At 57.1% G+C, this 57671-nt stretch carries 51 protein-coding genes and 2 pseudogenes (1 of these 53 running past the window's edge); 13 read left to right on the top strand and 40 right to left on the bottom strand.

Annotation, left to right across the window (positions count from 1 at the left end):
• From E3W21_RS31865 to E3W21_RS19405, 4 genes and pseudogenes are all read right to left on the bottom strand, one after another.
• Positions 1-53, bottom strand: a pseudogene (locus tag E3W21_RS31865) (HEPN/Toprim-associated domain-containing protein) (its annotated part extends 121 nt beyond the left edge of the window); the annotation flags it as partial.
• Positions 54-74: 21 nt separating this feature from the next.
• Positions 75-1613 (bottom strand): IS3 family transposase, encoded by a 1539-nt coding sequence (locus E3W21_RS19415; RefSeq protein ID WP_134421506.1) that lies wholly within the window; start codon positions 1611-1613, stop codon positions 75-77.
• 834 nt (positions 1614-2447) lie between these two features.
• Entirely contained in the window at positions 2448-2888 is a 441-nt protein-coding gene (locus tag E3W21_RS19410; RefSeq protein ID WP_134421505.1) for a MarR family winged helix-turn-helix transcriptional regulator, read from the bottom strand.
• A gap of 63 nt (positions 2889-2951) precedes the next feature.
• The gene (locus E3W21_RS19405) at positions 2952-3557 is read right to left on the bottom strand and encodes a TetR family transcriptional regulator (RefSeq protein ID WP_134421504.1); all 606 of its coding nucleotides are present in this window, start codon (positions 3555-3557) and stop codon (positions 2952-2954) included.
• Between the two features lie 116 nt (positions 3558-3673).
• Here E3W21_RS19405 and E3W21_RS19400 point away from each other — a divergent pair, with 116 nt between their 5' ends.
• Positions 3674-5935: a CocE/NonD family hydrolase gene (locus tag E3W21_RS19400; protein WP_134421503.1), complete on the top strand. Its 2262-nt coding sequence runs from the start codon at positions 3674-3676 to the stop codon at positions 5933-5935.
• Positions 5936-6010: 75 nt separating this feature from the next.
• Here E3W21_RS19400 and E3W21_RS19395 read toward each other — a convergent pair whose 3' ends face one another.
• A complete protein-coding gene (locus E3W21_RS19395; RefSeq protein WP_134421502.1) occupies positions 6011-6655 on the bottom strand; it encodes a TetR family transcriptional regulator in 645 nt (214 codons plus the stop codon).
• 164 nt (positions 6656-6819) lie between these two features.
• Between E3W21_RS19395 and E3W21_RS19390 the strand changes: the two genes are divergently transcribed.
• Both E3W21_RS19390 and E3W21_RS19385 read left to right on the top strand, forming a co-directional pair.
• Positions 6820-9174 (top strand): CocE/NonD family hydrolase, encoded by a 2355-nt coding sequence (locus E3W21_RS19390; protein ID WP_134421501.1) that lies wholly within the window; start codon positions 6820-6822, stop codon positions 9172-9174.
• A gap of 24 nt (positions 9175-9198) precedes the next feature.
• Positions 9199-9753 (top strand): nuclear transport factor 2 family protein, encoded by a 555-nt coding sequence (locus tag E3W21_RS19385; protein ID WP_134421500.1) that lies wholly within the window; start codon positions 9199-9201, stop codon positions 9751-9753.
• Positions 9754-9811: 58 nt separating this feature from the next.
• Here E3W21_RS19385 and E3W21_RS19380 read toward each other — a convergent pair whose 3' ends face one another.
• The 32 genes and pseudogenes from E3W21_RS19380 to E3W21_RS19230 form a co-directional block, all read right to left on the bottom strand.
• A complete protein-coding gene (locus tag E3W21_RS19380) occupies positions 9812-10786 on the bottom strand; it encodes a LysR family transcriptional regulator (protein WP_134421499.1) in 975 nt (324 codons plus the stop codon).
• A complete protein-coding gene (locus E3W21_RS19375) occupies positions 10779-11759 on the bottom strand; it encodes a LysR family transcriptional regulator (protein ID WP_134421498.1) in 981 nt (326 codons plus the stop codon). Before E3W21_RS19375 ends, E3W21_RS19380 begins: the two co-directional genes overlap by 8 nt.
• A gap of 218 nt (positions 11760-11977) precedes the next feature.
• Complete coding sequence (locus tag E3W21_RS19370) at positions 11978-12721, bottom strand: SDR family NAD(P)-dependent oxidoreductase (protein WP_134421497.1); 744 nt, start codon at positions 12719-12721, stop codon at positions 11978-11980.
• 75 nt (positions 12722-12796) lie between these two features.
• Positions 12797-13672, bottom strand: coding sequence for an SMP-30/gluconolactonase/LRE family protein (locus tag E3W21_RS19365; protein WP_134421496.1), 876 nt, complete (start codon positions 13670-13672; stop codon positions 12797-12799).
• Between the two features lie 75 nt (positions 13673-13747).
• The gene (locus E3W21_RS19360) at positions 13748-14239 is read right to left on the bottom strand and encodes a VOC family protein (RefSeq protein ID WP_017337778.1); all 492 of its coding nucleotides are present in this window, start codon (positions 14237-14239) and stop codon (positions 13748-13750) included.
• Positions 14240-14258: 19 nt separating this feature from the next.
• The gene (locus E3W21_RS19355; protein ID WP_017337777.1) at positions 14259-14615 is read right to left on the bottom strand and encodes a DUF4286 family protein; all 357 of its coding nucleotides are present in this window, start codon (positions 14613-14615) and stop codon (positions 14259-14261) included.
• Positions 14616-14739: 124 nt separating this feature from the next.
• Complete coding sequence (locus E3W21_RS19350; RefSeq protein ID WP_127195497.1) at positions 14740-15264, bottom strand: nuclear transport factor 2 family protein; 525 nt, start codon at positions 15262-15264, stop codon at positions 14740-14742.
• A 45-nt stretch (positions 15265-15309) separates the two neighbouring features.
• Positions 15310-15783 carry a VOC family protein gene (locus tag E3W21_RS19345; protein ID WP_134421495.1) on the bottom strand — a complete coding sequence of 158 codons (474 nt, stop codon included), beginning with the start codon at positions 15781-15783 and terminating at the stop codon, positions 15310-15312.
• A 44-nt stretch (positions 15784-15827) separates the two neighbouring features.
• On the bottom strand, positions 15828-18302 hold the full coding sequence (locus E3W21_RS19340) for an RND family transporter (protein WP_134421494.1): 2475 nt from the start codon (positions 18300-18302) through the stop codon (positions 15828-15830).
• A gap of 50 nt (positions 18303-18352) precedes the next feature.
• Positions 18353-19465, bottom strand: a complete 1113-nt coding sequence (locus E3W21_RS19335; RefSeq protein WP_134421493.1) for a YCF48-related protein — start codon at positions 19463-19465, stop codon at positions 18353-18355.
• A gap of 44 nt (positions 19466-19509) precedes the next feature.
• Positions 19510-20874, bottom strand: a complete 1365-nt coding sequence (locus E3W21_RS19330) for a DUF1329 domain-containing protein (RefSeq protein WP_134421492.1) — start codon at positions 20872-20874, stop codon at positions 19510-19512.
• Positions 20875-20886: 12 nt separating this feature from the next.
• Positions 20887-22530, bottom strand: coding sequence for a DUF1302 domain-containing protein (locus E3W21_RS19325; RefSeq protein WP_017337771.1), 1644 nt, complete (start codon positions 22528-22530; stop codon positions 20887-20889).
• A gap of 669 nt (positions 22531-23199) precedes the next feature.
• A complete protein-coding gene (locus E3W21_RS19320; protein WP_134421491.1) occupies positions 23200-24087 on the bottom strand; it encodes a LysR family transcriptional regulator in 888 nt (295 codons plus the stop codon).
• 16 nt (positions 24088-24103) lie between these two features.
• Complete coding sequence (locus E3W21_RS19315) at positions 24104-24718, bottom strand: glutathione S-transferase family protein (RefSeq protein WP_134421490.1); 615 nt, start codon at positions 24716-24718, stop codon at positions 24104-24106.
• Positions 24719-24759: 41 nt separating this feature from the next.
• Positions 24760-25692 (bottom strand): fumarylacetoacetate hydrolase family protein, encoded by a 933-nt coding sequence (locus E3W21_RS19310; protein WP_256661593.1) that lies wholly within the window; start codon positions 25690-25692, stop codon positions 24760-24762.
• Entirely contained in the window at positions 25689-26714 is a 1026-nt protein-coding gene (locus tag E3W21_RS19305; RefSeq protein WP_256661592.1) for a flavin reductase, read from the bottom strand. Before E3W21_RS19305 ends, E3W21_RS19310 begins: the two co-directional genes overlap by 4 nt.
• Before the next feature lie 19 nt (positions 26715-26733).
• Positions 26734-27753 carry a VOC family protein gene (locus E3W21_RS19300; protein WP_134421489.1) on the bottom strand — a complete coding sequence of 340 codons (1020 nt, stop codon included), beginning with the start codon at positions 27751-27753 and terminating at the stop codon, positions 26734-26736.
• Between the two features lie 21 nt (positions 27754-27774).
• The gene (locus E3W21_RS19295) at positions 27775-28311 is read right to left on the bottom strand and encodes a carboxymuconolactone decarboxylase family protein (RefSeq protein ID WP_134421488.1); all 537 of its coding nucleotides are present in this window, start codon (positions 28309-28311) and stop codon (positions 27775-27777) included.
• Between the two features lie 72 nt (positions 28312-28383).
• The gene (locus E3W21_RS19290) at positions 28384-29904 is read right to left on the bottom strand and encodes a 4-hydroxyphenylacetate 3-hydroxylase family protein (protein ID WP_017337763.1); all 1521 of its coding nucleotides are present in this window, start codon (positions 29902-29904) and stop codon (positions 28384-28386) included.
• 162 nt (positions 29905-30066) lie between these two features.
• Entirely contained in the window at positions 30067-30921 is an 855-nt protein-coding gene (locus E3W21_RS19285; RefSeq protein WP_134421487.1) for a CoA ester lyase, read from the bottom strand.
• The gene (locus tag E3W21_RS19280) at positions 30921-32114 is read right to left on the bottom strand and encodes a CaiB/BaiF CoA-transferase family protein (RefSeq protein WP_134421486.1); all 1194 of its coding nucleotides are present in this window, start codon (positions 32112-32114) and stop codon (positions 30921-30923) included. Before E3W21_RS19280 ends, E3W21_RS19285 begins: the two co-directional genes overlap by 1 nt.
• A 10-nt stretch (positions 32115-32124) precedes the next feature.
• Entirely contained in the window at positions 32125-33285 is a 1161-nt protein-coding gene (locus E3W21_RS19275) for an acyl-CoA dehydrogenase family protein (protein ID WP_134421699.1), read from the bottom strand.
• A gap of 97 nt (positions 33286-33382) precedes the next feature.
• A complete protein-coding gene (locus E3W21_RS19270; RefSeq protein WP_134421485.1) occupies positions 33383-34240 on the bottom strand; it encodes a MaoC family dehydratase N-terminal domain-containing protein in 858 nt (285 codons plus the stop codon).
• Positions 34241-34251: 11 nt separating this feature from the next.
• Positions 34252-36012: a dihydrolipoyl dehydrogenase gene (gene lpdA, locus E3W21_RS19265; RefSeq protein ID WP_134421484.1), complete on the bottom strand. Its 1761-nt coding sequence runs from the start codon at positions 36010-36012 to the stop codon at positions 34252-34254.
• A gap of 10 nt (positions 36013-36022) precedes the next feature.
• Complete coding sequence (locus E3W21_RS19260; protein ID WP_134421483.1) at positions 36023-37309, bottom strand: dihydrolipoyllysine-residue acetyltransferase; 1287 nt, start codon at positions 37307-37309, stop codon at positions 36023-36025.
• 84 nt (positions 37310-37393) lie between these two features.
• Entirely contained in the window at positions 37394-40084 is a 2691-nt protein-coding gene (mdeB, locus tag E3W21_RS19255; protein WP_134421482.1) for an alpha-ketoglutarate dehydrogenase, read from the bottom strand.
• Between the two features lie 90 nt (positions 40085-40174).
• Positions 40175-41044, bottom strand: a complete 870-nt coding sequence (locus tag E3W21_RS32395) for a methyl-accepting chemotaxis protein (protein WP_371927126.1) — start codon at positions 41042-41044, stop codon at positions 40175-40177.
• A pseudogene (locus E3W21_RS32390) lies at positions 41039-41218 on the bottom strand (HAMP domain-containing protein); the annotation flags it as partial. The gene E3W21_RS32395 and the pseudogene E3W21_RS32390, both read right to left, overlap by 6 nt.
• A gap of 1277 nt (positions 41219-42495) precedes the next feature.
• On the bottom strand, positions 42496-43413 hold the full coding sequence (locus E3W21_RS19245; RefSeq protein WP_134421480.1) for an SDR family oxidoreductase: 918 nt from the start codon (positions 43411-43413) through the stop codon (positions 42496-42498).
• 77 nt (positions 43414-43490) lie between these two features.
• Positions 43491-45230, bottom strand: a complete 1740-nt coding sequence (locus E3W21_RS19240; protein WP_134421479.1) for a CocE/NonD family hydrolase — start codon at positions 45228-45230, stop codon at positions 43491-43493.
• A 65-nt stretch (positions 45231-45295) separates the two neighbouring features.
• The gene (locus E3W21_RS19235; RefSeq protein WP_134421478.1) at positions 45296-46765 is read right to left on the bottom strand and encodes a carbohydrate porin; all 1470 of its coding nucleotides are present in this window, start codon (positions 46763-46765) and stop codon (positions 45296-45298) included.
• Between the two features lie 90 nt (positions 46766-46855).
• Positions 46856-48073 carry an MFS transporter gene (locus E3W21_RS19230; protein ID WP_134421477.1) on the bottom strand — a complete coding sequence of 406 codons (1218 nt, stop codon included), beginning with the start codon at positions 48071-48073 and terminating at the stop codon, positions 46856-46858.
• Positions 48074-48220: 147 nt separating this feature from the next.
• On the opposite strand from E3W21_RS19230, the gene E3W21_RS19225 reads away from it, so the two are divergent.
• Entirely contained in the window at positions 48221-48574 is a 354-nt protein-coding gene (locus tag E3W21_RS19225) for a hypothetical protein (RefSeq protein ID WP_134421476.1), read from the top strand.
• On the opposite strand, the gene E3W21_RS31860 is transcribed toward E3W21_RS19225, so the two are convergent.
• A complete protein-coding gene (locus E3W21_RS31860) occupies positions 48539-48727 on the bottom strand; it encodes an AbrB/MazE/SpoVT family DNA-binding domain-containing protein (RefSeq protein ID WP_134421475.1) in 189 nt (62 codons plus the stop codon). The genes E3W21_RS19225 and E3W21_RS31860 overlap by 36 nt on opposite strands.
• Before the next feature lie 183 nt (positions 48728-48910).
• On the bottom strand, positions 48911-49342 hold the full coding sequence (locus E3W21_RS19215; protein ID WP_134421474.1) for a hypothetical protein: 432 nt from the start codon (positions 49340-49342) through the stop codon (positions 48911-48913).
• 379 nt (positions 49343-49721) lie between these two features.
• On the opposite strand from E3W21_RS19215, the gene E3W21_RS19210 reads away from it, so the two are divergent.
• The 9 genes from E3W21_RS19210 to E3W21_RS19170 all read left to right on the top strand — a co-directional run bounded on the left by E3W21_RS19210 (position 49722) and on the right by E3W21_RS19170 (position 57385).
• A complete protein-coding gene (locus E3W21_RS19210) occupies positions 49722-50510 on the top strand; it encodes an alpha/beta fold hydrolase (RefSeq protein WP_166793845.1) in 789 nt (262 codons plus the stop codon).
• 62 nt (positions 50511-50572) lie between these two features.
• Entirely contained in the window at positions 50573-50974 is a 402-nt protein-coding gene (locus E3W21_RS19205) for a PaaI family thioesterase (RefSeq protein WP_134421472.1), read from the top strand.
• Between the two features lie 82 nt (positions 50975-51056).
• Positions 51057-52046, top strand: a complete 990-nt coding sequence (locus E3W21_RS19200) for an acyl-CoA desaturase (protein WP_134421471.1) — start codon at positions 51057-51059, stop codon at positions 52044-52046.
• 16 nt (positions 52047-52062) lie between these two features.
• Positions 52063-52338 (top strand): acyl carrier protein, encoded by a 276-nt coding sequence (locus tag E3W21_RS19195; protein WP_134421470.1) that lies wholly within the window; start codon positions 52063-52065, stop codon positions 52336-52338.
• Positions 52335-53198 carry a cyclopropane-fatty-acyl-phospholipid synthase family protein gene (locus E3W21_RS19190; RefSeq protein WP_134421469.1) on the top strand — a complete coding sequence of 288 codons (864 nt, stop codon included), beginning with the start codon at positions 52335-52337 and terminating at the stop codon, positions 53196-53198. Before E3W21_RS19195 ends, E3W21_RS19190 begins: the two co-directional genes overlap by 4 nt.
• A 25-nt stretch (positions 53199-53223) precedes the next feature.
• Complete coding sequence (locus tag E3W21_RS19185; protein ID WP_134421468.1) at positions 53224-54474, top strand: cytochrome P450; 1251 nt, start codon at positions 53224-53226, stop codon at positions 54472-54474.
• Positions 54475-54494: 20 nt separating this feature from the next.
• Positions 54495-55226 (top strand): thioesterase II family protein, encoded by a 732-nt coding sequence (locus E3W21_RS19180; RefSeq protein WP_134421467.1) that lies wholly within the window; start codon positions 54495-54497, stop codon positions 55224-55226.
• Positions 55208-56905, top strand: coding sequence for a fatty acyl-AMP ligase (locus tag E3W21_RS19175; protein WP_134421466.1), 1698 nt, complete (start codon positions 55208-55210; stop codon positions 56903-56905). The genes E3W21_RS19180 and E3W21_RS19175 overlap by 19 nt, the downstream gene beginning before the upstream one ends.
• Before the next feature lie 36 nt (positions 56906-56941).
• On the top strand, positions 56942-57385 hold the full coding sequence (locus E3W21_RS19170; protein ID WP_134421465.1) for a PaaI family thioesterase: 444 nt from the start codon (positions 56942-56944) through the stop codon (positions 57383-57385).
• Positions 57386-57406: 21 nt separating this feature from the next.
• Here the strand turns inward: E3W21_RS19170 and E3W21_RS31450 are convergent.
• Positions 57407-57671: hypothetical protein (locus E3W21_RS31450; RefSeq protein ID WP_218570171.1), on the bottom strand; the 265-nt coding region annotated here is incomplete at its 5' end.

Raw genomic sequence — 57671 nt, 5'->3', positions numbered from 1 at the left:
GGGTGGAGGAAGTCAATTAATGCGAAAAAATGGCTGCGTTCAGAGTAGGGGATGCGGACAAAAACTTGGACTGGTTATGCCGCTAAGTCCAGGCTTTCACGATACTCAATGGGACTGAGCGCGCCGAGGGAAATCTTTATACGTTTTTCGTTGTACCAGCGAATGTATGAATCCAAGGCCTGAATGAACTGCTCGATGCTCGTTGACTGCCAGTTGCGAGGATAGAACAGTTCCGTTTTCAGTCGGCCGAAGAAACCTTCACAAGCCGCGTTGTCTGGTGAGCAGCCTTTGCGCGACATCGAACGAATCAGCTTCGCATCAGCGATGCGCGATAACCAGCCGGGCCAGCGGTAGTGAGCGCCACGATCGGAGTGAACAACAGGCCGTTTATCGTTACTGGCCACCGTTTCGATAGCTGCATCCAGCATCGTGTTCACAAGCTCGGCGTCGGGACGCGTGCCGATCGACCAACTGATTACCTTCCCATCGAAGCAGTCGATCATGGGGGACAGGTACACCTTGCCTGCCGGGATCTGGAACTCCGAGATGTCGGTCAGCCATTTCTCATTCGGAGCTAGGGCCGTGAAGTCGCGGTTGAGGAGGTTTTCCGGCGCCGGACTGATCTCCCCGAGGTAGGAACCGTATCGACGCCGTTTCGGCTTGGCGACGACTAGGCACTCCTGCTTCATCAAGCGCTGCACCACCTTCTCTGAAAGGCGCACACGCTGCCTGCTCAACGAAGCTCGCATCCGACGGTAGCCATAGCAACGATGATTGCGCTCGAATATGTCCGCCATGGCACGACGCACTTCGGTGTACTTTTCCGCGACCTGCATTCGGGCTCGATGATAGAAATAGGAGCTTCGGGCCAAGCCCAACGCGTCAAGCAGCTCTAGCAAGGAGTACCTATGCCTAAGGGCATCAGCCAGCAATGTCTTCTCCCGATTGGTCAGGACTTGCCGGTTGATGCCCGTCTCTTTTTTTATGAGTTCATTCGCCCTCATCAACAGGTCATGTTCAAGCTGCAAACGGCGAACATCGAGCTGGAGAGATTCGAGTTGCCGCTGCAACTCCTCTCGTTCCGGTGACGATGAGGGTTCAAGTCGACACTTCATGGATGGGGATACCTCTGGGCCGAGTAGCTGGTTTTTCCAGTTGTACAAGGTCGGCCTGCACACGCCCAGCTTTTGAGCCAGGGCTTTCGCACTTTCTTTTCGCGTGCACAGCGCGATGACCGCTGCCTGCTTCACCGCTGGCGGCCGGGCTAACCCGTCTGATCGACTGACAACACGCGTATGCAACTCGGGGTGCATTTCGTAAATCCAGGCACGCAAAGAATCCCGCGCGGGGTAGCCCAACGCCTTGATGGTAGCGGCGATGTTGCGACCGTATTCGAGATAGTGCTCGACAGCCTTTTCCCTTTGGGCCGGTGAGTACTTCGACTTCGAGTTCTCGTAGCCACGCGGCAGGTCGAGGCATCGCTCATACTCTGCGTGCCAGCTCTTCAAAGAGTTCTTCGTCGGGTAGCCCAACTGACGAATAGTTGCCCCGGTTCGCTTGCCCAGTTTGATGTAGAGCTTGACCGCTCGGATACGGTCTTCGTATGAATACATGAACTACCTCCAGGTAGTCCAAGATTTCCGCCGCATCCCCCCTGGGTCAAAATCACATCAGTGCCAACAATCGTGTCACCTATCGGAGATAGTTGATCCTCAACGGAGGCTTTCACCGGACCTCTGCCGATCATGATTACAAAGCGTACTGGTTAAGTTAGATGCAATCGATTATCAAAACGAACGTAAACGGGGAGTCCACCAAGCCCACCTCGAACTACGTGTGTAAACCGACTTTTTCACTGTTAACTAATGTGGTTAACAGTGAAAAAAACTAGTTTACAGGGGCGGCACTGCAGGTGGTGCCTTTTCCAGCCGCGGGGGATTTAGTAGAAAGCCCCCCATATCCGTAGCGAGCCGAAAAAAGACGTACGAGTAAGCCCAACTCATGTGGCGTGAATCAGGCAGCCCCACCGATGCGTCAGAAGTCGCTCGATGTCACTCCCCCCGATATCTCCCATAGTTTATTTCAACATTGAAGCCCGGCGGTGAGCTTGCACCCGCGGGTGAGATGCTTTGGTGCAGACACAAGCGAGTGCAGCCTCCTCTCGCAAGCCTACCGTGCTCGCAAAGCGTTCATCACTAGATACGCTGATATGATGCGGTGTCACTTCGGCCGTTTAGGTTTGAGAGGGGCAACCCCATCGATGCCGCGCATGAACAGGCGATCACGATAGAACCCTTGTCCATGCGCGGCTGCTGCCACGGATTGATAGCTTGGAAAAGTGCATCCGTGCCGGCAGTGGCGCGTGGTTCGGGATGTCTGTCGAGCGGTTTTAAGCGTTTGAGCCGCGACGTAGTGCGGCAGCGGATCACGTTGTGTTGGTGATCACGCTACTGGGAAACGTCTGAGAGCATTTTTCCTAATAGACTCTCTAGGCACTTCAGCTCCCCAGTCGTGAGGCAACCCGTGAATTCATTCATGGCGGCGGCCTCCATCGGCGGGAACATCGATCTCAGTGATTCGCCTTTCTCGGTCAGCATCAGACGCACCTGGCGTCGATCCTGACCATCCTGTGTGCGGACGATCAGACCTTTGCGCTCAAGGCGATCGAGCATTCGCGTCATCGAGGCGCTGTGAATGGAAAGGTGTCGACACAACGCGACCGCAGTGTCATCGCCACGACCTACAATCCTCAGCACTTTGAGCTGTGCAGCAGTTATGCCGAGTGGCATCAGATGTCGATCCAGCAGCCGGTCTTTAAGTGCGGCAGTCTGCCCTAGCAATATTCCGAGGTGGACTGTTTTGAAACTGGCGGCTGAAAAATTGGCCATGTGCTCCCTCCTCTTTCAATGCATGGGCAGATCGTTGTGGATTTTCCCGCCGCGCTCAATCAATCAGCTCTCGGGCACCAGAATCTTCTGAATGGCTGGGCCGATGATCCGCACCAGTTCGTCATGTTCTGCAGCCACCATCATCGGCACGCCGATGATGCGTCGGCTGACCACCATGCCGACCAGCAAGGACGCTGCGAGGCCGGATCGCAGTTTGGCTTCAGGTTCCAGATGCTCGTGAGTACCGCCGAGCAATCGCGATTGAATGAAGGCGCGTAACTGATCGCGTGCCTGGTCATTAACAAAGGCGCCGCGAAGCGTGGCCATCAACGGTTCCGATTCTTCCGGGATGCCCTCCCATGCCGTGAGAAAAGCGCGCACTACTCGTTCGCCCAAGTGTTCGTCCGGGCCTTCATAGAGTGCGTCGAAACGCTCCAGCGCAGAGGCCGGGATTGCCATCACCGCCGCGAAGAGCTCGTCCTTGGAGCGGAAAAACTGCATCACTTGCGCCACGTCGACGCCTGCGTCTGCTGCCACCACGCGGATAGTCGTGGCGGCAAAACCGTCACTGGCAAAACGCGCACGTGCCGCTTCTAGCACCAGATGCCGCGTGCTGTTAGGGCCTGGCCGACGCCCACGACGCGGCGCAGAAGTGGTTTCTTTCTTCATAGTCATATCCAAATTATTACGAAACATCGTCCATATCAACGAGTGTTGAATTATTTTCTCGTCCGCCGTACCTTACTGGAATCGATCCCATAATCAAGAACAATAAGGAATCCAGCATGAGTCTGTCTCCTGCACCTGCACTGAGCCCCGTGTTAACAGGTATTTTTGCCGGCCCGATCGCCGGACTCAAATACCAGACCCCCACGCTATCCGGCGTGACCTCCGACAATGGTGAATTCCACTACCGCGCCGGCGAAGCCATCAGCTTCAGGGTCGGCGGTATCGTGTTGGGCGCTATACCGGCCGCGCCGCGCCTGAATCTGGCGCAACTGGCCAATCGTGTCGACGGCAAGATCGACAAGCTGCTCGATCCTTCCGTCACCAACCTCGCTCGTTTCGTGTACACCCTGGATCAACAAGGCAGCATCGAATCGGGCGTAAAAATTGCGCCGGTTGTGCATGAGCTGATTGGCGCCACACCGATCAATTTCAGCCCACCGGTGATGCCGATGGGCCAAGGCGGCGTGGTCGATTTTGCTAACGATCCGACCCTGCTGCAGATTCTCGAAACACTCAACGCCACGCCCGGTGTGTTCACCGACAAAACACCGCGCACACTGTGCGATGCCGCGACCAGCCGTAACGAATTACGCCGCAATATCCGCGGCATCATCAAAATGACCGATGTACGTATTCCGTTGCGCGACGGCTCCTACGTCTGCGCCGACGTCTTCCGTCCTGCCGAGCCGGGCGAATACCCGATCGTCATGAGCAAGGGCTTCTACGGCAAGAGCTTTTATCACGACTGCATTTGCAACGAGGCCGACGTTCTGCGCAAGGAGCAGATGGAGGATCGTTATTTTTCCGGCAATCCGGATGGCGCCCAGTACGAAAATCACGAGACCGTCGACACCTCGGTGTGGGTGCCGGAAGGCTATGTGTGCATCCGCGTCGACGCGCGTGGCGTGTGCAAAAGCCCGGGCCTGCAAGCGCCCTTCAGCGTTCAGGAAGCCGAAGATTATTACGACGCCATCGAATGGGCAGGCACTCAGCCTTGGTCCAATGGCAACGTCGGTTTGTGGGGCATGTCGTACCTGGCGATGGCCCAGCACAGTGTGGCCAGCCTGCAACCTTCGCACCTCAAGGCGATGATCGCGCAAGGCACCGACGCGGATATCTACAACGAAGCCCTGTACGGCGGCGGCATCTTCGGCTCCGGCTTCTGGAACTGGTGGTGGAAGATCTGGTCCGGCAACAACCACTGTGGCGAGCGTCCGGAAACCGACTGGATGGCACGCGTGCTGGCGACTCCGTTCAATGACATCAACGCCTATGGCCCGCGCGGCAGCATCTTCATGCGCCCGGACATGAGCAAAGCCACTGCCCCGGTGTGGATCGTCGGCCCGCAAGTCGGTGCGATCATTCACCAACTCGGAAGCAGCGAAACTTACATCCGTTCCACCGCTGCCAAAGCGCGCAAATTCGATTTCGCCGATGCCTGGTTCCCGGACTCCTACAGCAACAAATCGATCGCCGAACACATGCGCTATTTCGATTACTGGCTCAAGGGCATCGACAACGGCGTGATGGATGAAGCGCCGGTGCGGGTGCAGGTGCGAACAGGCAGCGGAGCTCACTTCGTCCTGCATGAAAACGAGTGGCCGATAGCGCGTACAGAATACCGTCGCTGGTACCTCGATGCTCGCCCTTCAGACTGGCAAAACGACGGTCGTCGTCCCAACGTGCTGCGCATCACCGAGTCGCTGCCCACCGAACAAAGCCGCGCCGAATACGACGCGCACCTTGATCTGGGCACGCCAACTCTCGCGCCGGCGGGCTCCAGTGACGGCACGCCACGTTGGTCGACCGGTATCTCGTTTGTCAGCGAGCCGATGAGCGAAGACATGACCCTCGCCGGCTACATGATGGTCGGGTTGTGGGTGGAATCGACCAGCGAAGATATGGACGTATTTGTCTCGCTGCGGGTTCTTGATGAGCAGGATCGCGAAATCCGTTACGAATCCGTGGTGCTGCCGGTGGATCCGTTGCACATCCATCCGGTCGGGCATGGCTTGTTGAAAGTGTCCCGCCGTGCGCTGGATGCCGAACGCACTACCGAATATTGGCCGGTGCACACCCACCTAGAGAAAGACTGCGCGCCGCTGCAGCGAGGAGACATCGTGCCGGTCGAAATCGGTCTCAACCCGAGCACCGCGAGGATCCGCAAAGGCTGCCGTCTGCTGGTGAATATCCAGCCTTATGCGCCGGCCGGCGTGCCGGTTCGTGCCTATGACAAGAGCTATCACGTCGATGCCGTGAACCGCATTTACACCGGACCGGAGTACCCGAGCTACCTGCAACTGCCGATCGTTCCCTGACCGATCAAGCGTTGTAGCCTTGAACGGAACCATGGTGTTCACCTGACGTAATGAGGTGAACACCATGCCCCCCAATCAGTCAGTGGCGATTGCACACTTTGGCGGTGGCAGCAGCGTGTGCTGAATCGCCGGGGCAACCACCGCCACCAGCGTTTCCCGATCGGTCGCGGCAAGAATCGGCACGCCGATGATTTGTCGTCCGGTCACTATTCCCACCAGCATGGACAACGCCAGACCTGCGCGCAGGCGCGCGTCTTGCCCAAGCGATTCGCCTGCGCCTGCAATCAATCGCGACTCAATGTAGTCGCGCAGTTGATGACGCGCCTGCTCGTTGACCATCGCATTTCTGAGCATCGCCATCAGCGGTTCCGACTCTTCTGGCGCTCCCTCCCACGCTTGGAGGAACGCGCGAACCACGCGCTCCCCAAGATGCTCGTCGGTGCCAGCGAAAACGGCGCCGAGCTTTTCCAGAGCCGATTCCGGAATATTCATCACCGCTGCAAACAGCTCGTCTTTTGAACGGAAAAACTGCATGACCATGGACACGTCAACGCCGGCATCGGCGGCCACGCGGCGCATCGTGGTCGCACCGAAACCGTCGCTGGCAAAACACGCGCGTGCCGCTTCAAGCACCGTTTGGCGGCTGTTGCCCGAGCCAGGACGCCGCCCGGTTTTGATTTCTCGGGCATCCGCTGTGGTGAGTTCTTCTGTGATTTTCATCGCGCCGATATTTCCCTGTGCGTGGTCATTTTTCTTTGTTCAGTGTGTCGAGATACATGCTATACATAAAAACTCAACACGTGTTGAGTTAATTGAAGACCAGAACTACACTCGCGCCGCTGCACTGCGCAAATCCAAGATCTGCACTACAAGAGGACCTCTTCATGAGCGATACCCTGCAGACTTTTACCCACGCCACAGCGTTGTTTGCTGGCGATAGCGGACACGATGCCTGCACGTTGCATACCGGTGTGTTTTCCGGTCCGGTTGCCGGGCTCAGATATCAGACTTCTACCCTTAACGGGATGACGAACGAAAACGGTGAGTTCCACTACCGCAAGGGCGAGCGGGTTGCCTTTCTGGTGGGCAACACACCGATCGGTTCCGCACTCGGCGCACCCCGACTCAATCTGGCAGACATCGTCAGCCGCGTGGACGGCAACATCAACAAGTTGCTCGACGCTGGACTGACAAACATTGCACGCTTCCTCTGCTCGCTCCACCGCGATGGACACCTGGATGGCGGCATCTGCATCGATCCGGCAGCACACAAAATTATCGGCCAGTATCGCCTCAATTTCCGCCACGATATTTCCTTTGCCGGCGTCACGCTGAACCCGGTGCTTGAGTTCGAACAGGATCCTTTGATCGCATCGGTACTCGCCGAGCTTTCGGCCGCCGGCGTCTTTGCTGATCGCACACCGCGCCAGCTCTGCCATGCGGCGACGGCACGCAATGAAGTCCGGCGAAATATTCTCGGTATTCTGCGTTTCAAAGACGTCAGAATCCCCCTGAAAAACGGCCTGCACGTGTACGCGGACGTGTTCCGTCCGGCCAAGCCTGGCCGCTTCCCGGTCATCATGAACTGCGGCCCTTACGGCCGAGCCTTCTACCATCACTCGATTGACGACGACGCCGACTTTGTCGCCCACGAGGACATGGAGGAGCGCTATTTCCACGGCAATCCCGAAGGGCAGGTGTTTGAGAACCACGAAACAGCCAACTCGGTGGATTGGGTGCCGCATGACTATGTGCTGGTGCGTGTGGATGGCCCTGGCTCAGGCAAAAACCCAGGAACACTTGCGCCATTCGGCATGGAAACGGCCGAAGCCTTTCGCGATGCGATTGACTGGGCGGGAGTACAGCCCTGGTCAAACGGTAATGTCGGGCTGTGGGGTATGTCGTACTACGCGATGAGCCAGCACGCAGCGGCAAGCCTTGAGCCGGAGCATCTGAAAGCAATGATCGCCATCGGCACCGATGTTGATCTGTACGACGAGGTCGCCTATACCGGCGGCATCCTCAACGAGGAGTTCTTCAGTCACTGGTACAAGGCCGGCGTGCTGGCCGCGGTGTGTGGCGAGCCCAATGCAGTCGACTTTATCGGCATGCTCAAGGAGGCCACGTTCAAGGACTCGGATACCACCAAGGCGTTCGGTCCACGCTCGACGATTCTGATGAACCCGGACATGAGTAAGGTGAAGGTGCCGCTATGGGCCATCGCCTGCACAACGCACATGGCGCACTTCCATCAGCTCGGCAGCAGCGAGGCCTATCTGGCCACGAACACGGCATCGAAGAAGATCGATTTCTGGGAAGACTGGTTCACCAAAGCCTATTCGCGCACCGCGATCGCCGATCATCGGGCTTTTTTTGACCATTGGTTGAAAGGCATCGACAACGGCATCATGGACACCCCGCCGGTGCGTCTTGAGATTCGAAGTGGCAATGGCGCCTCCTATATTCAGGAAGAACAAGAATGGCCAATAGCAAGAACGAACTATCCGCAATGGTTCTTCGACGCCACGCCATCAGACTGGCAAGGCGACGAGCACCGCGATGACTTTCTGCGTCTGTCGTTGAACCCTCCAGTCGTCAGCGGGCAGGCCGATTACTCCGCGCAAATTCCTTTGGCGCTGCGCACGGGCATCCCGCCGTGCTTTCTTCCCGTCAAACCCCCTTCAGTATTGGAAATATGGAAAACCGGCATTTCGTTCATCAGTGATCCCGTGACGCAAGACATGGTGTTCGCGGGGTATGGCAAAGCGCGGCTGTGGGTCTCCTCCAGCAGCGATGACATGGACATCTTCGTGAGCCTGCGTGTACTCGATGAAAACGGCCTAGAAGTCGACTACGCCGGCCCGACCACAATGGGCATGAACGTGCCCAACTATCCCTTGGCCAAGGGCTGGTTGAAGGCGTCGCATCGAAAAGCGGATGCATCGCGTACCACCGAGTACACGGTCAAGCACACGCATCTCAAAGCCGACCATGCACTGCTCGAAAACGATGAAGTGGTGATGGTTGAAATCGAGATCATTCCCAACACAGCGTTGATCCGCAAGGGTTACCGCCTGCGCGTGGACATACAGCCTTTCGACGGCGTCGATCATGGCCCCCGGCACGGATATGACAGTGCCTGCCACGACGGCGCGCGCAACACGGTCTACACCGGGCCGGATCGCCAGGGTTTTATTCAGCTTCCGATTGTTCCAGCGAAAGCACCGTTGCACCTCTAACAACGATGAGTACAGGAGATAGCTATGACGCTTGAAGAACTTGCCGCGCGCACCGAAATTCACGATGTCCTGCTGCGCTATTGCCGTGGCCTCGACCGGATTGACATGTCACTGGTGCGTGGCGCTTTCCATAAAGACGCCTACATCCACTTTCCCGAAAGCCTTCATGTCGGCGGCGCCGAGGGATTCTTTCAGTTCCTGACTGACGAAATGCCACGGTTCAACCGTACTCAGCATTTCCTCGGAAATAGCCTGGTCGAATTCGACGGCCCCGAGATTGCGTTCGTTGAAACCTACCTACAGGCTGACCACGCCGCTTCAGAGCGTCATCACTGGAACGGCGATACGGTTAAATTATGGGCGCGCTATTTTGATCGATTTGAACGTCGTGACGGTGTTTGGCTGATTGCCGAGCGGCGTCTTATGGTCGACTTGATGTACCGCTATCCCAAGGGAAACTGGTTCGACGATCATCCAGACGCTTCCGGCAGTCCGCGTGACGGCACCGATCGGGTATTGCGCAAGGTGGCCGGTTATTCGGGCACCCCGATCGGGCAAAAATCACTCAAAGACGCTTGATCGACGAACACCAGAGGGGCAATGCCCCTCTGCACCCTCCCCCGTAAAACCGCCGCGATTATTGCAACCTGCGAACGGCCGGCTTGTTGCCAAACCGGAAACGGCTGAGCAACTTAATGTGCTCCTGGGTCACATGTTGGATTGCACTGATCGCCGCCATCATCAGCGCTGAAGGCGTTGGCCGCGCCGGTTGCACCAACAGCAGCTCCAGCGTCAGGCCGGCACCGGCAAAAGGGTTGATCCTGAAGTCCCGCTCTGCGGGTTCAACACTGAAATCGTGGACGAATAGCAGACCGGGAAGAATTGCCATCCACTCGCTCTGCCTGATCAGGTCGAGCGTGGCCAGCACCGCATCGAGCTGGTAACAGGGGCCCGGCCCCGAAAGAGCTTCCAGTTGTGATCCGATCCACTGCGCATACTCGCGACTGTCAGGGGCCAACAGCTTGAACCCCGTCAGCTCGTCGAGCTCAATCAGTTCGCCATGCTCGAAGCCACTGTCATGGGTAATTGACGAAACCAGAAACGCAGGCGTGGCGGCAAATACTGTCGTGGACAGATCCGCCGGTGGCTGCGAAATCGATGGAATGATCGCAAAGTCGAGTTCGCCAGCCCGCACCATGTCGATCAGCATGTTGCTGGGGGCATCGATCACCGCGATTGACGCGTTAGGGTTCTGCGACATCAGGCGCAAATAGGCCGGCGCGAGCTGATAAGTCGCCAGTGTCGGCGTTACCCCGAAACGAACTTCGCCGGCCAGGCCCTGCTCGAAGGTGTCCAGCGCCTGCAGTGCCCTGGAATTGGCTGCCACCACCTCCAGGCAATGCTGGTAAAACGAGGTGCCTGCTGCGGTAGGTTCTACGCCTTTCTGTCGGTCAAACAGCTGCACGCCAAGCATTTCTTCGATCTGTTTGATGTGCTGGGAAATGCCCGACTGAGTGGCGAACTCACGTGCCGCCGCCGCCGTGAACGATCGAGTCTCGTACACCGCCACGAACATTTGCATCTCCCGCAGACCGGGTAGCGAGTCATTCATGGCGCGATACCTCATTTAAGTCTGCGTTTGACGATTGCTCGCCATGGGCGATACGGATCGGTATCGCGTTGATGTCTTCGGTGGCCTTCTTCAAAACCCCGATGAAGTTCTGGGCAATCGTCGACAAGGGTTTTCGCGCCGGCTCCACCAACAACATTTCGTCCCAGAGAATTGGATCGGCCAGCGGGTTAAGCGTGAAGCGTTTGCGCCGCAGATCGTCAGCGATAAACAGGCCGGAAATAATCGCCGCCCAGTGGCTGGAGCGCACCAGATCCATGGCGCCCAGCATGGACTCGAACCAGTTGAGGCGCTGCACGACTTGCACCCTGTGATCGATCAGATACTGCTCCAGCAGCGGTCGTCGCCCGATTGGCAGCACCAAGTGCAAATCCTTGATGTCGCTTAGGCGCACCGGTTCGCAGTGCGGTAAACCTGAATCAGGTGAGGACACCAGAAACGCCGGTGTTCTCGTGAACAACGATGTACTCAGCCCGACCGCCCCGCCACCGCCGTCGTAAGACATGCGTTGGGTGATGGCGAAATCCAGCATGCCACGGCGTACTGCGGTCGCAATCACGCTGCCTGCGCCTTCGGTAAGGTGCACGGAAACGTTGGGGTAAGCGGCTTCAAAAGCCAGCAGTGCGCGGCTGAATACCGAACGCGTCATGGTCGGAATCATGCCTATGCGCAGCGAACCGTCCGACGGCTCTGCGCGATGACCGACCGCGTTGCAGGCGCTTTCGTGCTGACGCAGCAACTGCACACATTGTTGGTAATAAGCATGCCCGGCGGGCGTGGGAATAATCGTGCGATCGCGGGCGAACAGGCGCACGCCCAATTGATTTTCCAACTGCCGAACGTGCGCAGACACGCCTGACTGTCCCAGCCCTTCGCGACTGGCAGCGACAGTGAAGGAGCCTTCCTCGTACACGGCAACAAACATGCGGATGTGCAGCAACTTGGGGAGCATCATGCGCGAAATCGTCTCTTATTATTGCTTGCTGAACACCGTCAGCAATTTATAGGTGGCTCGTACTCTATCCATATCGGGAATAGCTTGCCAGCCCTGATCCAACCTCGATTAACGGGCGCAAAATCACCGGTTGTGGACAGGCGAAAGAAGGGATTAACGAGGGTGACGACGGCAAGACTGCGCTTGCCGATCGCCCTTCAACCGGAGGATGACGCGGCTCAGCAGGTTTTCATCATGCCGCCATCGACAGCCAGCACCTGTCCCGTCACGAACTGTGCGTCCTCGCTGGTCAGAAACAGAATGGGCCCGACAATATCGTTGGGCGCCGCCATTCTCTTGAAGGCCTGTAAATTGACAATGCTATCGCGTACGACGTCGGGTATATGGCTGGTGCCCGGTGTCGCGGTCAGTGCGGGCGCGAGCGTATTGACGGTAATGAAGTCCTTGCCCAGATCATTCGCCAGTCCTCGGGTGAAGCCAATGATGCCCATCTTGCTTGCCATGTAATGGCTGACGCCAACGGCGTTGGTGACGATCGATGTCGAAGACACGTTGACGATGCGCCCCCAGCCATTAGTGCGCATCATCGGTACGAAGACTTTTGCGCTGAAAAACATACTGTCCAGATTGATTTCAAAGGTGCGTCGCCAGGTTTTGAAGTCCAGCGCATCGAAGTGCACATTGGGATAGATCCCGGCGTTGTTGACCAGAATGTCGCAGCGACCGTAGTGGTTTTTGACGACCTCGCCCGCAGCGATCCAGTCGGTTTCCTGGCTGACATCACAATGAATGGCAATGGCTTGGCCGCCCGCCTCCTCAATCAGCTCGCAGGTTTGCGAAAGATCGGCGATGTCCAGCAGGGCCAGAGCGGCGCCTCGTTGTGCCAGTTGAATCGCCAGTTCCTGGCCAATGCCCTTGGCGGCGCCCGAAACAACGGCAACGCGATTTTTATGGGTTTGCACGGCGTCTACCCCAAAGGTTGAAGGTTGTCGTTGCCCCGCCGCGCGACACTGTCGATTAGCGCGGCAAGGTCAGGGTTAGCCACCAAAACGCGGCTCTGGCAGCCCTTGCACACCCAAGCCACGCACGGCGAACAGACTCCCACGCATGACGTTGTCACCCGGATAGCGTGGCAACGGTGGTTTGGCCATCGAAGTGACAAATAACGTGTCCATCTCAGGCCCGCCGAAGTTGACGCTGGTGACCTTCTTCACCGGCATTTCGATAACCCGATCGAGGCTGCCGTCCGGCGCAAAGCGGCACAGCTTGCCGGCGTAGACCTGAGCATTCCAGAGGTAGCCTTCGGCATCGACCGTGGAGCCGTCGGTGGTTGTCGTCTCGGTAAAACCTGCTTTGGTGAAGGTGCGACGATTGGCGATGCCGCCGGTTTCGAGGTCGTAGTCATACGCCCAGATTTCACCGGAAAAAGTATCGGAGAAATAGAACGTCGAACCGTCGGGGCTCCAGCACGGCCCGTTGGAAATCGCAAAACCTGAGTCGAGCGTATGCACCGACAGATCCGAGTCGATGCGAAACAGCGCGCCATCAGCGAAGCCCTCGCGGGTGTCCATGCTGCCGACGATGAAACGCCCACGGGCGTCGACCTTGCCGTCATTCAAGCGGTTATGCGGCTTGTCAGCCTCGGGATTGACGATCAGCTCGGTCTCGCCCGTGTCGAAGTCGAGGAAGTGAAACCCCGAACCCAGCGCCACAATGGCACCGCCATTACGACGCAGCGCCATCGAACCGATGGTGTCGGGCATTTCCCACGTACGCACCTCGCGCCCGTCAGCGGTGCAGCGATAAACGCGACCGCCGACGACGTCGATCCAGTACAGGCGCTGCTCCTGCACATCCCATACAGGGCCCTCACCGATGGTGGTCTTTACGTCCACCAGAACATCGATCTGCATGTTATCTCCTGGATTTTCCTGAACTGGTATGAGGCGATCCGACCCAAGCTGAACCGCGATATTGAACGGAGTTGCTTAGGCTTTTGGCGGTTCGGCAATGGTGATAAACACGCCGTAAGGGTCTTTGAAGCTGAACCAGGTCATGGTCAGGTTTTGCCCAGGCTTGCGGATGATGATGTCTTTGGGCTCGCAAACCACTTCGACACCTTCGTACGCGCTGATCTTTTCAAAGGCTTCGCGAGTGTTTTCAACCAGCAGTGCAAGACGGGTAATCCCGACCTGATTCATCAAGTCATACGGGCCATCGCCGATGATCGTTGCCGGTTTGGTGTACTCGATCAGGTTGATTTCGGTGGCGTGCTTGGCATCGGCACCTGCGGTAAGGATGTGATGGGCGTAAATGCTGATCTCATCTTCGGCGAAACCCAGCAGCGGGCCATCCGCTTCATCGGTTCTGGTTTCAAAGGTCGAAACAAAACCCAGTACATCGCGGTAGAACTTGAGGGCCTGATCAACGTCCGGGACGGTGATGCAAACGTGAAGCAGTTTTTTTACCAGTGCGTTCATGACTTTTTCCGCCCTTTAATTAGCCGTTCCAGGTGTTAGTGAGGTCGTAACGCGTTGCCCATTGGACGTCATACACCTTGTCGCCCCAGGTCTTTGTCTTGTCTTCACCGGCTTCAATGCGCGACGGGCTCTTCATCCAGTCTTCGAATTTTTCCTGGCTGTCGAATTCATAAATCGTCAGGTACGTCGGGCACGGCTGGGTGGTTACGCCGACGTGATAGGTCTCCTCGGCCAGTTTGAAGCGGCTGACTTTTCTCACGCAGTCGCCCTGCATCAACATCGGTACATGCACGTCGTCGTACCAAACATTGAACTTGTCTTCGTCTTCCGCTGAGCAATTGATGCCCACTGTCCAGATAACGCTCTGGTCATTCATGGTTAAGTTTCCAATATAAAAAGTTGCTCTTCGCCAGAGCCCCACAGTGGAATTTCGGGCAATAGAATCCCCAGACCACTTCCGCCAAACAATCGGAAGTGGATCCGTCGTTGCTATTAACTGATTACTTTTTTGCGATGGCTTCGAAGAACCGGACCTTGCCTTCTTCGCGATGACTGCGCAGCGTGTGAGTGGTCATCACTGGATGCTGTTCATACGCGGGTTCAGGCACATTCGGATTGCCTGTCCAGGAAATCAGTCGGCACACGCGATTGCTGATGCGCCAGCCCTTATCGGTGCGCACCAGAATATCGTCGTACCAGCCACGGCCAACCCAGTCAGGGCCACCCACTGCCGAATCACGGGACAGCAGCCAGTCGCCGTAGGTCAGCGCGTAGGCCGTATCGCCCTCCACGTGTACGCAGGAACCGGTCATGGTGTGCATGTGATTGGTCAGTGTTTCGTGGAAGTCCTTGAAGGCGAACTTCAGCGCACCGATCGACTTCCAGACCGCGCCGGCCGGCCCGAAATCAGCGTGGGCATCCTCGGTAAACACCTCGTCCAGCAAGTCCCAGGCGTGAGCGTCCAACGCGACGCCATACAGGTTGATGACATCAATAATTTCGGACTTGTCTTGTGTGACACTCATTTAAATTCTCCGATTTTTCCGAGTAATAAATTCTACAAACACGGGTTACTTGCAGTACTCAATCACTTCCAGAACGTTGTCGAACGGGTCTTTAAACGTCAGGATCTTGAATTTGCCGCCGGTTGGCGCGATCACCACTTGTGGCTCGCACAGGAAAACGATGTCGCCGCGCGCCTTGAGCTTCTCATGAATGGCATCGGTGTCGTCTACACCAAACGCCATACGGTTAATGCCAGCGTGGTTCAGCGGCGCGGAAGCGTTTTTGTTGACCACGGTTTTTGGCTCGACGAACTCGATCAGGTCGATAACGGTGGCGTTGTCCTTGTCTTTGCCGACGAGGTGGTCGGCATGGATTTCAATGATCTGGTTCGGGAAACCAAGGATTTCACCGGGCGCCCTTTCGTGGCGCAATTTGCCGATGGACTCAAGGCCGAGCACGCCACAGTAGAACTCAAGTGCAGCATCGATATCAGCGACGGTGATGCACACGTGAAACAGGCGATTGATATAGCGATCCATGGTGTTTCCTTATTTTAGGTGGTGTGAAAAATCAGGTTGATGGGTTACGGCAGGCATCTTTCGAATACCGGCTTCTCGGGTTTGGTGGCGGATAAGGGTGCAGAGACCGCTGGCGGCGGTGCTTGTTCGGTGACCTCGACGACGGCTCCGACGCGTGCGCCAGGCAGCAGAAACCGCGCCAGTGCCGGGATCAGTACCAAGGCGCCGAGCATGTTCCACAAGAACATGAACGCCAGCAGCAGACCCATGTCGGCCTGGAACTTGATGCTGGAGAAATGCCAGGTCGCGACCGCCGCCGCCAGCGTGATACCGGTCAGCAACACCACGCGGCCGGTGAACTGCAGCGCCGTGGCATAGGCTTGTTTCAACGTGGCACCGGCACGCATTTGCGCAAGCGTTACGCTCAATACGTACAGCGCGTAATCCACGCCGATGCCGACGCCAAGGGCGATCACCGGCAAGGTCGCCACCTTGACGCCCATGCCCAGCGCGACCATCAAGGCTTCGGCCAGAATCGAGGTGAGCATCAGCGGCAGCATCGCCACCAGCACCGCTCGCCATGAGCGGAACGTCACAAAGCACAGCAGCGCCACGGCCCCGTAAACCATGAACAACATCTGGTACCAGGCCTTGTGAACCACGATGTTGGTGGTCGCGTCGATCCCGGCGGAACCGGCCGCCAAGAAGAAGGTGGCGTCCTTGTCATTGTTTTTGGCGGCAAAACGCTGGACCAGATCGACCACTTGCTGCAAGGTCTCGGCGCGGTGATCACGCAGGTAGGCGTACACCGTCAACAGGTTGCATTCTTCGTTGTACAGTTCACGTGGCGCCCGGGCGGTGATGGTGTTGAGCATGCTTTGATTGCTCGACAGGTCGTACCACAGCGGACTGCCCTCGTTCATGCCGACCATCAGGCGCCGTTGCAGCCGCGCAATCGACTGCGTGGATTCGACGCCGGGCAGATCCATCAACGCCCATTCCAATTGGTCGACCCGACGCAATACGTCGTACTGGCTGCAGTTGCCTTCGGATGTCTTGACCATGATCGCAAAGAGATCATTGCTCGCGCCGTAGTTGGTGGTCAGGTAGCTGACGTCGCGGTTGTAGCGCGAATCGGCTTGCAGCTCCGGAGCACCGGGGTCGAGATCGCCGACCTTCAGCTGCGTGCCGACGGCAATGCCAACCACCGCCAGCACTACCGCCGTAACGATTGCCGCCGTGGCACGACGGCCTTCGGTGAAACGCACCAGCCAGATAAAGAACGCACTGCTCTCCCCGGCGGCGGTTGCCGATTCCCGGCGCACGGCGCGCTCGGCGGCTTTACGGCTGACACCGACGTAGCTCAACAACACCGGCAGCAGGATCAGATTGGAAATCACCAGCACCAGCACGCCGAGGCTGGCGGCGATGGCCAGTTCGCGGATCACCGGAATGTCGATCATCAGCAGCACCGCGAAGCCGACGGCGTCCGCCAACAGTGCAGTCAGGCCCGCGAGGAACAGGCGGCGAAAGGTGAAACGTGCCGCGACGTAACGGTGTGTGCCCCGACCGATGTCCTGCAGGATGCCGTTCATTTTCTGCGCGCCATGGCTGATACCGATGGCAAAGATCAGAAATGGCACCAGCATCGAATACGGGTTCAGCGAGTAACCCAGCAGCGGCAGCAGGCCCAGTTGCCAGAGCACGCCGGTCACCGAGGTGATCACCACCAGCGCGGTGCTGATCACGTCACGGTTGTACAGAAAAACCATTGCCGCACAGATGATCAGTGCGATGAAGAAGAAGCCGATCACCTCCTGCATGCCATCCATGAGGTCGCCGGACAGCTTGGCAAACCCGGTGATGTGAATGGCCACCTCGTCACTGCTGTACTTGGCGCGCAACTGCTCAAGCTGCTTGGACAGCGCCGCGTAGTCCAGCGGTTTGCCGGCCGCGTCATGTTCCAGCAGCGGCACCTGAATCACCGTCGAGCCGCCGTTGACCGCGACCAATTGGCCGATTTCGCCCGAGCGCTGCACGTTCATGCGCAACTCTTCGATTTTGGCTGGCGAGCCGTCGTAGTGCGCAGGGATCACCTGCCCACCGTCCAGTCCGTCTTCGGTCACCGCTGTCCAGCGCACGTTCGGCGTCCACAGCGATTTCATGAAAGCACGATCCACGCCCTGCAGGGTGAACACGTCATCGTTGATCTGACGCAGCGTTTCCAGATAGCGCGCGTTGTAAATGTCGCCCTTGCGTGCCTCCACCGCAATGCGCACCGAGTTACCCAGGCCCGTCAGCTCTTTTTTGTGTTCCAGATAATTGGTGATGTACGGGTGGCCGGTCGGAATGGTCTTTTCGAAGCTGGCATTGAGCTTCAGGCTCAGCGCGCTGAAGCCCAGCAGGACGGTGACCAGCACGCACAAACACAGCACCAGGATGCGGTGGTTGAACACGGCGCGTTCGAGCACATTGCCCGAGCGCGGATCAAAGTCTTCGAGCCGGCAAGCGCCGGTCTCAGCAGGTTTCACTGTGGTCATGTCATTGGACTCTTATAAGGCGCGTCGAGTGAGCGTTCAGGCGGATGTCGTCAACCAAGCCGGGAGACTCCACCCATGCTGGTGGCCACCAACCCTCCGTCTGCAGCTTCGACCAGCGAGGTCAGCGGCACGCGTCGCGGCAGTTGCTGTTCGGCGAAATGGACACCACCGTCGCGACTGGCAAGCACTCGCCCACCCTGCGCCAACAGCATCACCCGACCATCGCGCAGCTCAACGCTTGAAAGAATCGTCAACGGCGCCGCCAGTTCGATGGCTTTCACGGTTGGACTGCCCGAGTCGATGCGACACGCAGCGCCCAACAGCCCGGCAAAGATAAAACTTCCACCGCGCGTGGCTGTTGCGGTGAACAGAGTGCGTTCGGAAGGTGCCGCCAAGGCCGTGAAGCTAGCGCCATCGTCGTCGCTGCGCATCAGCACGCCCTGCTCGCCCGCCACCACCCAGGTCTTGGCATGGTGGGCAACCGCATACAGATGCATGCTCATGGGATTGACCAGACGCTCGCGGCAAGGCGTCCAGGTTTTACCGCCGTCATCGGTGCTGGCGGCGAGGCCGAAGGCGCCCACCACCATCCCGTGCAATGCGTCGGCAAAACAGATCGACAGCAGCGGTTTGTCTGCACCGTCATCCACCAGACGCTGAGCCTGCTGGACGCGGTGTTCGCGATCGGCATCGGTATCGGGCAACGCCTGCGCCTGAACGAGACTGGCCTGTGCCAAGGCGATTCCATCGGTCTGAATGGACCAATTCTCACCACCGTCAGAGGTATGCAACACAACGCCACTGTGGCCAGCGATCCAGCCCTGACGGGCGTCGACAAAACTCGCTGATGTCAGCGTCACACTGACCGGTACGCGGGCCTGGCGCCAATGCCGGCCGCCGTCGTCGGACAGCACGACCATGCCGCGTTCGCCCAACGCCACCAAACGCTCACCGGCCACCACCACGCGGGTCAGCACAGCCTGTGCTGCCCGTGGGGTCATGGTCGCCGGTTGGCCGAGCAGCCCTGGCATGGCTGCCGAAGCGAACGCTACCGTGGTAGAGGCCAGAGTCGGGGCCAACAACACTTGCAAACCCAGGCCCAACCCCACCAGCAACAGCCCGCGACGGGATACGTCGACGCCTTCATTGTTATTGTTATTCATACCGGTCATCTCATCAGGTTCATCGTTCAAGCCAAATACAGTCTTTAGCGCACGCCCTCTCCAGACAGGGACTCAGGCGTGAAGATGCGGTCTGGCAACGTGGCCTTCAGGTCGACTTGTTTGTCACGCGGGAAATAGGCCGAGGCGAAGTAGCCGCCGCCGATCAGGTCGTACGACATATAGCCTGCGACGATGGTGCCGGGACCTGCCGGGAACACGGTTGGCAAGTTGTACGTCACTTTCCACAGTTGCCCCTGGGCGTCCCAACGTTCGCCGGCGACAGCGATCCAGGTGTCTTCATCCAGATACACGCGCAGACGCGGAATCACGTGGCGCTGACCGGCCTTGAGCGTGCCCTCCACCACCCACACCCGATGCTGCTCGAAGCGCACGAAGTCCGGGTTGACGGTCTTTTCAGACATGAGCTTTTCCAGCGACGGCGCCTGGTGATAGCTGTTGGTGTTGTACGGCACGTACATTTCTTTCTTGCCGACCAGCTTCCAGTCGTAACGTCCGATGGACGAGGAATACACCTCGACTTCGTCGAAATTGAGGATGCCGCCCGCCACCGGGCTCGGTACATCGCAGCAGGTCAGCGGCAGACGACGGACGCGACGCTGGCCGGTCAGGTAGACCCAGGTTTTAGACTCGATGTCGTTGATGTTGACGCGTTGCAGCAGGATCTCGCCGGCACGGATCGGCGGGCCGGACGTGTCGACGCGACGCACGACAATGTTGGAGCCGGCGGCCTGCCATTTCTCCAGGTTGCTGTTCTGGTCGTAGTAAGGGAACGAGCTCTTGGCGACGTTCTGCGAGACCGGAATCACTTTGCCTTCTGGCGTTACGCGAGCCAGGCTAGGCGTGGTCTGGTAGCTGGGGGTTGTCCAGCGCAGCAGGTGGTTCCAGATCGCCTCTTCCCCGTTTTTCGGAATCGGGAACGGGATGCCGCCGTAGGTGCCTTTCGGGAATGGACCGAGTTCGCCAGATGGATCCATTGTCGCTCGGGTGGCGTTGGCGAAGGTATTGTCATACACCCACTGTGGCGCCGCGGCGGTGCGTCGGGTCGGGAACACCTGAACGTTGAAGCTCGGAAATTTCTTCAACAAACCCAAGGTGCCTTCGGTCAACTTGTCTTTGTACTGATCGGCATTCTGCGCAGTGATAGTCAGCAGAGGCTTATCCTTGAACAGATCCGGAATCGCCGCTGAGTTGTACGAGTTGTCGACCGGATACCCCCCCTCCCAAGGCGGAATCGTCCCGTCCTTGTTGCCGGCACGCTCGGCGCCCAGAGGCGTCAGCGTGGTCTTCAGCTTGGCGGCTTCGTCTGCCGAAACAGCGGCCTGGACAACCGGTGCCGTCAGTACGGCGCACGTCAGAGCCAGCAAGGTCATGCGATTGAACATGGTCATTATTGTTTTCCCTTAGAAGGTGCGACGCAGCGAGACTGAGACGAAATCACGATCTTTCAAGGTCTGAGCGAAGGTGTACGTCCCGTTGACGCTCGGGTCACTCGACGCATACGTGGCGGTGTTTGCTCCGCCGTAGTAATGGGTGTACGCCATCGTGAAATCCCACACGGTCAGATAGTTACCGGCGAGCGTGAAGGTCATGTCGCCGCCATCGTCTGGCCCCATGATCGCCACCGGGGATTTACCATTGTTGTAGCCAACGGTGAAGGAAGGCGTGAGGTCGAGGCCGTCCATGACGTTGCGCTGCGGTATCGCGTACAAGGCCCGCACCGCAGCAGCGCGTCGATCCAGATCCGGATCCATGGCCGAGCAATTACTGGTGCAACTGGTCAGCTGGTTGTAGGCCACTTCCATGCTGAATGAAGGTTCGTCGGACATGAAGTTGCGCGGCATAGTCCAGATCATCGACACGTTGGCATGCGCCGAATTACCGATGGCATAAAACGCGTGGTTGTTGTTGTCCGCCTCTTGGGCTCCAACCTCCACCGGCAGGCTGGTCAACGGCGTGTCGCGACGTACGGAGATCTCTCCGGCGTAGTTGATCGTATCCACTGTCGTGGTGGCACTGATACCGAACGCCTTGATGTCCTCGGGGTACACCCATTGGTATGTTCCGAACCCGGCACCTGTGACAGGGGTGCGTCCTGCGTGTGAATAAAGCACAGGCGTTTTGGCGTGGTAGCGGATCGCGTAGGCACCCAGTTCCCAGTCGCCCAATTGCGTGCGCAGTCCAAGACCGAACTGGCCGCTATCTTTAGCCTTGATGTCAGCACCGCGCGACAAACCGATTCCCGGTAAGCCTGGTGCAAAGCGAATTCGTTCGCCGCCATCGGCGATGAAGTCGTTGACCGAGAAGTAGCTACCTGCGGCCGGCAAGCGAGTAGCTTCCCAGTCGTATTGGTAGTAACCCATCAGGGTCAGCGCTGGGGAAAACTGGATCTGCCCGGAAAACTGGCCCACCGGCCTGATGATTTCTTTGGTGGTCGATCCAGGTACCGAGGAAGCCTTGACCGCGTCCACCGGAGACTGGGTGCCGGCAATGGCATTGGCGCCGAAGAACAGACTCTCGCCCCACAGCACGGTGTGTTGGCCCAAACGGCCACTGACTCGCGCGTCGCCGACGTCAGCACCACCAAAAACGAAGGCATCGAGAATCTCGGCCTGACGACCATGAAGGTCGCGGGTGTCGTGGGTGAAGTGGTCACTCGGCACCGACAACGAGTTGTTGGTCGCTGGTGAGTTGTTATCGTTTTTCTGGTTATAGACGTCGTCGTACCAAGCCGCGCCGCTGATGCGCAGGCCGTAATCGTCGTGAATAACCAGATCCATCTCGGACAGCACATCGAGACGGTTGGAAATCAGCCGGCCTTTCTTGAAGTTACGGTCGCCATCGTCAGCGTTGAGCGCCGCCGGTCCCTTGCCGCCACCCGGCGTGGCAGGAACGTTTTGGGTCAGCGTGTCATCCTGATCCTTGAGACGCATACCGGCAGAGTATTTGAACGTGTTGTCCCAGCGCAGTTTGATGTCAGGGTTACCCACATCAATCGGTGCGGCCAGCGTCGAGCCTGCCGCCATCAGGCTGGTGGCAACCAGCATGGAGCGAAGACTCTGGCGATACAAAACGTCGTGCGGCACTGCAAATCTTATTTTTATTATTTGCATTTTTGCTACCTAGAGGGATTGTGTGACGCATGAACTCCGGTTGCGATCTGCCCGATTACATGAACGTTGGCCAGTCACAGCGACCCACAAGAAAAACCTCCCATGAAGTTGTGGTACCGGTTGAATTCATGCACGGACGAATCATGTGCAGGCAACACAGAGTCTTGGTTTGAGATGGTTTTATTGTCCTCAACCCTGACTGTGTATCTGTGTTGGCCCGAGTATATGCAGGCCCTTTTCGGCCTGAACAATGATAAAACCTGCTACACCGCAGCCAGAAAACTGATGGTGCAATGAAGGCGCGAATTCTTTGGGGGAAGGCGCAAAGAGACACAGCTCCGAGCGCTAAATAGGCGTGCAGACAAGGGGAAAATGCACAGGAAATCTGATCGGATTTGGCAGGATTTGGCAGGACTCGCAAGAACCGCAGGACTGGCAGAGATGGCAGGTTGGCGCAGAAATTGTAGCGAGGGGATTTATCACCGATGGGCTGCGAAGCAGACCCAAACCCTGCCAATGCGATATCTCTGAAAAACTGCGGTGGCTGATTCAAGGCTACTGTGCAGCCCGCCGGGGATAAATCCCCTCACCACAGAGTTCGCTTCAGGAGTTGTCGCTGGTTAAATGCAGTGCCATTTTGTCGAACAGCAGCTTCACTCGCGTCAGCTCCAGTCGCGCCGTCGGCACCATAATTTTCACCCAGCGCTCCACCAGCGGGAATTGCTCCAGCACTGGCACCAATTCCCCCGCTGTCAGAGCATCGGCAACGATCGGCAAGGCCAGTTGCACAATCCCTTGGCCATCGCGGGCGGCGGCGCACAAATAGCCTTCATCGTTGGTGATAAGCACCGGACGCACGTCCACTTCTATCCGGCCTTCGGGCGAGTTGAACGCCCAGATTGACCCGGCAAGGGAAAACGACAGACAGGGATGATCGACCAGGTCGCGAGGATGCAACAGCGCTTCACATCGCGCGAGATACGCCGGCGCCGCACACATCACCCGAGGAAAGGGGCGGATGACCTGCTCGACCACATCCGAGTAGGCCATCTGATCCATGCCGACCGAGATATCGAAGCCCTCCTCCGCCGGATTACCGCCCCGATCAGACGCAACAATCTCCAGTTGCACCATCGGATGTTCAGCACGGTAACGGGTAAACAGATCGCCGAGGCCCTGGCGGATCAGCACCGCCGGAGCTTTGATTCTGATCGGGCCTTCGATGGCGCCGGGGCTCAAGATCGCGCCACTGGCCATGTCGCTGTATGAGCGCAACAGTTGCCGGGCATGAGTCAGGTAGCTTTGTCCGGTGTCAGTCAGAGTCAAACGGCGGGTTGAGCGGTCGAAAAAAGTGGTTTTGAAATCCCATTCGAGCTCGTCAACCCGCTTCATGATGACCGAGGGTGAGGTGTACAAAGTGCGCGCAGCGGCTGAGAAGTTACCGGTGTCGGCGGTGACGACGAAAGCCTTCAGCTTCAACAGCATGTCCATGGTGGAGCGCTCAATATCAAGTAATGAGTTCGGACTCGATCGCGCGACGGATTTCAACGTTCGCCCACAGACGATCGTGGTGCGCCTGACAACTTTGCCCCAACTTTCCGATGCCGTTGACCACGCACCAATGCTCCAGATAGAAGAGCGCGAAATCGGCGATGGTCATTTTTTCGAAGAGCCAGTCTTTGCCGTTGATCTGTCGTTCTGCCCGGTCGAGCCCGGCCTGGAATATCTTCAGACCCTGCGCTTTCACCGCCGCATGATCTGCTTCACTCGGCGCAAACTTCTCTGGCCGGCGAGCGCGAGTGTAGCCTTGCATGTGCACGGTAGATACCAAATATTCCGTCATTTCCAGCACACGAATCTCGCCTTCGATGTCCGTCGGGATCAGCTCTCGCTCAGAGTTCGTCCGGGCGAGATAGAGCGCGATTACCGGGAATTCGGTGAGCAGCGAACCATCGTCGCGAATCAGCGCGGGGACTTTGCCCTTGGGATTGATCTGCGTATACGCCGCAAATTCTGGCGTGCCTGCGCGCGCTGCTTTCTCGATTTCGAACGGCTTGCCGATTTCAGCAAGCAAGGCATGGATGCCGATCTGGCAGGCTCCGGGCAAAAAAAACAGCTTCATAACATGTTCCTTATTGTGAGGTCGGCGTGGCAACGCGGTGACTAGACGATGAACGTTTCGAGGACGCCGATACCGTCGACGCCCGCCTCCACCCGGTCACCCGGTTTGAGGTACCACTCACGCGGATCGGGCTTGTGGTGCAAAGCCACGCCTTCTGGCGTACCGGTGCTGATCAAATCGCCGGGCACCAGACCGAAACGTGACCAGAACGCGACCATTTCGGCGAAACCGAAAATCAGATCACGGCAGTCGGAGTGCTGGCGTAATTCACCATTGACCCTCAGCCACAGCACCAGGGCTTTGGGATCCGGTACTGCGTCGGCGGTCAGAATGTAGGGGCCGATCGGACCAAACCCCGGAAAGTTCTTGCCGAGCATGATCATGCCGTTCTGCATCTCGCGCAGTTGCCATTCCCGTGCCGACAGGTCATTGAAAATGGTGTAGCCGAAAATCGCGCTGGCAGGATCAACGTCGCGGCGTGCATCGATTGCCTTGCCGATGACCAGCGCGATCTCGACTTCGTAGTCGAAATCGAGCACATCGTCGGGTCGCTTCACCTGACGTTTATGCGGCACCAGCGTGCGCCCGAGTTTGATGAAACCGGTCGGGAAATCGCTGTGCAGTTTGCTGGCATTGTCGACATTGCCCTTCATCGATTCCGCCTTGTGCCGGCCAAAATTACGCCCGGCGCAGAAGATCGATTTTTCCGGCACTGGCGTAAGCCACTCAACGGTATTAGGGTCATCCAGCCACAGCGGATCCTGACGATCCGCCGCCCACCGGAGCAACTCGCGGGTGGCGTCCATCGCTGCTGCGCCGCCCTCGATCAGGGCCATCACCGATGCAGGTGTGGTTGGGCCGCCTCGCACCGCCGCCGCTTTGGCGACATCTACAAGAAATTCACGCCCCGACGCGGCAACGACGATGCCGAGGCGTTCAGCCCCTGCGGCTGATTGATAGCGTGCGATCTTCATGCGTCGAGCCTGGCCAGAAGATGCTTGAGTAACTGCACTTCACTCGGGTCGAGCTTGCCCTGCACATCGGCCTCGCTCGACTTGCGGATGGCGATCAGTTCCAGAACCGCGTGACGTCCATCGGCAGTCAACCTGACGGCAACACGGCCGTCACTGGCGTCCACCTCCTCCAACAGGCCTCGCGTGATGAGCTGTTGCACGATCGCAGCGGAAATGCCCTGACCGCGCACCTTCTCGCTGCGTGCAACGATTTCCGGCATGCACAAGCCGTCTTCACGACCGATGATGCTCAGCACCGCATATTCCTCGGCCTTCCACTGCCGCGATTCGAGCTTTTCAATCACGCTTTGGCGCGTGCGCAAGTAAGCATTGGAAACCTGATACAGCAGATCATCAGACGACAGGTTGCTGAACTCTTCTGCCGATTCAACGGCGGCGACGGCTTGCTTTGCTAGCAACATGCCGTAGCGGCCGCCATGGAACACCAGTGGCTTGCGCGCGGAGTGGCCGAAATCGACAATCTCGCCGACAAAAATGACGTGATCACCGCCCTCGTACTGATAAGCGAGTTTGCAAGTGAAGCGCGCCATGCAGTCGGGCAGCAACGGCACGCCGTCCGGACCACGATCCAGCGTGAGTCCTTCGAAACGGTCAATGCCTTTGCTCGCAAAGCGCGACGACAACGATTCCTGATCAGCGGAGAGAATATGCACGGCGAAATGCCCGTTGTTGCGGAAGGCATCCATATTCAACGATGTGCGCGCCAGGCTCCAAAGCACCATCGGCGGATCCAGCGACACCGAAGAAAAACTGTTCGCGGTCAAACCAATGTCAACGCCGTCAGGCCCGGCCGTGGTGACAATCGTCACCCCCGTAGCAAAGGAGCCAAAAGCATCACGCAGCGCACGGCTGTCGAAGCTCGGCCCGGCTTTGGAAGGATCTGTTTGAGTTGCTGTCTGTGTCGTCATGGTGAATGCCTCCAGTCTTCTTATTATCGAAACCGCCATGCTGCGACGGGCCACCGAAGTGGCCCCGGCTTCGCTATTTGGCAGCTCTGACGCGGGCCTTGTCCGCCAGATAAGTTTCCAGGGTGACCAACGGACCACGTTCGTGATCGAGCTGTTTGGTCGCAATGCCGCTGAACGCGGTGGTCTCGTTGAACCAGCACTCCTGCGGCGGCATGCCCCAACGCAGCGCCAGGCCGGGCTTGCGCACGTCCCACGCAACGGGCTCGACCTCGATATCGATCAGCAGATAGTGATCACAGAACAACTCGACCCGATGGCCATCGGGATCGCGCAAGTACACGAACAACACGCCGGCCGGGCCGTGTCGACCGGGGCCACGCTCCACGACATCGCCCATGCCCAGATTGCCGGCGATATCGCAGGCGCGCAGGATGCTGTGGGAGTCAGAAACGGTGTAAGCAAAGTGGTGCAGACGCGGCCCCGGGTTTTCCAGAAACACGATGTCTTGGGTGCCGGGCTTGCGGAACATGAAAGTAGCAATCAACTTCTCGTCCAGCGCCATGTATTCGGAGATGCGGAAACCCATTTCTGCGTAGAAATCGGTCTGCTCCTGCACGTTCGGCACTTGAATCTGGTAGTGGTCGAACCGCATCGCCGCACCACCCTTAAAGTCCTGAAATTGCGTGTACACGCGCGGCGTCGTGGTCATCGTGGCGCAAAGCTGCACCGGGGTGCCGGCCGGGTCATTGACCAGCAGCGTGCGGCCCTGATGCGGCACTTCGATCCAGCGTGCCGGCAGGCCTTTGGACTTATAGAAATGCGCGGCCTTGTCCAGCTCTTCTTCGGTGTACACCCGAAAACCGATGGCTTCAGCAGAGTGCTCGCCGTCGTGGCGCTTGATCACCAGACTGTGGTGGCAAACCTCTTCCAGGCCGCGGAAATACAGGGTGTCGGCATCGCGTTCGGTCAGCACCAGGCCAATGACCTGTTCGTAAAAATCGCGACTGGCTTCCAGGTCACGCGAAGTAATGACGGCGTGACTTGAGCGGGTGATATTGAACGGCGGGTAATAGACCGGTGTTGGCAATGGCATGTTAATTCTCCTGATGTCTTTTCAGAGCCGAGTGAAATCGGCCTCGTTGCTCAACTCGAGGGGGCCAGTCAACCGACCGGTCATGTTGTACCAACCAATATTGAACAGCAGCGCCACGCTCTGCTTTTGCCCGAGGCCGTGGTAAACGTCTTCCCAGACCTTGTCGCTGACCTGCGCAGGCGCGCGGGTTGCGTCCCGGGCCAGGCGCAGCACGGCCTTCTCCAGATCGGAGAACAGCGCGCTCTTTTCGAAGTCCCACAGCGCTTGCATCTGTTCCTTTAGCACGCCTTCCTTGAGGGCTCGATTCCAATGCGGATCGTGTTCGTAATGGGTGCCCATGGTCTGGCACGCCATGACGATGGCCATCTCTCGCAATTTCGGATCAATGCCACAGCCGTTGCGCACCGCGTCGGCCATGGGAATGAAAACCTCGAGAATCTCCGGGCAAGTCGCCAGAGTGCGAAAGATCTGCGCATTCGGTGCATGGCCACGCTTGGCGCGCAGCAGCGCGAAGGCTTCAGGTTCGTCATCGGGGTTGGGCAGTTGGATACGAGGCATACAAACTCCGCACATTTTTATTTTGGTGGCTTTCCGCAGCATCGTTATTGCTGGGGCTACGGCAGGCTTCGCTTATTGGCCGTTGATGCGCTGATCCCATTCGCTATTGCGATCAAGGAACGCCCACACACGGTCTTGCGCCTCGCGCGCACCGGGATAGCGTTCGCCACGCATTTGCGCGTTGCGCCATGGATCGCCCGAAAAAAACTTTTCGTACAGATTCTGGCGTCCGGCGAACGATGAGCAGGACGCGTCCCAGGCCAGCCGCAATAGCTGCATTTTGCGTTCGGCGGGGATATCGGCCCCGGCGCAATAACGTTCGATGGCCGGGCCGTTTTCGCTGTAGAGATCCTCGACCGTTGGCGCGACCACCACGTTGCCAGCACCCAACAATTGCAGGATTTCCAGCGCTCGCGCATGCATCGCCGGGTATTGCGCGCGCACCACATTCAGCGGTTGTTCGTACGGCACAACGGTGCCACCGGGGCCTGGCACGCAGTCGATTTCAGCGACACGAATCATCGCGCGCAGGGTTTCGACGTAAGCGACCAGTTCCGACAGTTGCACCATGACGTTGGGGAAACGGCTGTGGTTCACTTCGGTCAGGTTGTAGGCGATGCCCAGCAGGAACTCCATCTTCGCCAGTGAGCGCGTGGCGGACTGGTGCGAACCGTGCGGGCCGGAAGGCGACTTCATCGCCGATTCAACCGCTTTGATGCTGCGATACATGAACACCCGCTCCCACGGGATAAACGCTTCTTCGAACCACAGCACGGCGTCCATTTCGTCCATGCGTCCGGTCAACGGATCGTTGGCGAACCGGCCCTTCGCAGGCAGCGAAGGACGGCAAATCATCTTCATCCCGGGGGTGTCAATCGGTGCTGCGAAACCCACCGCGTAGGCTTCGGCATCCGCCACCAGCGGGAATTTTGCCGCCGCCGGCATGATCAATACTTCGTTGGCCAACGGGCCGAGGGTGGCCACCGAACGGGCGCCGGACACGTAGATGCCGGCATCGGATTCGCGCACCACACGCATGACCATGTCACCCGGCTGCTCGAACATTTGCAGGCGCTTGTCGATGTCCGGCGATACCAGCGAGTGCGTCAGCGCGAGATCGTTTTCGCGGATGAACTCATGGTATTTGAGAATGTTCTGACCGAATTGCTCACCGCCGGCAGCGAACAGTTCGTGCGCCGAGGCATGCGCGCTGACCATGACGTTAAGGAAGTCCGGTGTGCGGCCCATCATGCCGCCGACCGCGTCCATCCAGGTCTTCATCATTTCCCGGCGCAGACGCAGATCGTCAGCCGAACGCGGCAGCATGAACGAGCGACCAACACGCGCACCTGAGGTCGGTGATTCGAAGGTCATCTTGTCCTGCAAGGCTGGATCGCACTGGATGTCATACAGATCAGCGATGGATTGAATCGCGCCACGGAAACGGCGATCCACCGTCACGTCCTTGATGCGCTCGCCATCAATCCACACGGAGCGACCGTCTTGCAGCGAGGCGATGTAATCGGCCCCGTTGCGTACTCCGTTGCGGGCTCCACTCATGGCCATCGGTTTTTTGTTTGCGTTATTTTCCATGGGTCATGCTCCTGCATTTGAAACGTTTGGCCTGCGGCGGGACTACCCGGCGCAAGGCGAGTTCGGCTGCGGTTGCCACACCTCGATGGTATTGAGATGGGCCGCTTTTAAGAATTTGTGAATGGGCCGAAGAGTTGTTCCGAAATAGAAAAGAACGACGCTTCAGGTAGCGAGGCCAAACTCCGCCGCCAAGGCAAGAATGTTCCGCGCCCGCGCCATCACCGGGGCATCGATCATCCGGCCATTGAGCACCACCACCCCGCCGCCGGCCGCGTCACCCAGCTGGCAAACGGCTTGCGCCCATTCGATGTCCTGCGCCGAGGGCGTGAAGGCCACCGCGGCTTCGGTGACCTGGCTGGGATGAATCAACAACTGGCCACTGAACCCGTGTCGCCGCGCACGCGCGGCGTAGCGGGCCAAGCCTGATTGATCACCGATGGCAGTGAACACGCCATCGACCGGCGCCGGCAATCGCGCCCGTTTACTCGCAAGCACGAGCATTGCGCGCCAAGGCAGAAACACCAGTTCTTCAGGGTCTGATTCGTCGGGAATCAGATCGAGTTCGACGGCCAGATCCAGCTTGCCGAACATTAACCGCGCGCAACCCGGTGCGCCGGCGATATGGGCCAAGGCGTCAATGCCTTGCACGGTCTCGATGATGCACAACTGCGGTTTGCCGGTGACATGATGGGCATGCTGCACCTGCGCCGCGTTGTCGGCTTTTGGCAGAATCACCGCAGCGATGCCGGTGTGACGACAGGCGGCCAGATCATGCTCATGCCACAGCGTGTCGGCGGCATTGATGCGCACCGTCACGCGCTCATCGGGATGCTCATCCAGCCAGGCCAGCAAGGCCAAGCGCGCCGCCGGTTTGTCGACCGGTGCCACCGCATCTTCAAGATCGACCACGACGATGTCGGTGCCGCTGGCTAGCGCTTTACCAATGCGTTCCGGACGGTTTGCGGGCACGAATAGAAAGGTGCGTGCCCGCGCCAGATTCAATTGTCGATTCGCCATCACACCACCTTCCTGTCGCGCAGTTCATCGGCACGGTCGGCGTAACCTAGTTCACGAAGAATCGCCGCGGTATGTTCCCCGAGTGCCGGCACCGGGCCCATGCGCGCGGGATGCTCACCGCCCATGCCAGGTGGTTGCAGTGCAGGTATCGGGCCTGCGGGCGTGTTCACGGTCGTCCAGCGCTGACGCGCGGCGAGTTGCGGATGGTTCCAGATGTCGTTCATGGTGCTGACGTTGGCATTGGCGATGTCAGCGGCATCGAGGCGAGCCATCACATCATCAGCGCTGAGACTGGCAAAGTTGTGCTCGATCAATTTGCTCAAGACTTCGCGGTTGGCAGTGCGCAGCGCATTGCTGGCAAACCGCGCATCCGTGGCGAGTGCTGCGTCACCCAACAACTTTTCGCAGAACACCGCCCATTCGCGTTCGTTCTGCAGGCCGAGCATGACGGTACGGCCATCGCCGGCGCGGAACGGCCCGTAAGGGTAAATCGTCGCGTGCGAAGCACCCGTACGGCGCGGTGGCTCCTGCCCTTCGTAGGCGTAGTACATCGGGAAGCCCATCCACTCGACCATCGCATCAATCATTGCGATCTCGATGCGCCGGCCACGGCCGGTTTTGCCGCGCTCGATCAGCGCCGCAAGGATATTGGTGTAGGCGTACATGCCCGCCGCAATGTCGGCGATGGAAATGCCGGCCTTGACCTGTTCTTCCGGTGTGCCGGTGATCGACAGGAAGCCGGCCTCGCTCTGAATCAGCAAGTCGTAAGCCTTTTTCTCGGTGTACGGGCCGCCCTCACCGTATCCCGAAATGTCACAGACGATCAGCTTCGGGTTTTTCGCAGACAGTGCTTCGTACGAAAGCCCCAATCGGGCAGCCGCGCCCGGCGCAAGATTTTGCACCAGCACATCGGCTTCGGCCAGAAGTTTCATCAGAATCTCCTGTGCCTCGGGTTGTTTCAGGTCGAGCGCAAGGCTCTCTTTCGAGCGATTGACCCAGACAAAATGCGAGGCCAGACCATCGACACGCGCGTCATAGGCACGGGCAAAATCGCCGCTGCCCGGACGCTCGACCTTGATCACCCGTGCGCCCTGATCAGCCAGATGACGCGTGGCCAAAGGTGCTGCGATGGCGTGCTCGAGCGAGACCACCGTGATCCCTTCTAGCGCAAGTACCGGTTGGGTAGATGCCATAACGGAGTCCTCAGAAAGAACGCGGCAGCCCGAGCAAGTGCTCGGCGACGTAGGAATAGATCAGGTTGGTCGAGATCGGCGCGACTTGGTACAACCGGGTCTCGCGGAATTTGCGCTCAATGTCGTATTCATTGGCGAAGCCGAAACCGCCGTGGGTTTGCAGACACACGTTGGCGGCTTCCCACGAGGCCTTGGCGGCGAGGTACTTGGCCATGTTGGCCTGGGCGCCACAGAGTTGGTGCGCGTCGAATAGCTGGCAGGCCTTGAAACGCATCAGGTTGGCGGCCTCGATTTCGATGAAAGAGTCGGCAATCGGGAATTGCACGCCCTGGTTCTGCCCGATGGGACGGTCGAACACCACGCGTTCGTTGGCGTATTTGACGGCGCGCTCCATGAACCAGTAACCGTCACCAATGCATTCGGCAGCGATCAACGTACGCTCGGCGTTAAGCCCATCGAGGATATATTTGAAGCCCTTGCCCTCCTCGCCAATCAGGTTTTCCTCAGGGATCTCCAGGCTGTCGAAGAACAGCTCGTTGGTCTCGTGATTGACCATGTTGGGGATTGGCTGCACGGTCAGGCCCTTGCCGATGGCGTCTTTGAGGTCGACGATGAAAATCGACATGCCTTCAGACTTGCGCTTCACCTCGGTCAGCGGCGTGGTGCGTGCAAGCAGGATCATCAGGTCGGAGTGCTGCACCCGCGAAATCCAGACTTTTTGGCCGTTGACCACGTAGCGGCCGTCTTTCTTCACGGCGTTGGTTTTGATCTTGGTGGTGTCTGTGCCCGTGGTTGGCTCGGTGACCGCCATCGACTGGATGCGCAACTCGCCGGCGGCAATCTTTGGCAGGTATTTTTCTTTCTGTGCGGTGCTGCCGTTACGCAGCAGCGTGCTCATGTTGTACATCTGGCCATGGACTGCGCCGGAGTTGCCGCCGGAACGGTTGATCTCTTCCATGATCACCGACGCCTCGGTCAGCCCCAGACCCGACCCGCCGTATTCTTCCGGGATCATCGCCGAGAGCCAGCCCGCGCTGATCAGTGCATCGACAAAGGCCTCAGGGTAGGCCCGCTGCTCGTCGATCTTGCGGTGGTATTCGTCTGGAAACTCACTGCACAAGGCACGGACGGCGTCGCGGATTTCCTGGTGTTCATCGGGGGCGTAGAGCATGGTCATGTCGGTTTCCTGTCTTGTTTGTAGTGATCGCGGCGCAGCAGTGCCCTTGGCGCTTCTGCACAGCGGCACCTTTTTTGAAAACGCTTGGGTGTCAGTCGAACATGACTTCAGCTTTCATCGTCGAGCGCCTGTTGCAGTCGGTCCAAAGATCGGCGCTGCCCGGGCCGGTGAGCTGTCCGCACACCGCAAAGTCCGCCGTGTCGAACAGCGGGCCGATCGCGCGGAAAGCGAAGCGTCGTATGCGCTTGTTCGGGCGCGCCGCGCGAAAGGCTTCGAGCAGCAATGTCGCGGCCAGCGGGCCCTGCACGACGAGGCCCGGATAGCCCTCTTCCCCGGTGGCGTAGGGCTTGTCGTAGTGAATGCGATGGCCGTTGAACGTCAGTGCCGAATAACGGAACAGCAACACCGGGTCGGGATGAATCAGTCGGCGGAATTCGCCTCGGCGCTCCGTCGCTTCGCCGGCAAGGGGCGCTCCTGCAGGCGCTGGTTGGCGGTAGACAATGTCCTGTTCCTCCACTACGCACACACCACGCTCACCGGAAATCTTGTGTTCGACGGTGACAAACAGCAACTCGCCATTGCGCCCGGATTTGCGTTCGCAGCGCAGGATGCGCGAAACCCTGGTGACGGCTTCCCCGACGCGCAGCGGCTGCTCGAAGTTCAAGCGTCCGCCTGCCCACATACGGTTGGGCTGGTTCACTGGCGGCAGGAATCCACCGCGTTGCGGATGGCCGTCGACGCCGATTTCGCTGTGTCGGGCATTTGGCGAGAAGTACACCCAGTGCCACAAGGGCGGCAATTCACAGCCTTCCTGCAGGGTGTCGGAATCGAGGTCGAGCGTCGCTGCCAGCGCTTGCGCAGTGCGTTGATCGATACGATCGCTACGCAGTTCCTCGCGGCCCACCCAATCGCTCAAGTCCGCGAGAGTCGCCTCATTACAGGCATTCATGGTCATCTCCTTCACGCCTCTTTACGCCGTGCCGCCGGCAAGTCGGTGCAGCTGCCGTGGGCAACTTCTGCCGCCATCCCCACGGTTTCACCCAATGTCGGATGCGGGTGGATGGTTTTGCCGATGTCCTCGGCGTTGGCGCCCATTTCGATAGCGAGGCACACCTCGCTGATCAGATCACCCGCACCGGTACCGACGATGCCGCCGCCGACCACGCGATGGGTGTGTGCGTCGAACAGCAGCTTGGTGAAGCCTTCATCGCGACCATTGGCAATGGCACGGCCAGATGCCGCCCATGGGAAAAGCGCCGTCTCGACCTTGATGCCTTGGTCTTTGGCTTCTTGCTGGGTCAGGCCGGCCCAAGCCACTTCGGGATTGGTGTAGGCCACGCCGGGAATCTGCAACGCATCAAAGCGGCTGCGGGCCAGTTCGGCATTGTTCAAGGCTCCGCCTGCCGCGACTTCAGCGGCGACATGGCCCTCGTGAACGGCTTTGTGGGCCAGCATCGGTTGGCCGACGATGTCGCCAATCGCGAAGATATGCGGCACGTTGGTGCGCAGTTGCTTATCGACGGGGATGAAACCGCGCTCATTGATATTGACGCCGGCCTTGTCGGCATCGAGCTGGTTGCCATTGGGTTTGCGTCCGACCGCGACCAACACCAGGTCGTAGCACTGCGGTTCTGCGGGTGCTTTTTCACCCTCGAAGGTCACCCAGATACCCTGCTCGCTCGCCTCGGCTTTCACCGTGCGAGTGTTCAACATCAGGTGATCGAAACGGTGGCTGTTGTGCTTTTCCCAGACTTTGACCAGATCGCGATCCGGGCCTTGCATCAAACCGTCCAGCATCTCGACCACATCGATACGTGCGCCCAGGGCCGAATAAACCGTGGCCATTTCCAGGCCGATAATCCCACCGCCGACCACCAGCATGCGTTTCGGCACAGACCTGAGTTCCAGCGCACCGGTTGAGTCAACGATGCGCGGATCCTGCGGCATAAACGGCAACTTGACGGCCTGACTGCCGGCAGCAATCACGCATTGTTTGAAGCGAATTACCTGTTTCTCGCCCGTCTGCTCCTGGCCGGAGCCGGAACACAGAGCGACCTCGATACGCTGCGGATCGAGGAATCGGCCAACGCCGCGCACAACCTCAACACTGCGCCCCTTGGCCATGCCGGCGAGCCCGCCCGTGAGCTTGTTGACCACCAATTCTTTGTGCGCGTGCAACTTGTTGATATCGATCTTTTGGGCACCGAAGTCGATGCCCATTGACGCCAAATGCGGGACTTCCTCCATGACCGAAGCGATATGCAGCAGCGCTTTGGAAGGGATGCAACCGACGTTCAGGCACACACCTCCCAATGTGGCGTAGCGCTCGACAATGATGGTTTTCCGGCCCAGATCGGCCGAGCGGAATGCGGCGGAGTAACCGCCGGGGCCGCCGCCGAGCACCAGCACGTCGCACTGCAGCTCTGTGCCGCTGGCGGTTGCGGCCGCTGCCGTTGTTGGCGTTGGCTGAATCGCCGACCCATTCGATTCCAGCGTTAACAACACCGTGCCTTCGCCGACCTTCTCGCCAACCTTGACTCTAATCTCCTTGACCACACCGGCGGCAGAAGACGGTACATCCATGGTCGCCTTGTCGGACTCCAGCGTGCAGAGCGGGTCATCGACGGCCACCACATCGCCAATCTTGACCAGTATTTCAATCACCGGCATGGCGGCGGCATCGCCGATGCCGGGCATCTTCACTTCAATCACCTTACTCATTGGCATTCCCTCACAGCGTAATTCGACGGAAATCTGCCAACAGCGCCGCCAGATGCTGAAGGAACCGTGCAGCCGCCGCGCCATCGACGACGCGGTGATCCCATGACAACGCCATGGGCAAAATCAGCCGCGGCGCGAAGGCGTTGCCATCCCACACCGGTCTGATTTGCGCGCGGGTGACGCCGAGGATTGCCACTTCCGGCGCATTGATAATCGGCGTAAAACCGGTGCCGCCAATGCCGCCCAGGCTGGAAACGGTGAAGGTTCCGCCGCTCATGTCTGCGGGCCCCAACTTGCCGTCCCGAGCTTTTCTCGCCAGTTCGGCGCATTCCGTGGCGATTTGGCCGATGCCCTTTTTGTCAGCATCGCGAATGACCGGCACCACCAGACCGTTCGGCGTGTCAGCGGCGAAACCGATGTGGAAGTACTGCTTGAGAATCAGGATCGGCTCGCCGTCTTCGTTGCCCAACGAACTGTTGAACGACGGGAACGCTTTCAAGGTGGAGACCGCGGCCTTGATCAAAAACGCGAGCATGGTGTATTTGATCGCGTCCTTGCCGCCTTCCAGATTGAGCTGCACGCGAAATGCTTCCAGCTCGGTAATATCGACTTCTTCGTTGTTGGTGACGTGGGGGATCATCACCCAGTTGCGCGCGAGATTTGCGCCGGAGATCTTTTTGATACGCGACATCGCGACCTTCTCGACCGTGCCGAATTTGGCAAAGTCGATGTCCGGCCACGGCAGCAGATTGAGCCCACCGGATTGATCGGCACGCGGCGCGGAACTGTCCAGACGCAGCAGAGCGTCTTTGACGAAATGTTCGATATCGTCACGAAGCAGTCGCCCGCCCTTGCCGGTGGCAATCGCGCGGTTGACATCCACGCCCAGTTTGCGCGCATAGCTGCGTACCGAAGGGCTGGCGTGGGGTTTCGGCCCGGAAATACTCACCACTGGCGCAGGCGCTTTGGCGACGGCTGGCTGCGGAGGAACGTAGGCGATGGGTTCGGCCACGACCGGGCTGATGACGGGCGCTTGCGCAACAGGCGCTTCGTCAATCGCCATCTGCAACGTAAGGATCGAACTGCCTTTGGAAACGCGATCGCCTTCCTTGATCGTCACCGCCACAACGGTGCCGGCGCCTGGGCTCGGCACGTCCATTGAGGCCTTGTCCGATTCCAGCGTCAGCAGTGGGTCATCGAACGCTACTTTATCGCCCGGTTTGACCAATACCTCGATCACCGGCAGGTCTTTGAAGTCCCCGATGTCAGGGACATGAATTTCTCTGATTTCACTCATGACGTACCGTCGCCCAGAATTGATCCGTTGCGCGCTCACGCAACGGAGGGAGCGCTCATCGAGCGCGTGCGAAGAGAAAACCGCTTAGCGTGTCCACGGCGCCGGGCTATCACCTTTCAGGCCATAGCGTTCAACAGCCTCGGCCAGCACCTGACGCGGCAAGCTGCCGTCACGGACCAGACCGTCCAGTGCAGCCAGTACCACTTGATGGCGATCGACTTCGAAGAAGCTGCGCAACGCGGCCCGGGTATCGCTGCGACCAAAGCCGTCAGTGCCCAGGGCAATGAAACGTGCATCGACGTAACTGGCGATCAGTTGCGGCCAGGCGCGGACATAGTCGGTGGCGGCAATCACCGGCGCGTTGCCGATCAGGGAGGCACACAGATGGCTGACTTGCTCAGGTTCAGTCGGATTCAGACGATTACGTCGCTCCACTTCCCGCGCTTCTCGTGCCAGTTCGCTGAAACTGGTGACGCTGAAGACCTCGCTCGACACCTGCCAGTCAGCTGCCAACAGTTCAGATGCCGCGATGACTTCGCGCAGAATCGTGCCGGAACCCAGCAGCCGCACGGTTCCACGCGACGCAGGTGCATGTGTCACGGCGTAGCGATACATGCCGCGAATGATTTGGTCTTCCACACCGGAGGGCAAAGAAGGCTGGGCGTAGTTCTCGTTCATCACGGTGATGTAATAGAACTCATCTACATCGCGTTCCATCATCTGGCGCATGCCATGGTCGACAATCACCGCAAGCTCACCCGCAAACGCCGGGTCGTAGGCGCGGCAGTTGGGAACGGTGGCGGCCACCACATGGCTGCTACCGTCCTGGTGTTGCAGCCCTTCCCCGCCCAACGTCGTGCGCCCGGCGGTGGCACCGAGCAAAAAGCCACGAGCGCGTTGGTCGGCCGCGGCCCAAATCAGATCGCCGACACGCTGGAAACCGAACATTGAGTAGTAGATGTAGAACGGCAGCATTGGTTTGCCGTGCGCGCTGTAAGAGGTTGCGGCAGCGACCCACGAAGACAATGCACCGGCTTCTGTGATGCCTTCTTCCAACAGCTGACCGTCACGGGCTTCACGGTAATAGAGCATCGAACCGGCATCTTCTGGTTCGTACAGTTGGCCGAGCGGTGAGTAGATCCCGATCTGACGGAACAGGTTGGCCATGCCAAACGTCCGTGCTTCATCGGCAACAATTGGCACGACGCGTGGCCCCAGTTCTTTGTCTTTGAGCAACCCACCAAGCATGCGCACCACGGCCATGGTGGTGGACATTTCCTTGCCGTCAGCTTCAAAAGCAAAACGTGCGTAGTCCGCCAATGCCGGGATGGCGACGTGCTCGCGGCCCTTCTGCCGCGCCGGCATGTAGCCGCCTAGCGAAGTTCGGCGCTCACGCAGATAACGCATTTCCTGGCTGTCTTCGGCCGGGCGATAGAAACGCAGCTGCGCGACGTCATCGTCCGAAAGTGGCAACGCGAAACGGTCACGGAACGCCTTCAGCGCATCGATATCGAGCTTCTTGGCCTGGTGCGAGGTCATCCGCGATTCGCCGGCGCCGCCCATGCCGTAACCTTTTTTGGTTTTGGCAAGGATCACGGTTGGCCGGCCTTTGTGCGCTTTGGCTGCGGCGAACGCTGCATGCAACTTTCGGAAATCGTGACCGCCACGCTTCAACGCATCGATTTCGGCATCGGACATGTGCGAGACCAATTCTTTGATCTCTGGATCCTGCTGGAAAAAATGCAGGAGGTTATAGGCGCCATCCTTGGAACCCAGCGTCTGGTACTGACCGTCGACGGTTTGAGCAAAGCGTTGCAGCAAGGCGTTGTTGGTGTCCCGCGAAAACAACGGATCCCAGTCCGAGCCCCAAATGACTTTGACCACATTCCAGCCGGCGCCGGTGAACAACGCTTCGAGCTCTTGAATGACTTGACCGTTACCACGCACCGGCCCGTCCAGACGCTGCAAGTTGCAGTTGACGATAAAGGTTAGGTTGTCGAGTTTTTCCCGCGCCGCGAGCGTGAGCCCGGCGATCGATTCGGGTTCGTCCATTTCACCGTCACCAAACACGCCCCAGACATGGCGGTCGGCGGTTTCGGCCAGGTTGCGGTGTTCGAGGTAGCGCATATAGCGCGCTTGATAAACCGCACTGATCGGACCGATACCCATCGAGCCGGTCGGGAACTGCCAGAAGTCCGGCATCAACCAAGGGTGTGGGTAGGAACTCAAGCCGTTGCCGCCGACTTCCTGGCGATAGTTGGCCAGTTGTTCCTCGGATAGCCTGCCCTCCAGGAACGCCCGTGCGTAGACACCCGGCGCCGAGTGCGGCTGATAAAACACCAGATCGCCGCCGTGACTTTCGTCGCGGGCACGGAAGAAATGGTTGAAACCGACCTCGAAGATTTCTGCGGCAGACGCATAACTTGCGATATGCCCACCCAGATCCCCGTAAGCCTGATTGGCGCGCACCACCATGGCCAATGCATTCCAGCGAATGATCGACGTGATCCGTTCCTCGACAGCAAGGTCCCCTGGGTAGGGACCCTGCCGTTCAATCGGAATTGTGTTCCGATACGCCGAGTACGGGTGCACATGCGAGGTGATGCCAAGTGCTCTTGCGTGTTGCTCTAACTGTTTGAGCAGAAACTGGCCGCGCTCGGAGCCGCCATCGCGCACGACGGCTTCCAGCGACTCAAGCCATTCCTGCGTTTCATCCCGGTCGCTATCCAGTGAAGCCAACGACCCAGGGATCGAATTTTCATTTAGCGAACTCATATCTGCCTCCACTCTTGTTGTTGTTTGCTTAGAGATGAACCGACAGAACGTGCCGCCGTACTCAGCCTCATGACTGCAAATGAACCTGTTTCAACACACCGTGCGAAAACCACCAACGGCTGCGTTGAGCGCGCCGCCCACCTGTTCCAGGCCGCGCACCGAGGCGTCGAGCAAGCCGCTGGCAGCGGTGCTTTGCTCAGACACCGCACGTACCCGTTGCATGCTTTCGCCAACCTGCTCAGCCACGGCGCTCTGCTGTTCGGCCGCCGCCGCGATCTGCTGACTCATTTGTTCGACGGTCGACACCGCCGCCGCAATTTCCTGCAGCGCTTGTGACGCTTGTGCGGCGAGTACCACGCTTTCGCCGGTCAGCACTTGACTGCCCTGCAACCGGCTGGCAGCGTGTTCAGCGACGATTCGCAACTGTTGAATGATTGCGGCGATGTCGTCAGTGGAGGTTTGCGTGCGCCGGGCCAGGTTACGTACCTCGTCGGCGACCACGGCAAAACCTCGACCGTTTTCGCCGGCCCGTGCCGCTTCAATCGCCGCATTCAGGGCGAGCAGATTGGTCTGCCCGGCCAGGGCACTGATCACGTCGAGTACCTTGCCGATCGCTGCGCTCTCGTTGAGCAACGAACCCATGGCGTCGGAACAGCCGCTCATTTCTTCGGCCAGGTGAACGATCTTGCTGCTCGCCTGATGCACCAGTGCTTCGCCTTTGCGCGCCTGATCATTGGCCTGTTCGACGGCGTGGCGGGTCTGACTGGCATTGCGCGCAACGTCCTGGGCCGTTGCGGCCATCTGTTGCATCGCGGTGGCCGCCAGCTCGGTTTCTTCACGCTGCGAGTCGACGCCTTGACGCGTACGTTCGGTGACCTGCAACAGACTGTCGGCAGCGTGGTTCAACTGTCCGACGCCTTGGCCAATCCGGCCAATCAGCCCACGTAAACTTTCCAGCATGACGCCGACGCTGCCGAGCAACTGGCCCAGCTCATCGCGGCGTCCTGCGGCATCGATCTGCGCGCTGAGATCGCCCGACGCTACGCGGCGAGTCAGCTCAACCGCTTGACGCAACGGTTGCAGGATCAAGTGACGAATCAACACACTCGCGCCTATGCCAAGGGCGAGCGCCATCAGCACCATCCCCGCCAACAACCGCGATACCCGCTGACCCATTGCCTGCGAGGCTTGAACCTGTGTGGCGCGAACTTCGCTAAGCAATTGACTGACTTTGTCAGCGGCGCCGTTCATTGCCGCCTGGCTGTCGCTGGTTTGCTCGCGGCTGGCGGCGTAACCATTGAACGCGGCGCGGTATTCATCCAGCGCTGTACGGGCCTGGGTCAGCGATTCGCGCTCGGCGCCTTCGAGGCGCAGTTCGAGGTTTTCCATGTAAGAGCGCAGTTCAATGACCCGCGCTTCCCAGGCGTTGCGCTCTTCGGTGCTGCCTTGCAGGGTGAAATAGAGTTCGCTGTCACGCAGGTTCGCCAGTTTGTCGCGCAGCGTGGAGGCTTGTTCCAGTTGCAGCATGCGTACCGCGTCCGCCGGCTGGGTCCGCGAAGCCAGCAAGTTGACCGCGTCGAGTTGATCGAGCATTACCACGGTGAAACGTTCGCCCACCACTTGCGCCAGTTGCTGCATGCGCAGGCGAGCCTCGCGGGCATCGCGCTGGGCCTGGGCATACCGTTCGAACTGGGCGAGATAATAGTGGGTGGCTTCTTTGGAGGCGCCCTGCCCGCTGTCCATTTTCGATTTTTCCAGCAACGCCACCAACTCGGCGGTAATCCCGGAGACCTTGTTGGCCTCGTCCTCGGCCAGGTTCAGGCCGAACGCCTTGACCGCGACCTGCGCTTGCAGAATCAACGACTCAACGGCGGCGACGTCGTTCATCTTCCTGGCGCGGGTTTCGAGTACGTTGAAGGCGTAAAACGCAGTCGCGGCTACGGCTAATGTCGACAACAACACCAAGCCAAAACCCAGCCACAGTTTGCTGCCAACCGACAGGTTGCCGAGTGCGCGGCCCATCACTGGAACGCACCTTGGCATGCTGGCGAGGCAAATCTGAACCCGAACGGAAACGGCAGAAAACACCAAGGCAAACTGAGCATATGAGGGCTTCTTGTTGTTGTTTTTTTGGATTCAGAGGCGCTGCATTTCGTACGTTCAGAGCCTATCGCGTAGGCATGTGGCTCGGCCAATGGCCAATAAAGATGGGAGTCAGTTGAAACGCTAATAGCCTTGGATTTACGCGGGAGCCGCCGCATTGCACGAGCGGCTCATGGACGACATTTCACAGAGTTCCTGTAGGAGCTGCGGCACGCTGCGATCTTTTGATCTGTGTTTTTAAGATCAGAATCAAAAGATCGCAGCGTGCCGCGGCTCCTACAATGTATCGCGGGTTGGCAGGGAGCGCCTTAATCAGAAAGGGTTTTCTTGGCTTCCTTGAAGTGCGCATATTCCCTGCGGACAAACGTTTCGAACGTCGTCGGCGCGCGGCCCAACAGTAAGGACAGCACATTGGAGTTACCGACGAAGTGGTGGTTGCTGTAATGCCTGGAGATCGCAAGGTTCATCCGCAACATATGCTGAAGCGCCTCGGGCTGCAGATTGCCGAAACGTTCGCGGACAAACACCTCGACATCGAAGCGCTCGACCTTGATCTCGCGCCCCACCACTTGCGAAGCAACCGCGCCGATCTCGTGCGCAGTGAACCGTCCGGGGCCGACCAGCTCGTAGGTGGCCCCGCCGTGACGTTCGCGGTCAGACAACACCAACGCAACCACGTCGGTAAAGTCCTCCAGATCGACCATCGACTGGCGTCTGTCCAGCGACCACGCCAAGCGGAACACGCCTTCCTCGAACACCGCTTTCAATCGTGTTGGCAGCATATAATTGGCGGGTTGCAAAATGGTGTATTCGAGTCCTGAGGACAGCAGGTGTTCTTCAATGTCGCGCTTGATTTCATGCTGGATCAAGTCGCTGGCGATGGCGTGCAGCACAGAACTGAACACGAAATGCTCGACGCCCTCTGCTCTGGCGGCGTCAATCATGGCGAAGCCTATCGCGCGTTCGTCGTGATGCAGCGTCGGGCCGATGTGGTACACACTTTTGACGCCCTTCATGGCTTGGGCAATAAACGCCGGATCGGCGAGATCGCCTACCCGCATTTGGTGTACGCCGAGCTTGTGCAGTTGCTCGGCGGAGGATTCGGTTCTGACGCAAGCCCGTATTTGATAGCCGGACGCGAGCAGTTTGGGCACCAGCCGTTTGCCCTGGTTACCGTTAGCCGAGGTGATAAGGATCAATGGATTTTTCTCCTGAAAGGAATCCATGGCGCGATCGATACAGGCTTTTCAACGCCACAGGTGAGGTACGCCCTGCCCTTTGAAGAGCACGGCGCACACCAGGATCAGCTGAGTTTGACGGGGAGTTGCAGGTAGGAGGCGTGTTCACCGCCGGTGTGGATCACGTGTTCGCCGCTGTTTGCGCCGGTGTATTCGGCGATGCCGGGCATCATCGTTCCCATCAAGTTGCGCGAGCTGATGACGAAACGCAGCTGTTCGCCGGGGTAGAACTTGATGCCGAGCGGCAGCAGGTCGATCTCGACATCGACGATCTCGCCCGGAGCGAGTTTTTCCACGCGATCAAAGCTGTGGGCCGGCACGTCCACGCTTGAGAGCGCTTTGTCCAGATGCCGCGCCGAGACACGCAAGCGGCCGTCCGAGCCTTTGTAGCGAAGAATGGTCGCGCCGTGATCGGTGAGATCGTGAATCATCGCGCTGTGATTAGGCGTGGTGAACTGCTGCAGCGGTGTGCCATAGGCATCGAGTTTCTGCACCAGCACAAACAAATCCATGTCATGGGCGCCTTTGGCTTCTACCCAAAGGTGCGCTTTGGGGTAGCCGACCAGCTCGGTGACCTGATCGAAACGGGTGATAAACGAGACCGCATTCGGGTTGTTGGCAACACCATAGGACACCGCGACATCGGCCGCTGGTGCTTCGCAGGTCAGCGTGCGCGAGCGACCGTCAAGGTAGAACCTGGTCGATACCGCGCCTTGTGGCGGAAACTCTTCAGCCGCGACGTTAACCTGGTCGCCGCCTTCGAAGTCGTGCACGGCGTAACGCACGCGTGGGGTGGACTCCCAGTCGTTAGCCTGGCCTTTGAGGAAGCGGTCAAAGAAGCGCCGCAAGTCTTCGACGTTCGCTTCGTCGTAGTAATCCGGCCACTCTTGAGTGTTATGGATGCGCAGCCATTTGTCCTGCGAAGCAATTCGTCGCCACCCGCGGAACGTACCGGCGGTGTGCAGCGTGTTGGAATAGCTGGCGACGATGTACGCTGGCACATTGATGCGTTCGAACTCTGGAATCTTGTTTTCCCAAAGTTCGTTCATCAACGGGTAGCGCGCGGCTTCAGCAAGGATGTCTTCCTTGTTGTTCTTTCCGAAGAAACTGCCGTTCTGCAACAGCCCGGCGAAGGCGAGATCGGGCATGCCGCCACGCAGCACCAGGTCGCGGTACACGTCACTGACGCCTTCCCACGGGTTGATCGCTTTCAGCGCCGCAGGCTGCTCGGCAGCAGCAAACCATTGCGAAACGGCCAGGTACGAGGTGCCGCTCATGCCGACATTGCCGCTGCACCATGACTGCTCCGCGAGCCAGTTAATCAGGTCGTGGCAATCGCGACCGTCCTGACGATCCCAAAGCACGCTGTTGCCTTCGGAATCAACGCAGCCGCGAATGTCCGGGTTGCAGATCGCGTAACCGTTGGCGCACCAATACGCAGGATCCGGCGCTTCGAACTTGGCCAGCCCCGACACGACATTGTTGTTCAAACCGACCAGACCAAACACGCCCATCACACTGACGGAGGTGCCCTGCCCTTTGCCGTAAGGACTCCACGCAACAATCACCGGCACTTTTTCGCTACCGGCCGGGCGGAACACGTCGACGTAAATTGTCACGCCATCGCGCAACTGCACCGCGACGTCCTTCTCGAACACGATGTCGACGGGGATCGGGCGAAACTGCGGGGCGATTTGAAAGCCTTTTTCCAGCGTCCGCGTGCCAGGCTCGAAAGCGGTCAACAAGCCGGTTCGAGCAGGTGGCAGTGGCGTCGACGGTGTGTAGATTTTTTGCGTATCGCTCATGGAGAGACTCCTTTGTCTGGCGCCGGTACTCACCGGGGGCAATTAATTCATTGGTCAATCAAGCTTTAGAAAAACAGCGTGAAACTGGCTTGCAGATTGGGGGCGTCTTTGACGTCTGGACTGAACGCCGGATGTTCGACGTAACTCAGCCCCGCGCGTACATAAGTGCCGGCGGCAACGCGCATGTTGTAAGCGAGCGTTGTCGATTTCGAGTCGTCGGCATTGGACACATGCAGCGTATCGAGCTTTTTGTTGGCGTCGTCGCTGTAGCTGGTGTAGCCGTACTCCAGCATCACCATGTCGAATGGACGCGAGTCCAACGGCCCTTTGGCAAACACGCGCAAGCCGTAATACAGGTCAAACAGGTTGCGATCCTTTGGCGCGGTCATCCAGGTAAACCCGGCGTACAAGCCACGGGAAGCGATGGCGCTGTCGAATTGGTAAAACTGGTAGTCGCCCAGTACGTAGCCGGCGTAGTTGTCATCACTGCGCTCGTTGCTGAGGAACTGCGTGTATTCGGACGTGTTATGGATGTAGCCGGCTCGCAGCCACGCGTACGGTGTGCCCGGCGCAGAGGCGCGTTTGTAGCCGAGCTCATCGATGTACAGCGCGCCGGCGTGATCAACGTGCAAGTCGAGTTCACCGGCATGACGGTCGATCTCCGGCCCCATGCCGTCAGGACTGATAGAGCGTTGAACGCCGAATTTGTTATAGAAGTTGCCGTAATTCAGCGTGACGTTGGCTGCCGGGCTGGACACCGGTGCGTGGCTCAACCCCACTTGAAACGGGATCACCGCTTGTAAACCCTGAGTGCCGCCCACCAAGGTGCCACCGGTAAACGGGCCGATAAATTCCAGGTCGTTGGGCAGCACGCCGATTTTGAATTCGACGGTTTTATCCCAAAGGCTCTGGTAGTAGGCGAAACGCGTGTAGCTGAACTTTGACGACGGATTCACTTCATCCCAGCTGGAGTAATAGCTGCCTACTCCGAAAATAAACTGCCCATTGTCGAGGCCGATCCGCCCCAGATCGTAAGTAAATCCGACCAGCAGATTTGACGAATAGGTCGGGCGCTCACCGCCATAAGCCTGCGGTTTGTGACGGTCGTGATCGAGGTAGTTATTGGCGAAGGTGGTCATGTTCAACATGTTGAAACCAATGCCGTAATCAGCCAGATCACTGCGAAAGCCGCCGGCGTCACCGAGAATGCTTTCCGACGGTGGCGGCAGCTCGGTCAATTGTCCGCGTTCAACCAGTGCATCGATCTTCGCGAACTGCTTTTTGCGTTCGATGATGTGGCCCAGTAGTTGGCTGTCGGGCAAGGCTTTTTTTGTAGCCGCCCGATCAAGACTTTTAGCCGGTTGTTTCAATTCCGGGGCAACCTGACCCACAACGTTCTGCGGCGTCGGGTTTGTTTCAGCACGAGCATTCAGCGAGTGTGCCGCCCAGATTGCCAACAGTGCCGCCAGCGTGACGCGGACAAATTCAGGCGCATGCTTACGGATTCGGTTCGTCCCGTTTTGATGGGGCCGCATACAATTTCCTTTTATTCTTATTTTCGGTAGTCATTAGCGTTATAGCCGGCCAAGGCGCAGGCACGCACGGTGGCCGTATTGCTTGTTTTACTAGGTGGCTTCAGGCGCGATCACACGCTGTGGTTGATCGGGTGACTTGGCAGACAGGCACAACAAACCAAACGCCGCGACCGGGAGTATTGGAAACAGGATCAGGGCTGTGCGGTACGAGCCGCTTTTATCGAACACCATGCCCAACACGAACGGACCGATAATGGCGCCTAGCAGGGTCACCGAAAAGGCGCTGCCAAAGATCCGCGCATACGCCAATTTCCCAAAGCGGCGGGAAATCAGATAACCGAGAATGTCGATCTCGGCACCCTGGGTCGCGCCAATCAGGAAACTGGCCGCCAGCGCCCAGTGCAGACCGTCCAGCAACATCAGAAACCCAACTAACTGGCAGGTGAGGAAAATCCCCGCGACGGTTCGGGTGTGCAGATGATCGAGCAAGGCACCCCCAAACAGTCGCCCGAACAACGACCCGGCAGAACCCGCCGCGACAATGCCGGCGATCTGATTGGCGGATGCGCCCCAATCCGAGAGCATTGCCGGCAAGTGCACGCTGGCCCCCACGACGCCAAACAGCACCAGTACAAAGGCAAGCGAATACAGCCAGAAATCACGGGTAGCCATGGCCTCCCGCAACGTCATGCCGATCACCTCTAGCTGGCTTTTTTCAGCACGGCGCTCAGATTCCGGAATCGGCCCGTTGTTGTCACGGACAAACACCGCGAGATTGGCCAGACCAATCGCCAGCGCAGTCGCCCCGGCCACCAGAAACGCCTCGCGCCAGCCGTTCAATGCGATGTTCTGCGAAATCAGATACGAGAATGCGCCGGTGCCGACCGCAAGGCCTGATGACGTGATTGCAAAGGCCAATCCCAAGTGTTTATCGAACCAGCGCTGGGTCAAAAACAGGAAGGCTGGATAACTCGCCAGATTGCCGAACGCCACACTCATCGCCGTGATTGCAACGAACGCGGGGAACGAGTGAATGAGCGACAAGCACATGTAGCTGCCGCATCCCAACACCGTACCGACCAGCGCGACACGGCGCGCGCCAAAGCGGTCAACGAGAAAGCCAGCCAGCGGCATCACCAGCGCGTTGCAGATCGACGCGACAGAAATGATGATCGCAAAATCGGTACGCGACCAAGCGAACTCGGCGGTCACCGCCTTCATGAACAGGCCCAGCGGAATCAGCAGAATGGCCGGCGACGCGATGCTCATTCCGAGAAAACACCCAACAAGTACTGACCAACGTTTCATCTCTTATGTCCTTATTATTGTAATGGCACACGCGGTGGAGCTTTAGGTCGACGACGTTACGGATCCGGCTTTTCAGGAGCCTACGTCCAGTGGTGATTTATATCAACAGCAGTTGAGATAAATGGCAAGTGAAAGGATGGACGGAGTGTGGGGATTATCAACACGCCGCATAATGCGTGTACTGATCATTCACCCGGAGGGTCGCTGCAAATGGCAATTGCTCATAAAGCTGCTGAGGCTGGTTTCTCAACAGAAGCCAAAATCTACACGCAGGGGCGCCCGGACTATCCCGGCGAAATACAGAAATGGTTTAGAGACGCGCTGAACATTCGCCCTGGATCGACGGTTATCGATTTAGGCGCCAGAACCGAAAAGCTGACGCGTTTGATGGATTCAATGGATGTTGATGTGATTGCCGTCGAACCGGTCGCGGCCATGCGCGTCCGCTTCTGGCCGATACCAGCTTCAAGATTCCGTGTCAGCGTCGCGGATTGGCTTTAGCACTATCGATCCTTCAACCATCTCGATAGTCAACAAATCACCGAGGCCGACGTTCATGGCTGCAAGGACATCCTGAGGGAGATCGATGATTACATCTCCGCTGCCATCGCCTGGGTCCTGACATTTCACAGTCGTCTTCACTGAATCACTCATTGGATTCTCGCTCCACTCTCGGCAACCGAAATGAGTCGTTATCTTACCCTGGTGTACGAGCGACCGGCAGCAAACAGCCAATAGCAGACGTTGGGGCTGGCACCAATAGGTCAGCAAAGTAGCTACCGAGAGACTTCACAGAGGAGGCACGCGAAGGTCCCTTTCGACGCGTGAAGCATCTGACTAGAACTTCGCGGTCGCAGGCTTGCAGTCGCCGATAAAGGCAGCGAACTGTTGGCCATCGTCCAGTTCGTACATCAATACGCCGTTCGCGCTAAATCGATTCAAACTTACATGAAGCCTGACTACTTTCCGACCAAATAGCTCTTTAGTAGAAACGATATACGGGAACGACGAGTACCACTCATTCGTGACAGCGAGGTCGCCAGTGATCTTGCCTGTTAGTGGCGTCGTGACCGTTAGGGCCCGGCTCTGAGGGTCAATCTGAATTGTCAGTTGTCCACGTGCTCCCTTGCTTCGACCAAACCCGTCTTGATGCGTCCATATCTCGCCTTCACACAGGAGGTACACGCTGGCACCTAGCTTTGTCTGCGCAGCGGCAGATTGGGACCATAAGCCGAAAATGGATGCAAAGATGATGGCTCGATAACGCATGAGTCTCTCCACTGATGACCGAGGGGATTACAACGTTACGTTTTGCCTTAACACATCATTTAAGCCGATCCACGGCTGGGCGCCGACTAGGTGTAGCAAGGGATACGGGGGCGGATTTGATTTCCCTGACCGCATTCGTCTGCTTAGGGTCGTTTTTTGCCTGTCGCGAAGGACGGCAACCGATCCACAGCTGCCGGTGGCCGCTGGCAAGAAATGAATTGGGCAGAATCAGGCGAAAAGTGCATGCCTACGGAACTGGGGGGCAAGTCATTCTAAAATTCGGGGTCCTCGACTCGTGACGGCGGGATAGCCAAAAAATTTGACAGAGACGATTCCTAAGCTACTTTCAATGCCAATGCCTAATATCATGGAGGATAAAATGACCGTCGCACTGATCAATGGAAGGCCGATTAGCTTTACAGACACTCTGGATGGCGACGTAGCAATAGTACTTTCTCATGGTCTATTCATGGACCAAAGCATGTTCGATGCTCAGGTTTGCATATTACGTGAGCACTATCGAATCATCACGTGGGACCAACGAGGGCATGGACAGGATACCTACGTCACTGAGCCTTTCAGCCTCTGGGATAGTGCAGACGACCTCTCTGCTCTACTGGTCCACCTCAATATAGATAAGGCCGTTTTATTGGGTATGTCGCAAGGTGGCTACGTTAGCCTTCGGGCCGCACTGCGTTATCCCGAAAAGGTTCAAGCATTGGTTTTGATCGCTACACACGCGGGCGTGGAAGAAGAAAACCAGAAAGTCGTATATTCACAGCTTCTTAGTGCATGGCTTGAAAATTCCCTGACTGATGAAATTGTACAAGGTGTGTCGACATTTATCTTGGGTGCGGATAAAGAACTGGCTAAACCTTGGATCAAAAAATGGCAAACAATTGATGACAACACATTATGCTTAAATTTTACGGCGTTAGCAGATCGCGATGATCTTGCTCCTGCGTTGAGCAAGTTGCAGATGCCGGCACTCGTTATATGGGGTAATGAAGACGGTGCGATCAGTGCTGAACAGGCTAGGCAGCTAGAGGCAGGAATTATCCATAGCCAATTCATGGAGGTTGTTGGCGCCGCGCATTCGGTGAGTATGACTCACGCCGACATAGTTAATACGAAAATCAAGACGTTTTTGACTGAAGCGCTTTTGTGAGTTAATAATTTAATTTAACTAAGTGATTCTTTGGATTTATTAAAATAAAAAAGGAGCGCGAAATGGTTGTTCCGCATGATTTCAAACCGTTATTTAGAACCAGCCCTTTTCTTGATCTTCTAGGTCCCTTCTATTATCGGGAAAATACTGAAGGTTTTACTATTGGGATTCGGGTACAGGAGAAACACGCCAATGCGCGTGGACTCGCCCACGGAGGCTTATTCATGGCGCTGGCCGATGTCGCCCTAGGTTACAGCGCAGCTTTCTCGAAAGACCCACCTCTCAAACTCGTAACGACAGCACTCACAACCGATTTTGCGGGTTCCGCCAAAATAGGCGATTGGTTGGAGGCCGTGGTGGATATTCAAAAAACCGGAAGCCGATTAGTTTTTGCTAACAGTTATATTAGCGTTGGAGATGAGCGAGTGGTGCGAGCCAGCGCTTCTTTTCTAGTGGTGAGCTGAAGCGCGGACTGCGATTATAATACAACATAATAATAAGCGCCACATTTGGCGCAATTGACAATATGTCACGGAGTGATTGACGATGGACAGTGCTGCGCGCTCACCTGAACTAGATCAAATTTCTCAAGATACAGCCGAACGAAAAAATCCGAAACGCAAAGCGATAAGTAGTCCGTACTTTCATCGACTTCAACGTAAGCACTTCCTGCTGTTCGATATTCTTCCTGTGTTTGGCGTTGTTCTCGCAGGGTTATTGGCAATTTACATACCAGTTAGCGCACTAGATATTGGTTTGTTCATTGCCTTTTGGGCACTGACTGGGATCGGGGTCAGTGTGGGCTATCATCGATACTTTACTCACCGCTCGTTTAAGGCGAAGCCAGCAGTTGGTGTTGTCTTAACGATACTGGGTTCCATGGCCGGTCAGGGGGCCCTACTGTCTTGGGTAGCCATGCATCGGCGTCACCACGAGTTGAGTGATCAACCAGGCGACCCGCACTCACCCAATCTGCATGGGTCCGGATTAGGAGGCCTCATCAAGGGGCTGGCGCACTCACACTTCATGTGGATGAAGGAGCACGATTACCCCAACGTTGCCTATTACGCTCCAGATTTGATTCGAGATCCACTCATCGCTAAAACCGCGCGTCTTTATTACACGTGGGTCTTTCTTGGCCTGCTAGCCCCTGCGTTACTGGGCGGGCTACTTAGCCAATCTTTATGGGGCGCATTGAGCGGTTTCCTTTGGGGAGGGGCTATCCGCATGTTCGTTGTGGGTCACATCATTTGGTCCATCAACTCCATACTTCATCGGTTCGGTACTCGACCTTATCAATCCAAAGACTACAGCCGTAATGGTGGTTTATTTGGCTTACTCACCTTCGGGGAGTCATGGCACAACAATCACCATGCATTCCCCGAGTCTCCTTCATTTGGGTTGCAATGGTCAGTATTCGATCCTGGTTACTGGTTTATCCGTGGTTTGTGCTTGATGGGGGTGGCATGGGATTTGCGAGTCCCCACGTTGCAACGAAGAACCAGTCGTAAAAACAGAAACGTACAACCTCTCTAATAAGGAAAATTCAATCATGACTGCCTATGAATCTCTCTCGATAGAAAAAGACACTGTAGTCCAATGGTGTAAGGACCAAATAGGCGAGCTTCTCAATGCTCCCGGAATCAGCATCGATGAAAATAAAGATTTCGGTGAGTTAGGGCTGGACTCTTCCTTGGCAGTTTCTCTGTTAATCGAAATCGAACAAAAATATGGCGTGGAAATCTCAGCGGAAGAGTTGTTTGATAATCCCAGTATCAAGGCCGTGACTGGTTTGATTATGGGTGGGGACAGGACGTCGGAAAAATGAACGCTTTAACAACCGAGCATCGTCTGGAAGAACAGTCGAAAGCGATACGCCATCATTATGATGTGGGTAACGACTTTTATGAGTTGTGGCTGGATCCAACACTTTCCTACTCTTGCGCTGTATGGGCCGGGAGTGAAACCTTGGAGAGGGCACAATTAAATAAAATAGCGTATCACCTTGAGGCCATTGATGCGGGCAATTTACAATCGGTGCTTGATATTGGCTGCGGGTGGGGGGGTGTGCTTGATGCGCTAGAGAATATGCCAAATATCAAGCGCGCCGTCGGACTGACGCTGAGTAATCAGCAAGCGGCTTATATACAAAAGCAGTTATATTCGAAGGTGGCTATAGAGGTAAAAAACTGGCAGGAGTTCGTCCCTGCAACACCATTTGATGGAATTATTTCCATTGGAGCCTTTGAGCACTTCGCTTCTCCTTCAGATAGTATTGAAGAGAAAATAGCAATCTACCGGAGGTTCTTCACTTCCTGCCGAGACTGGTTGAAACCCGGGGGGCGACTTTCGTTGCAAACAATTGCTTATGGTTCCATGTCCAGAGAACAAGCAAGCACTTTTTTCAATGAGGAAATATTTCCCAATGCCGACCTGCCCACGTTGACAGAATTAGCTCAAGCGGCGGAGGGAATCTTCGAAATTCAACGTGTCGACAATGGCCGGCTGGATTATGCGAGAACGTGTGAAGAGTGGTATCGCCGGTTGTCCGCCAATAAGGCAGTTGCTGCGGAACGTGTCGGCGATGCAGTCGTTACCCGTTATCTACGCTACTTGAAGATGTCGGCTTACGGATTTCAGTTCGGAAAAATTCAGTTGTTGAGACTCCAACTTCAAGCTATCCGATAATCAATCTGATGGAAGGAACCTCACGATGTCTGATGGTGCTCAGGATCACTCGTTGACACCCGGTAAATTAATGAATTTACCCCGCTTCAACCCTTTTTCCGCTGAATTTCGTGAGACACCGTACGGTGTTTACCGCCAGTTACGTGAGCTGAACCCTCTGCATAAAGTGTTGGGTATGTGGGTCGTCACCCGACATGCCGATGTCATGAGTGTTCTGCGTGATCGTAGCTGCAATGCAAGCATTATTCCGAAACTGGTTGATAATCAGGCCGCTAAGTTTGGTCGCGATAACGCACCGTTTCAGCGGCTGGCCTACAAATCAATCGTATTCACCGAGAATCCCGACCATCATCGTTTGAGAAAATTGATGAACATCGCGTTTTCGCAGTCGGCGATAGATCAGTTGCAAAGCTCTATAGAAGACACTATCCAAGACTTGCTGCGGGACGCCTATCAGCAAGGAGGTATGGACATCATATCCGGCCTGGCCCAACCCACGCCGCTGCGAGTCATGTGCGAATGGATCGGGCTACCTGCCGAAATGCACTCGACCATCGATGCTTGGACCCATGCCATCCGCTTTCTATTAGAGCCTGGATTGATGGTTAAGGACGATTTTGAAAAAGTCAGTAATGTTCTTGATGAATATATGGAGTATCTCTCCAGTGTCATTGCCGAGCGTAAAAATAATCCAAGGCAAGACTTGATCAGTCAACTACTTGATCTGCAAATCGATGGTGATCGCTTGACTCATGAGGAGCTGATCTTCGTCTGCATCATGTGCTTTGTTGCCGGAAACGAAACCACCAAAAGCCTGATTGGCAACGGCATAAATGCGTTGCTGGAGCATCCTGAGCAATACCGCCTACTCCAGCAGCGACCGCAGCTAATCCACTGTTGTGTACAAGAAGTTTTGCGTTTCGAGACTCCTCTTCAACATACCAAACGCTTCGCGACAAAAGAGTTGATCCTGGATGGGCACGTTATTAAAGCAGGGGATCAGATTCTACTGTGTTTGGGTTCGGCCAATAGGGATGAGCGCGTTTTTCCTGCTGCTGATCGCTTTGATATTGAGCGTAAGACAAAGGGGCATTTAGCATTCGGCTACGGTATGCACGGTTGCTTAGGTGCATTGTTAGCCGAGCGCCAGATGCAGGCGGTACTTTCCAGATTGTTGGAAGGGCCTCGCTTGATACGCCGTCACAGCAAACCGACTTGGCAGGCAGGCAGTTTCATCGTTCGAAGCTTATCGTCTCTCGATGTTCAGTTTGTCTGACTCTACCGGGATAAGGTGAAATGCACACACAAAACATCTCCCTGATCTGTTTTCCTCACGCAGGTGGCAGTAACGCGACTTACAACGGGTGGGGATCCCGTCTCTCGGAAACGATTCGAAAAATCAAACTAGGATGCTTCGACGGGCCTGCCCAAAGAGCCACCTTTACTGATGTCGACAGCTTATCTGCTCATATCGCTGAACAGCTCAGTCATGAGAGCCAGCCACTCGCGTTGTATGGTCATAGCATGGGTGCAGTATTGGCTTATGAAGTCGCCCGCAAGCTTTCAAATCGCAATACTGTTCAAGTGATGCATTTATTTGTCTCGGGCAGACGCGCACCACAGTTGGCGGCACGACTGGCGCCGATCCATCACCTATCGGACCAAGCGTTTCTGAATGAGTTGATGGCTTATGGTGGTGTTCCGGACGCAATCGGTACCAACACCCGACTGTTGAATACACTTATACCGATCATCCGGAGTGATTTGGCTCTGGTAGAAACTTATCAATTCCATCCCATGCACACGTTGAAATGTCCTATCAGTGCCATCTATGCCACCCATGATCCTGTGGTTGAAACTGACGAACTAATGGCGTGGCAGGAGAGAACGACCGGGGACTTCAGTTTCCATGAGTTGAGCGGCAACCACTTTTTCCACTCTTCACGGCCGCAAGCGCTGATCGACATAATTCATCACTCACTGAGCGCACAAAGCACCAGGAGGGTTGAATGCAAAAATTTCGTTTGATGACCGACTGTCTAGACAGCCATAGCGAGCTTTACCCGCAAAAACCGGCCTATATTTTTCTTTCTGAAAAATTGGTGACGGAAGAAGAGCTGACCTTTGCGCAGTTGAGAATTGAGGCGAGGCAGTTTGCCGGTCGTCTGTTAGAGACAGCTCAAAGTGGCGATAGAGCGTTATTAATATTCCCGGCGGGATTAGATTTCATCATCGCTTTTTTTGGCTGCCTGTATGCAGGAGTGGTCGCTGTACCCCTCTGCCCACCCAATAAAAAACGCTCACAACGCACACTACAAGCCATCATCGACGACTGCTCCCCACGTTTGATTATTACACTCAAGGCACTAAGCAGCTCTCTTCAGGATCAGGATCATCGAGAGTCGTTGTCATGGCTTGAGATGGACGACTTGAGGGGGCGCCAACAATTTACGTTTCTCCCTGACCATTTGGCAGTCGAGGCGGAGGACTTGGCGTTTATTCAATATACGTCAGGTTCCACATCCACCCCTAAAGGGGTCATGGTGACGAATGCAAATATTGTTGCAAATCAGGCAATGATTCGCGATGCGTTCAGTCATGACGAAGCGTCTACCGTCATAGGGTGGGTTCCGCATTATCACGACCAGGGTCTCATCGGGAATATTTTTCAACCGATGTTTGTCGGCGCAACCAGCGTTCTGATGTCGCCAGTAACATTCATGCGCTGGCCATTGCGCTGGCTTCAAGCAATATCTATTTATCAAGCACATACAAGCGGTGGACCAAATTTTGCTTTTGGTGCCTGTGTTAAAGCCCTTGAGCGAGAACCGGAAATCGAACTGGATCTGAGCACTTGGCAAGTCGCATTCAATGGTGCCGAGCCAATTCGTAACGAAACAATGAGTGAGTTTCAGGCTGCTTTCCAGCGATTCGGTTTCAGCAGAGAGGCTGTTTATCCCTGTTATGGCTTGGCCGAATGCACGTTACAAGCGTCAGGAGGCGTCAGGGGAACAGGCATGATTACTCTGAACGTTGACAGGCAGGCGCTGCGTGATGGAAAAATTCTGCCGACGGATACGGCATCTTGCCAAACATTGGTGGGTTCGGGTAAAGCGCTGCCGGGAACACGTATAGAAATTGTTGATCCGCTAACCCGAAAACCCCGCACACCATTCGAAATTGGAGAGATCTGGATAGCTGGTCCCCACATTGCACGGGGTTACTGGAACCAGGACCCTCTCACCGCAGGCACCTTCGCAAATCATTTATCAGGGGACATTCAACCGCCTTATTTACGTACTGGAGACCTTGGATTTGTTCACCAAGGAGAGTTATATGTAACGGGCAGAATAAAAGATATGGTCATTATCCGCGGTAAGAATTATTACCCGCATGATATCGAGCACAATGTTTCGACAGCTCACCATAGCCTAGAGAATTCGGCGTGCGCGGTATTTTCACTCTTAGACACGGAAGACAAACTGATTATCGTTCAAGAAGTTCGAAGAGAGTGGAGAAAGAAAATCGATGGGGACGAAATTATCTCGATCATTCGACAGGCAGTGGTTTTAAACAGCGAGATTACTCCCCACGACATTGTTTTATTAATGCCCGGAAAACTATTGAAAACCAGTAGTGGCAAGGTCATGCGCAATGCAATACGTACTCAATACATCGATAAAAAACTTGAGCGATGGCTTGGTTAGTGTCGTTCACAAATCTAGCCTATAAGGATGAATACCATGGAAGATTTCGCTGCAAGCAATCCCGACTTTGACAAGCACGTCCAAGGCGCGGTACTCAGTATGCCAGCGGCAAAATTACTGGGATTTCATTTCAATTACTTAAAGCCAGGTCATTGTGAAATCGAACAGCCAGCGCGCAAAGAACTCACCCAACATAACGGCTACTTTCAAGGTGGTATCATCGGAGCGTTGGCTGATTTTGCCGGAGGTTCGGCCGCCGGAACCCTCCTGCCACCTGGCTGGATAAATATGACTACAGATTTCACTGTCAAACTAATTGCCCCGGCAGATGGTGACAAGCTAATAGCCAGGGGACGTGTCATCAATGCATCGAACAATACTACGGTTGCCGCTGCCGATTTGTTTGCCGTGAAACAAGGCAAGGAAACACTCTGCGCCACCGCTCTGGTGACTATGCGAAATATTCCCCTCAAAGCCTGAAGGTAATGATCTGACCACTCATTAGATAGCAGCGGATACACCTGAAAATCCTGATGCCGACAGTGCTCCCATGGGCATTGTCGGTGATCTTCCGTAAGGCGCTGGCAGCACCTTCGAGAACCAGCAAATCTCACTCCAAACATCGTTTTCATTTTGAAGCCTGACTGTTGGCGCTGATTGAAAACTGACCCACCCTGCCGATTGAAAAATGACCCAGGACGGATTGCTGATTTTTGTCCCAGCAATTGTGGATAAGCTTAGCAGCAGTGTTCTGGTTGAAGACGCA

Source organism: Pseudomonas sp. F01002 (genome assembly GCF_004402115.1).
Classification (GTDB): domain Bacteria; phylum Pseudomonadota; class Gammaproteobacteria; order Pseudomonadales; family Pseudomonadaceae; genus Aquipseudomonas; species Aquipseudomonas frigoris.
Note: the sequence above shows the minus strand (reverse complement) of the source record. Positions and strands in the feature narration are given on the sequence as shown.

What these genes read in the sequence shown, in the direction of transcription:
- E3W21_RS19270 (WP_134421485.1), bottom strand. Translation starts at nt 34,240, where the DNA reads ATGAATGCCTGTAATGAGGCGACTCTCGCGGACTTGAGCGATTGGGTG.
- E3W21_RS19405 (WP_134421504.1), bottom strand. Translation starts at nt 3,557, where the DNA reads ATGAAGAAAGAAACCACTTCTGCGCCGCGTCGTGGGCGTCGGCCAGGC.
- E3W21_RS19375 (WP_134421498.1), bottom strand. Translation starts at nt 11,759, where the DNA reads ATGATGCTCCCCAAGTTGCTGCACATCCGCATGTTTGTTGCCGTGTAC.
- E3W21_RS19330 (WP_134421492.1), bottom strand. Translation starts at nt 20,874, where the DNA reads ATGACCATGTTCAATCGCATGACCTTGCTGGCTCTGACGTGCGCCGTA.
- E3W21_RS19355 (WP_017337777.1), bottom strand. Translation starts at nt 14,615, where the DNA reads ATGAATGACCAGAGCGTTATCTGGACAGTGGGCATCAATTGCTCAGCG.
- E3W21_RS19195 (WP_134421470.1), top strand. Translation starts at nt 52,063, where the DNA reads ATGACTGCCTATGAATCTCTCTCGATAGAAAAAGACACTGTAGTCCAA.
- E3W21_RS19350 (WP_127195497.1), bottom strand. Translation starts at nt 15,264, where the DNA reads ATGAGTGTCACACAAGACAAGTCCGAAATTATTGATGTCATCAACCTG.
- E3W21_RS19320 (WP_134421491.1), bottom strand. Translation starts at nt 24,087, where the DNA reads ATGGACATGCTGTTGAAGCTGAAGGCTTTCGTCGTCACCGCCGACACC.
- E3W21_RS19295 (WP_134421488.1), bottom strand. Translation starts at nt 28,311, where the DNA reads ATGCCTCGTATCCAACTGCCCAACCCCGATGACGAACCTGAAGCCTTC.
- E3W21_RS19410 (WP_134421505.1), bottom strand. Translation starts at nt 2,888, where the DNA reads ATGGCCAATTTTTCAGCCGCCAGTTTCAAAACAGTCCACCTCGGAATA.
- E3W21_RS19325 (WP_017337771.1), bottom strand. Translation starts at nt 22,530, where the DNA reads ATGCTGGTTGCCACCAGCCTGATGGCGGCAGGCTCGACGCTGGCCGCA.
- E3W21_RS19215 (WP_134421474.1), bottom strand. Translation starts at nt 49,342, where the DNA reads ATGCGTTATCGAGCCATCATCTTTGCATCCATTTTCGGCTTATGGTCC.
- E3W21_RS19400 (WP_134421503.1), top strand. Translation starts at nt 3,674, where the DNA reads ATGAGTCTGTCTCCTGCACCTGCACTGAGCCCCGTGTTAACAGGTATT.
- E3W21_RS19200 (WP_134421471.1), top strand. Translation starts at nt 51,057, where the DNA reads ATGGACAGTGCTGCGCGCTCACCTGAACTAGATCAAATTTCTCAAGAT.
- E3W21_RS19260 (WP_134421483.1), bottom strand. Translation starts at nt 37,309, where the DNA reads ATGAGTGAAATCAGAGAAATTCATGTCCCTGACATCGGGGACTTCAAA.
- E3W21_RS19230 (WP_134421477.1), bottom strand. Translation starts at nt 48,073, where the DNA reads ATGAAACGTTGGTCAGTACTTGTTGGGTGTTTTCTCGGAATGAGCATC.
- E3W21_RS19275 (WP_134421699.1), bottom strand. Translation starts at nt 33,285, where the DNA reads ATGCTCTACGCCCCCGATGAACACCAGGAAATCCGCGACGCCGTCCGT.
- E3W21_RS19385 (WP_134421500.1), top strand. Translation starts at nt 9,199, where the DNA reads ATGACGCTTGAAGAACTTGCCGCGCGCACCGAAATTCACGATGTCCTG.
- E3W21_RS19245 (WP_134421480.1), bottom strand. Translation starts at nt 43,413, where the DNA reads ATGGATTCCTTTCAGGAGAAAAATCCATTGATCCTTATCACCTCGGCT.
- E3W21_RS19205 (WP_134421472.1), top strand. Translation starts at nt 50,573, where the DNA reads ATGGTTGTTCCGCATGATTTCAAACCGTTATTTAGAACCAGCCCTTTT.
- E3W21_RS19345 (WP_134421495.1), bottom strand. Translation starts at nt 15,783, where the DNA reads ATGGATCGCTATATCAATCGCCTGTTTCACGTGTGCATCACCGTCGCT.
- E3W21_RS19310 (WP_256661593.1), bottom strand. Translation starts at nt 25,692, where the DNA reads ATGAAGATCGCACGCTATCAATCAGCCGCAGGGGCTGAACGCCTCGGC.
- E3W21_RS19240 (WP_134421479.1), bottom strand. Translation starts at nt 45,230, where the DNA reads ATGAGCGATACGCAAAAAATCTACACACCGTCGACGCCACTGCCACCT.
- E3W21_RS19290 (WP_017337763.1), bottom strand. Translation starts at nt 29,904, where the DNA reads ATGGAAAATAACGCAAACAAAAAACCGATGGCCATGAGTGGAGCCCGC.
- E3W21_RS19340 (WP_134421494.1), bottom strand. Translation starts at nt 18,302, where the DNA reads ATGACCACAGTGAAACCTGCTGAGACCGGCGCTTGCCGGCTCGAAGAC.
- E3W21_RS19365 (WP_134421496.1), bottom strand. Translation starts at nt 13,672, where the DNA reads ATGCAGATCGATGTTCTGGTGGACGTAAAGACCACCATCGGTGAGGGC.
- E3W21_RS19170 (WP_134421465.1), top strand. Translation starts at nt 56,942, where the DNA reads ATGGAAGATTTCGCTGCAAGCAATCCCGACTTTGACAAGCACGTCCAA.
- E3W21_RS19395 (WP_134421502.1), bottom strand. Translation starts at nt 6,655, where the DNA reads ATGAAAATCACAGAAGAACTCACCACAGCGGATGCCCGAGAAATCAAA.
- E3W21_RS32395 (WP_371927126.1), bottom strand. Translation starts at nt 41,044, where the DNA reads ATGCTGGAAAGTTTACGTGGGCTGATTGGCCGGATTGGCCAAGGCGTC.
- E3W21_RS19210 (WP_166793845.1), top strand. Translation starts at nt 49,722, where the DNA reads ATGACCGTCGCACTGATCAATGGAAGGCCGATTAGCTTTACAGACACT.
- mdeB (WP_134421482.1), bottom strand. Translation starts at nt 40,084, where the DNA reads ATGAGTTCGCTAAATGAAAATTCGATCCCTGGGTCGTTGGCTTCACTG.
- E3W21_RS19390 (WP_134421501.1), top strand. Translation starts at nt 6,820, where the DNA reads ATGAGCGATACCCTGCAGACTTTTACCCACGCCACAGCGTTGTTTGCT.
- E3W21_RS19335 (WP_134421493.1), bottom strand. Translation starts at nt 19,465, where the DNA reads ATGAATAACAATAACAATGAAGGCGTCGACGTATCCCGTCGCGGGCTG.
- E3W21_RS19235 (WP_134421478.1), bottom strand. Translation starts at nt 46,765, where the DNA reads ATGCGGCCCCATCAAAACGGGACGAACCGAATCCGTAAGCATGCGCCT.
- E3W21_RS31860 (WP_134421475.1), bottom strand. Translation starts at nt 48,727, where the DNA reads ATGAGTGATTCAGTGAAGACGACTGTGAAATGTCAGGACCCAGGCGAT.
- E3W21_RS19280 (WP_134421486.1), bottom strand. Translation starts at nt 32,114, where the DNA reads ATGGCATCTACCCAACCGGTACTTGCGCTAGAAGGGATCACGGTGGTC.
- E3W21_RS19300 (WP_134421489.1), bottom strand. Translation starts at nt 27,753, where the DNA reads ATGCCATTGCCAACACCGGTCTATTACCCGCCGTTCAATATCACCCGC.
- lpdA (WP_134421484.1), bottom strand. Translation starts at nt 36,012, where the DNA reads ATGAGTAAGGTGATTGAAGTGAAGATGCCCGGCATCGGCGATGCCGCC.
- E3W21_RS19175 (WP_134421466.1), top strand. Translation starts at nt 55,208, where the DNA reads ATGCAAAAATTTCGTTTGATGACCGACTGTCTAGACAGCCATAGCGAG.
- E3W21_RS19190 (WP_134421469.1), top strand. Translation starts at nt 52,335, where the DNA reads ATGAACGCTTTAACAACCGAGCATCGTCTGGAAGAACAGTCGAAAGCG.
- E3W21_RS19415 (WP_134421506.1), bottom strand. Translation starts at nt 1,613, where the DNA reads ATGTATTCATACGAAGACCGTATCCGAGCGGTCAAGCTCTACATCAAA.
- E3W21_RS19180 (WP_134421467.1), top strand. Translation starts at nt 54,495, where the DNA reads ATGCACACACAAAACATCTCCCTGATCTGTTTTCCTCACGCAGGTGGC.
- E3W21_RS19315 (WP_134421490.1), bottom strand. Translation starts at nt 24,718, where the DNA reads ATGAAGCTGTTTTTTTTGCCCGGAGCCTGCCAGATCGGCATCCATGCC.
- E3W21_RS19380 (WP_134421499.1), bottom strand. Translation starts at nt 10,786, where the DNA reads ATGAATGACTCGCTACCCGGTCTGCGGGAGATGCAAATGTTCGTGGCG.
- E3W21_RS19285 (WP_134421487.1), bottom strand. Translation starts at nt 30,921, where the DNA reads ATGGCGAATCGACAATTGAATCTGGCGCGGGCACGCACCTTTCTATTC.
- E3W21_RS19185 (WP_134421468.1), top strand. Translation starts at nt 53,224, where the DNA reads ATGTCTGATGGTGCTCAGGATCACTCGTTGACACCCGGTAAATTAATG.
- E3W21_RS19360 (WP_017337778.1), bottom strand. Translation starts at nt 14,239, where the DNA reads ATGAACGCACTGGTAAAAAAACTGCTTCACGTTTGCATCACCGTCCCG.